The 57,274-nt window shown below is 53.4% G+C and carries 60 protein-coding genes (1 of these 60 cut by a window edge); 9 read left to right on the top strand and 51 right to left on the bottom strand.

Annotation, left to right across the window (positions count from 1 at the left end):
- Both BLO51_RS14265 and purT read right to left on the bottom strand, forming a co-directional pair.
- On the bottom strand, positions 1-728 hold the 5' portion of the coding sequence (locus BLO51_RS14265) for a TIGR00266 family protein (RefSeq protein ID WP_090672841.1). The gene continues 61 nt to the left of window position 1, outside the view; the window shows 728 of its 789 coding nt (coding positions 1-728); the start codon lies at positions 726-728; the stop codon falls past the left edge of the window.
- Between the two features lie 98 nt (positions 729-826).
- Entirely contained in the window at positions 827-2,017 is a 1,191-nt protein-coding gene (gene purT, locus BLO51_RS14260) for a formate-dependent phosphoribosylglycinamide formyltransferase (RefSeq protein ID WP_090672839.1), read from the bottom strand.
- A 258-nt stretch (positions 2,018-2,275) separates the two neighbouring features.
- Here purT and BLO51_RS14250 point away from each other — a divergent pair, with 258 nt between their 5' ends.
- Both BLO51_RS14250 and BLO51_RS14245 read left to right on the top strand, forming a co-directional pair.
- The gene (locus tag BLO51_RS14250) at positions 2,276-2,593 is read left to right on the top strand and encodes a winged helix-turn-helix transcriptional regulator (RefSeq protein WP_090672835.1); all 318 of its coding nucleotides are present in this window, start codon (positions 2,276-2,278) and stop codon (positions 2,591-2,593) included.
- 286 nt (positions 2,594-2,879) lie between these two features.
- Positions 2,880-3,590: a response regulator transcription factor gene (locus tag BLO51_RS14245; protein WP_090672833.1), complete on the top strand. Its 711-nt coding sequence runs from the start codon at positions 2,880-2,882 to the stop codon at positions 3,588-3,590.
- Between the two features lie 104 nt (positions 3,591-3,694).
- Here the strand turns inward: BLO51_RS14245 and BLO51_RS14240 are convergent, their stop codons facing one another.
- The 8 genes from BLO51_RS14240 to BLO51_RS14205 all read right to left on the bottom strand — a co-directional run bounded on the left by BLO51_RS14240 (position 3,695) and on the right by BLO51_RS14205 (position 9,745).
- Positions 3,695-4,432 carry a YhcN/YlaJ family sporulation lipoprotein gene (locus BLO51_RS14240; protein WP_090672831.1) on the bottom strand — a complete coding sequence of 246 codons (738 nt, stop codon included), beginning with the start codon at positions 4,430-4,432 and terminating at the stop codon, positions 3,695-3,697.
- Positions 4,433-4,512: 80 nt separating this feature from the next.
- Entirely contained in the window at positions 4,513-5,028 is a 516-nt protein-coding gene (locus tag BLO51_RS14235; protein WP_090672914.1) for a hypothetical protein, read from the bottom strand.
- A gap of 4 nt (positions 5,029-5,032) precedes the next feature.
- Complete coding sequence (locus BLO51_RS14230) at positions 5,033-5,683, bottom strand: trimeric intracellular cation channel family protein (protein ID WP_090672829.1); 651 nt, start codon at positions 5,681-5,683, stop codon at positions 5,033-5,035.
- A 5-nt stretch (positions 5,684-5,688) separates the two neighbouring features.
- Positions 5,689-6,768, bottom strand: coding sequence for a Gfo/Idh/MocA family protein (locus BLO51_RS14225; protein ID WP_090672827.1), 1,080 nt, complete (start codon positions 6,766-6,768; stop codon positions 5,689-5,691).
- A 135-nt stretch (positions 6,769-6,903) separates the two neighbouring features.
- Positions 6,904-7,563: a response regulator transcription factor gene (locus BLO51_RS14220; protein WP_090672824.1), complete on the bottom strand. Its 660-nt coding sequence runs from the start codon at positions 7,561-7,563 to the stop codon at positions 6,904-6,906.
- On the bottom strand, positions 7,564-8,952 hold the full coding sequence (locus BLO51_RS14215; RefSeq protein WP_090672822.1) for a sensor histidine kinase: 1,389 nt from the start codon (positions 8,950-8,952) through the stop codon (positions 7,564-7,566). It abuts the gene before it with no gap.
- Positions 8,953-8,973: 21 nt separating this feature from the next.
- Positions 8,974-9,357 (bottom strand): kinase-associated lipoprotein KapB, encoded by a 384-nt coding sequence (kapB, locus tag BLO51_RS14210; RefSeq protein ID WP_090672819.1) that lies wholly within the window; start codon positions 9,355-9,357, stop codon positions 8,974-8,976.
- A 46-nt stretch (positions 9,358-9,403) separates the two neighbouring features.
- Complete coding sequence (locus BLO51_RS14205) at positions 9,404-9,745, bottom strand: thioredoxin family protein (RefSeq protein WP_090672817.1); 342 nt, start codon at positions 9,743-9,745, stop codon at positions 9,404-9,406.
- Positions 9,746-9,839: 94 nt separating this feature from the next.
- Here BLO51_RS14205 and BLO51_RS14200 point away from each other — a divergent pair, with 94 nt between their 5' ends.
- Entirely contained in the window at positions 9,840-10,064 is a 225-nt protein-coding gene (locus BLO51_RS14200) for a hypothetical protein (RefSeq protein ID WP_090672815.1), read from the top strand.
- Between the two features lie 103 nt (positions 10,065-10,167).
- Here BLO51_RS14200 and BLO51_RS14195 read toward each other — a convergent pair whose 3' ends face one another.
- From BLO51_RS14195 to BLO51_RS14185, 3 genes are all read right to left on the bottom strand, one after another.
- Complete coding sequence (locus BLO51_RS14195) at positions 10,168-11,781, bottom strand: ABC-F family ATP-binding cassette domain-containing protein (protein WP_090672814.1); 1,614 nt, start codon at positions 11,779-11,781, stop codon at positions 10,168-10,170.
- 156 nt (positions 11,782-11,937) lie between these two features.
- Positions 11,938-13,854 (bottom strand): ABC-F family ATP-binding cassette domain-containing protein, encoded by a 1,917-nt coding sequence (locus BLO51_RS14190; RefSeq protein WP_090672813.1) that lies wholly within the window; start codon positions 13,852-13,854, stop codon positions 11,938-11,940.
- A gap of 32 nt (positions 13,855-13,886) precedes the next feature.
- Positions 13,887-14,948, bottom strand: coding sequence for a M42 family metallopeptidase (locus BLO51_RS14185; RefSeq protein WP_090672811.1), 1,062 nt, complete (start codon positions 14,946-14,948; stop codon positions 13,887-13,889).
- Positions 14,949-15,034: 86 nt separating this feature from the next.
- Between BLO51_RS14185 and BLO51_RS14180 the strand changes: the two genes are divergently transcribed.
- Entirely contained in the window at positions 15,035-15,364 is a 330-nt protein-coding gene (locus tag BLO51_RS14180; RefSeq protein WP_090672809.1) for an ASCH domain-containing protein, read from the top strand.
- Positions 15,365-15,499: 135 nt separating this feature from the next.
- The gene (locus BLO51_RS14175) at positions 15,500-15,931 is read left to right on the top strand and encodes a DUF2269 family protein (protein ID WP_090672807.1); all 432 of its coding nucleotides are present in this window, start codon (positions 15,500-15,502) and stop codon (positions 15,929-15,931) included.
- 24 nt (positions 15,932-15,955) lie between these two features.
- Here BLO51_RS14175 and BLO51_RS14170 read toward each other — a convergent pair whose 3' ends face one another.
- The 24 genes from BLO51_RS14170 to BLO51_RS14055 form a co-directional block, all read right to left on the bottom strand.
- A complete protein-coding gene (locus BLO51_RS14170) occupies positions 15,956-16,246 on the bottom strand; it encodes a Dabb family protein (protein WP_090672805.1) in 291 nt (96 codons plus the stop codon).
- A gap of 48 nt (positions 16,247-16,294) precedes the next feature.
- Positions 16,295-17,854, bottom strand: coding sequence for an ABC-F family ATP-binding cassette domain-containing protein (locus BLO51_RS14165; RefSeq protein WP_090672803.1), 1,560 nt, complete (start codon positions 17,852-17,854; stop codon positions 16,295-16,297).
- 72 nt (positions 17,855-17,926) lie between these two features.
- Positions 17,927-18,823, bottom strand: coding sequence for a PP2C family protein-serine/threonine phosphatase (locus tag BLO51_RS14160; RefSeq protein ID WP_090672801.1), 897 nt, complete (start codon positions 18,821-18,823; stop codon positions 17,927-17,929).
- Positions 18,824-18,826: 3 nt separating this feature from the next.
- The gene (locus tag BLO51_RS14155) at positions 18,827-20,491 is read right to left on the bottom strand and encodes a DUF6382 domain-containing protein (RefSeq protein WP_090672799.1); all 1,665 of its coding nucleotides are present in this window, start codon (positions 20,489-20,491) and stop codon (positions 18,827-18,829) included.
- A 36-nt stretch (positions 20,492-20,527) separates the two neighbouring features.
- Complete coding sequence (locus BLO51_RS14150) at positions 20,528-21,052, bottom strand: A24 family peptidase (protein ID WP_090672797.1); 525 nt, start codon at positions 21,050-21,052, stop codon at positions 20,528-20,530.
- A gap of 2 nt (positions 21,053-21,054) precedes the next feature.
- Positions 21,055-21,714 carry a TadE/TadG family type IV pilus assembly protein gene (locus BLO51_RS14145; protein WP_090672795.1) on the bottom strand — a complete coding sequence of 220 codons (660 nt, stop codon included), beginning with the start codon at positions 21,712-21,714 and terminating at the stop codon, positions 21,055-21,057.
- A gap of 10 nt (positions 21,715-21,724) precedes the next feature.
- Positions 21,725-23,785, bottom strand: a complete 2,061-nt coding sequence (locus BLO51_RS14140; protein WP_090672793.1) for a hypothetical protein — start codon at positions 23,783-23,785, stop codon at positions 21,725-21,727.
- Positions 23,786-23,824: 39 nt separating this feature from the next.
- Positions 23,825-24,853: a hypothetical protein gene (locus tag BLO51_RS14135; protein ID WP_174551252.1), complete on the bottom strand. Its 1,029-nt coding sequence runs from the start codon at positions 24,851-24,853 to the stop codon at positions 23,825-23,827.
- 27 nt (positions 24,854-24,880) lie between these two features.
- Positions 24,881-25,099, bottom strand: coding sequence for a Flp1 family type IVb pilin (locus BLO51_RS14130; RefSeq protein ID WP_090672791.1), 219 nt, complete (start codon positions 25,097-25,099; stop codon positions 24,881-24,883).
- A 45-nt stretch (positions 25,100-25,144) separates the two neighbouring features.
- Positions 25,145-26,008: a type II secretion system F family protein gene (locus BLO51_RS14125; RefSeq protein ID WP_090672910.1), complete on the bottom strand. Its 864-nt coding sequence runs from the start codon at positions 26,006-26,008 to the stop codon at positions 25,145-25,147.
- A 12-nt stretch (positions 26,009-26,020) separates the two neighbouring features.
- Positions 26,021-26,848, bottom strand: coding sequence for a type II secretion system F family protein (locus BLO51_RS14120; RefSeq protein WP_090672789.1), 828 nt, complete (start codon positions 26,846-26,848; stop codon positions 26,021-26,023).
- Positions 26,849-26,884: 36 nt separating this feature from the next.
- Positions 26,885-28,105, bottom strand: a complete 1,221-nt coding sequence (locus tag BLO51_RS14115) for a TadA family conjugal transfer-associated ATPase (protein WP_090672787.1) — start codon at positions 28,103-28,105, stop codon at positions 26,885-26,887.
- Positions 28,102-29,214: an AAA family ATPase gene (locus BLO51_RS14110; protein ID WP_090672785.1), complete on the bottom strand. Its 1,113-nt coding sequence runs from the start codon at positions 29,212-29,214 to the stop codon at positions 28,102-28,104. The genes BLO51_RS14115 and BLO51_RS14110 overlap by 4 nt, the downstream gene beginning before the upstream one ends.
- Positions 29,215-29,496: 282 nt before the next feature.
- The gene (locus BLO51_RS14105; protein WP_090672783.1) at positions 29,497-30,129 is read right to left on the bottom strand and encodes a class I SAM-dependent methyltransferase; all 633 of its coding nucleotides are present in this window, start codon (positions 30,127-30,129) and stop codon (positions 29,497-29,499) included.
- 40 nt (positions 30,130-30,169) lie between these two features.
- Entirely contained in the window at positions 30,170-31,204 is a 1,035-nt protein-coding gene (locus tag BLO51_RS14100) for an SAM-dependent methyltransferase (RefSeq protein WP_090672781.1), read from the bottom strand.
- Positions 31,204-31,977, bottom strand: coding sequence for an ABC transporter ATP-binding protein (locus tag BLO51_RS14095; RefSeq protein WP_090672779.1), 774 nt, complete (start codon positions 31,975-31,977; stop codon positions 31,204-31,206). Before BLO51_RS14095 ends, BLO51_RS14100 begins: the two co-directional genes overlap by 1 nt.
- 13 nt (positions 31,978-31,990) lie before the next feature.
- On the bottom strand, positions 31,991-32,332 hold the full coding sequence (locus BLO51_RS14090) for a cyclic-phosphate processing receiver domain-containing protein (RefSeq protein ID WP_090672777.1): 342 nt from the start codon (positions 32,330-32,332) through the stop codon (positions 31,991-31,993).
- Positions 32,329-33,177 carry a deoxyribonuclease IV gene (locus tag BLO51_RS14085; protein ID WP_090672775.1) on the bottom strand — a complete coding sequence of 283 codons (849 nt, stop codon included), beginning with the start codon at positions 33,175-33,177 and terminating at the stop codon, positions 32,329-32,331. Before BLO51_RS14085 ends, BLO51_RS14090 begins: the two co-directional genes overlap by 4 nt.
- A 13-nt stretch (positions 33,178-33,190) precedes the next feature.
- A complete protein-coding gene (locus tag BLO51_RS14080; RefSeq protein WP_090672773.1) occupies positions 33,191-34,000 on the bottom strand; it encodes an Fpg/Nei family DNA glycosylase in 810 nt (269 codons plus the stop codon).
- 62 nt (positions 34,001-34,062) lie between these two features.
- Entirely contained in the window at positions 34,063-35,706 is a 1,644-nt protein-coding gene (locus BLO51_RS14075; RefSeq protein ID WP_090672771.1) for a ribonuclease H-like domain-containing protein, read from the bottom strand.
- The gene (locus BLO51_RS14070; RefSeq protein ID WP_090672769.1) at positions 35,703-37,988 is read right to left on the bottom strand and encodes a DEAD/DEAH box helicase; all 2,286 of its coding nucleotides are present in this window, start codon (positions 37,986-37,988) and stop codon (positions 35,703-35,705) included. The genes BLO51_RS14075 and BLO51_RS14070 overlap by 4 nt, the downstream gene beginning before the upstream one ends.
- A 374-nt stretch (positions 37,989-38,362) precedes the next feature.
- Entirely contained in the window at positions 38,363-38,578 is a 216-nt protein-coding gene (locus BLO51_RS14065; RefSeq protein ID WP_090672767.1) for a hypothetical protein, read from the bottom strand.
- A 232-nt stretch (positions 38,579-38,810) separates the two neighbouring features.
- Positions 38,811-39,503, bottom strand: a complete 693-nt coding sequence (locus BLO51_RS14060) for an LrgB family protein (protein WP_090672764.1) — start codon at positions 39,501-39,503, stop codon at positions 38,811-38,813.
- Positions 39,490-39,861: a CidA/LrgA family protein gene (locus BLO51_RS14055; protein ID WP_090672762.1), complete on the bottom strand. Its 372-nt coding sequence runs from the start codon at positions 39,859-39,861 to the stop codon at positions 39,490-39,492. Before BLO51_RS14055 ends, BLO51_RS14060 begins: the two co-directional genes overlap by 14 nt.
- A 157-nt stretch (positions 39,862-40,018) precedes the next feature.
- On the opposite strand from BLO51_RS14055, the gene tlp reads away from it, so the two are divergent.
- Complete coding sequence (tlp, locus tag BLO51_RS14050; RefSeq protein ID WP_090672760.1) at positions 40,019-40,240, top strand: small acid-soluble spore protein Tlp; 222 nt, start codon at positions 40,019-40,021, stop codon at positions 40,238-40,240.
- Between the two features lie 105 nt (positions 40,241-40,345).
- Here tlp and rnz read toward each other — a convergent pair whose 3' ends face one another.
- Both rnz and metH read right to left on the bottom strand, forming a co-directional pair.
- The gene (gene rnz / locus BLO51_RS14045) at positions 40,346-41,314 is read right to left on the bottom strand and encodes a ribonuclease Z (RefSeq protein ID WP_090672757.1); all 969 of its coding nucleotides are present in this window, start codon (positions 41,312-41,314) and stop codon (positions 40,346-40,348) included.
- Positions 41,315-41,409: 95 nt separating this feature from the next.
- A complete protein-coding gene (metH, locus tag BLO51_RS14040) occupies positions 41,410-44,844 on the bottom strand; it encodes a methionine synthase (RefSeq protein ID WP_090672754.1) in 3,435 nt (1,144 codons plus the stop codon).
- 282 nt (positions 44,845-45,126) lie between these two features.
- On the opposite strand from metH, the gene BLO51_RS14035 reads away from it, so the two are divergent.
- Positions 45,127-45,669 carry a 1,2-dihydroxy-3-keto-5-methylthiopentene dioxygenase gene (locus tag BLO51_RS14035; protein WP_090672751.1) on the top strand — a complete coding sequence of 181 codons (543 nt, stop codon included), beginning with the start codon at positions 45,127-45,129 and terminating at the stop codon, positions 45,667-45,669.
- 179 nt (positions 45,670-45,848) lie between these two features.
- Here the strand turns inward: BLO51_RS14035 and BLO51_RS14030 are convergent, their stop codons facing one another.
- From BLO51_RS14030 to BLO51_RS14015, 4 genes are all read right to left on the bottom strand, one after another.
- On the bottom strand, positions 45,849-46,646 hold the full coding sequence (locus BLO51_RS14030; RefSeq protein WP_090672749.1) for an HAD family hydrolase: 798 nt from the start codon (positions 46,644-46,646) through the stop codon (positions 45,849-45,851).
- A 41-nt stretch (positions 46,647-46,687) separates the two neighbouring features.
- A complete protein-coding gene (locus tag BLO51_RS14025) occupies positions 46,688-47,203 on the bottom strand; it encodes a hypothetical protein (RefSeq protein ID WP_174551251.1) in 516 nt (171 codons plus the stop codon).
- Between the two features lie 196 nt (positions 47,204-47,399).
- Positions 47,400-47,594, bottom strand: coding sequence for a DUF896 domain-containing protein (locus BLO51_RS14020; protein ID WP_025844334.1), 195 nt, complete (start codon positions 47,592-47,594; stop codon positions 47,400-47,402).
- Positions 47,595-47,752: 158 nt separating this feature from the next.
- Entirely contained in the window at positions 47,753-48,016 is a 264-nt protein-coding gene (locus tag BLO51_RS14015) for a LysM peptidoglycan-binding domain-containing protein (protein WP_245719664.1), read from the bottom strand.
- Between the two features lie 251 nt (positions 48,017-48,267).
- Here BLO51_RS14015 and lexA point away from each other — a divergent pair, with 251 nt between their 5' ends.
- Positions 48,268-48,888, top strand: a complete 621-nt coding sequence (lexA, locus tag BLO51_RS14010) for a transcriptional repressor LexA (protein ID WP_090672743.1) — start codon at positions 48,268-48,270, stop codon at positions 48,886-48,888.
- A 228-nt stretch (positions 48,889-49,116) separates the two neighbouring features.
- Here lexA and glnA read toward each other — a convergent pair whose 3' ends face one another.
- From glnA to BLO51_RS13980, 8 genes are all read right to left on the bottom strand, one after another.
- Positions 49,117-50,454 (bottom strand): type I glutamate--ammonia ligase, encoded by a 1,338-nt coding sequence (glnA, locus tag BLO51_RS14005; protein ID WP_090672740.1) that lies wholly within the window; start codon positions 50,452-50,454, stop codon positions 49,117-49,119.
- A gap of 92 nt (positions 50,455-50,546) precedes the next feature.
- Positions 50,547-50,960, bottom strand: coding sequence for a MerR family transcriptional regulator (locus tag BLO51_RS14000; RefSeq protein ID WP_090672737.1), 414 nt, complete (start codon positions 50,958-50,960; stop codon positions 50,547-50,549).
- Positions 50,961-51,129: 169 nt separating this feature from the next.
- Positions 51,130-52,380, bottom strand: a complete 1,251-nt coding sequence (locus tag BLO51_RS13995; RefSeq protein ID WP_090672734.1) for a methionine gamma-lyase family protein — start codon at positions 52,378-52,380, stop codon at positions 51,130-51,132.
- A gap of 1 nt (position 52,381) precedes the next feature.
- Positions 52,382-53,707: a GTPase HflX gene (gene hflX / locus BLO51_RS13990; protein ID WP_090672731.1), complete on the bottom strand. Its 1,326-nt coding sequence runs from the start codon at positions 53,705-53,707 to the stop codon at positions 52,382-52,384.
- A 10-nt stretch (positions 53,708-53,717) separates the two neighbouring features.
- Positions 53,718-53,852 (bottom strand): hypothetical protein, encoded by a 135-nt coding sequence (locus tag BLO51_RS30815; protein ID WP_281180358.1) that lies wholly within the window; start codon positions 53,850-53,852, stop codon positions 53,718-53,720.
- A complete protein-coding gene (locus BLO51_RS29215; protein WP_167670203.1) occupies positions 53,845-54,006 on the bottom strand; it encodes a hypothetical protein in 162 nt (53 codons plus the stop codon). The genes BLO51_RS30815 and BLO51_RS29215 overlap by 8 nt, the downstream gene beginning before the upstream one ends.
- Positions 54,007-54,033: 27 nt before the next feature.
- The gene (locus BLO51_RS13985) at positions 54,034-54,618 is read right to left on the bottom strand and encodes a GNAT family N-acetyltransferase (protein ID WP_090672728.1); all 585 of its coding nucleotides are present in this window, start codon (positions 54,616-54,618) and stop codon (positions 54,034-54,036) included.
- A 276-nt stretch (positions 54,619-54,894) separates the two neighbouring features.
- A complete protein-coding gene (locus BLO51_RS13980) occupies positions 54,895-55,875 on the bottom strand; it encodes an AAA family ATPase (RefSeq protein ID WP_167670202.1) in 981 nt (326 codons plus the stop codon).
- Positions 55,876-56,135: 260 nt separating this feature from the next.
- On the opposite strand from BLO51_RS13980, the gene BLO51_RS13970 reads away from it, so the two are divergent.
- A partial coding sequence (locus tag BLO51_RS13970) for an IS1634 family transposase (RefSeq protein ID WP_143006890.1) occupies positions 56,136-57,274 on the top strand: 1,139 nt, incomplete at its 3' end.

The raw sequence follows: 57,274 nt of genomic DNA, 5'->3' as shown, positions 1-57,274 counted from the left end.
CCGCCCGTCCGCGCCGCGCTCGTCACCCGATCCGCCAACCGGCTGAACGGCAGCGATTGAATCCACACCCGGCCCGGTCCGCGCAGCGTAGCGAAGAACAGCCCTTCGCCGCCGAAGATCGCCGTCTTGATGCCTTTGACGAACTCGATGTCGTAATCCACATCCTGCGTCATCGCGACCAGACAACCGGTATCCACACGGATCAATTCGCCCGGGCCCAGCACTCGCTCATGAATCGCCCCGCCCGCGTGAACGAAAGCCAGACCGTCGCCTTCAATCTTCTGCATGATGAAACCTTCCCCGCCGAAAAACCCGGTGCCCAGCTTGCGCTGAAACTCGATGCCGACCGAAACGCCCTTCGCTGCGCACAGAAACGCATCCTTTTGGCAGATCAGCTTGCCGTTCAGCTCCATCAGATCCATCGGCAAAATGCGGCCGGGATAAGGGGAAGCAAAGCTGACGCATTCCTTGCCCGTTCCCCGATTCGTGAACGCGGTCATGAACAAGCTCTCGCCCGAAAGCAACCGCTTGCCCGCGCCGAACAGCTTTCCAACGAAGCCTTTGTTCTGGTCGCTGCCGTCGCCGAAAATCGTTTCCATCTGAATGTTCTGGTCCATCATCATCATCGCTCCGGCTTCGGCAAAAACAGTTTCTCCCGGGTCAAGCTCGATCTCGACAAACTGCATTTCCGAACCGATAATCCGGTAATCTAACTCATGTGCATTCATGGACGATCTCTCCTTTTAGGGGGCTTGTACCCGTTTCAAAATGATGGAATGTAGAAATTTCGGAGACCGCGGCATGCGCATACTGGGGGTTCGCGGCCTCAAGCCTTGTCCGGCCCGTACTCGATGCGCAGGTGCGAAGCCGCCTCCTTGGCCTGCCGGCGGGCGGCTTCTACCGTCTCCGCCGAGCTCAAAGCGACAGCCATGCGCCGGCCCGGCTTCGTCTCCGGCTTGCCGAACACGCGAACTTGGGAATTCGAGACCGCCAGCGCCTGTTCGAGACCGCCGATGCGAAAGTACGACGTTTCCCGGTCCGCTTTCAGCGTGTACGAAGCCGCTGGCGTCAGCAGCCGCACATTCGGAATCGGGAACCCGAGGATCGCCCGCACATGCAGGGCAAACTCGGACAAATCCTGCGAGGCCATCGTCACCATTCCCGTATCGTGCGGTCGGGGACTTACCTCGCTGAAGTACACCTTGTCCGGCGCAAGGAACAATTCCACCCCATAAATGCCGGCGCCGCCAAGCGCTTCAGTGATCGCTCTCGCCACCCGCTGGGCCTCTGCGATTTGAGCGTCGCTCATCGCATGCGGCTGCCAGGATTCGATGTAATCGCCATCCTTTTGGATATGACCGATAGGCGCGCAATAGGTCGTCCCGGAGACGGATCGGACGGTAAGCAGGGTAATTTCCGAATCGAACCGGATGAATTCTTCCACGATGACGCGGGTCTTTTTGGCCCGGCCGCCTTCCATCGCGTAGTTCCAGCAAGCTTCAACGTCTTCCGGCGCGCGGCAGACGCTCTGCCCTTTGCCCGAGGAGCTCATAATCGGCTTAATGACGCACGGCGTCCCGATCGTCGCGACAGCCTCCCGCAGCTCCTCCAAGCTATCGGCGAACGCATACCTTGCTGTCGGCAAACCAAGCGTCTCCGCGGCCAGCCTGCGGATGCCTTCCCGGTCCATCGTCAGCCTTGCGGCGGTTGCCGTAGGCACGACACGATAGCCTTCGCTTTCCAGCTCCACCAAGGTGGGCGTCGCAATCGCTTCGATCTCGGGCACAATAAGATCGGGGCGTTCTTTCTCAATGATTCGGCGCAGCTCCTCGCCGTCCAGCATGTTGATGACATAGGATCGGTGCGCCACCTGCATAGCGGGCGCATTCGCATAACGGTCGACCGCGATCGTCTCTACGCCAAGACGCTGAGCTTCAAGAATGACCTCCTTGCCCAGCTCGCCTGCTCCCAGCAGCATCATTTTTTTTGCGTTCGTCGATAACGGTGCACCGTACATGGAAGGTTCCTCCTGAATGATTGGTATGATTTTCATGAAAGTCCTATCGCTGTTATACTTTACTTTATTCGATTTTTCAACTCTATTTCGCGACAAGAAACGACAAATTTCGTTCAGAAACAGGAAAAGCCCCACCACGCCTGAGGCGAACGGAGCTGCCGGAACTTCAGGTTGCTGGAACCATCAAAAAACGAAACAAAAAACTTACTTTTGTCAAGTAACTTATGCTAAAATGAACAGTAAGAAGAGGTGAAAACGATGACAGATCATCCGCATCATTTATGTCCCAAGTTCGAAGCCGCCTTTGAAATTTTAGGCAAGCGCTGGACCGGTCTGATTATCCGAGCATTATTGGGAGGGCCGTGCCGCTTTAAAGATATCTCCGAGATGATTCCCGGGATGAGCGACCGCATGCTTGCCGAACGCTTCAAAGAGCTGGAAGCCTCCGGATTAATCAGCCGGCACGTCTATCCCGAGACGCCGGTCCGGATCGAATACGAATTAACAGATAAGGGAAAAGCACTGGAACCGGTCATGAATGCCGTTCAAAAGTGGGGCGAAACGTGGGTCAAATGACCCCGTTTCTTGTCATTCCCTCTCATGCTACAATGGAAGAGGCGTTAATCGTGATGGACAGGCTCGGCCATCCAGGTGACCGGGTAATAAAACATACGGTGCCCGCACTGCGGGCATTTGATTTTCATATTCGTTTCCATACTGGTTTCTCCGCATCTTAAGGCTTTCTATGAGTTCGATTATGATTATGAAGGACATTCATTTAAAAAGTAGCAGCCGCATATTTGATTTTTATTAAGTTTCTTAACATAATATCTAAGACTTCATTGCGTCGAGGTGCCACGCCATGTCTACAGTATTGCTGGTTGAGGATGATCAAAGTATTGCGGATATGATATCCATTTACTTGAGCGAAGAAAATTACACCGTGTATTGCGCAACCGACGGCAAGCAGGGCAAAGAATTGTTCAGCCGGCATGAGCCGGATGTCATTATTCTTGATTTGATGCTTCCGGATACGAACGGCATCGAGCTGTGCAAGCACTTTCGCACCGTCTCCAACGTACCGATCATGATCGTTTCTGCCAAAAACGAGGTATCCGAACGCGTCAACGCGCTGATGATCGGCGCTGACGATTATTTGTGCAAGCCGTTCAGCATGCGGGAGTTGGCCGCGCGGACGAGTGCGCTTCTGCGCCGCTCCGCCTTAACCCAAACAGTCAGAACTGCAGCTGCGGACCCCGTTCCGGCGGAAACGAAGGACATCGTCCTCGATTTGGAAAAGCGGGGCATCTACTTGCACGGTCAAGCGGTGGAAACGACGTATTCGGAATTTGAAATCATGAAAAACTTCTGGCTTCATCCGGGCAAAGTCTTCTCAAGAGAAGAGCTGCTGAACAAAATTCGTGGTATCGATTCCTTTGTGACCGAACGTTCGGTCGACGTACATATTACCAATCTCCGCAAAAAAATCGAGACGGACCCTAAAGAGCCTAAATATATCAAAACCGTATGGGGCGTCGGATATAAATTCGAAATGCCAATGAAGGCCAATTAACCGGGCTCACCAACGGCACACTTGTATCTACACAAAAATCCGGTCGGGCACGCAACCTTGTCAAGCGTTGCGACCCGCCGGATTTTTGCATACGGCGACATCGTTTATTTGCGGGTGTTGGCATCGTCCGGAAATACGTGCAGAATCAGGGTGTTGAACTCGTTCACATAATTGGACGTGGTACCGCGCTCCTTCTCTTCCTTCGCATAAAAGCGGACGCGCTGCACGAAATTCGGATTGGCTGATACATATACCTGCTGAATGTTGGTAGGCGCCATCGACAACACCAGCTTGCGGATTTCATCGGCCTTTCCGGTCGACAAGCCCCCGTTTTCCGTCCACGAATACCGGTTCGGCCCTTTTTCGCTTCCTCCGAATATCCCGACTCCGCCTTTCGATGTTACCTGATATCCCAGCATGTCCGGAGACGCCTCGGCTTCCGGGCTATGCCCGTCCAAAACAACCGCCACATAGCCGTTCACTTCCGTCAGCAGCACTTGAGCCTCGCGAACGCCGGAGATGCTCTTCACCCGCTCTGCGATCTGCGGCGCAAATGCAATCGTACCCGCCGAGTGCCGGTTCGTCATATCGAGCTGTTTTCGTCCGCTATATTCCTTCCCTTGGCGGGCTTGCTGCTCGTCTACCCAACGCTGCTTGACCCCAAGCGATCCGTCTTCGTTATTGCGGGAATCGCGATCATACAAGGCTTGCCGCCGGTAATCCTCCAGCCCGCCGCCCGGCCGGCTGGCCTGCGGTCGATTCCCGCCGCAGGCGCTTTGCAGCAGCAAGCAGCCGGCGACAGCGAACAGAAGCAGCCCCTTTCGGTTTATCACGGTGTTCATCCTGTCGTGTCCCTCCTGTAAACGTGCCCTCGTAAGGCTCACGCTTAGGATGAATCACCCGCCGGAAAATATGCGCAGCGCTACTTCTTTTCGCTATCGCCTCGATTTAACCGCTCCAGCAGCTCGCGAACTTTCTGTTCCGATACGTCTCCCGCTTGCTTAAAGAGCGCAAGCTGCTCCGCAATGTCGCGGCCGATCGCTTCGTGCTCGGCCTCTGCCGCCGCATAGCCAGGATCGAACCACACATAATCACCTTCGGGGCCATTGCGCAGGAACGGCTTGCTCCAGTGGGCCGGATAATCGTAAGGCGCTTCCCCGAATAATAAGCCGAGCACCTCGTCGCTTTCCAGCGGCATCAAATGGTGAAACGATTCTTCCTGTCCAGCATCCGGTCCCGCCGGGATCGCGGCCAAATTCCGGTGCACGTAGGCGTAATGCAGGTAATGCTCCCCGGTCGCCTTGTCTTTGGCGATCTCATACAGTTCAAGCGCATCTTCCTTCAACACGCGCACGGAGTCGAGCCGCTCCCCGATTTCTTCGCCCGAAATACGCTTCCGGCTGCTCCAGGACGCGTTCGGTTCATTTGCTTCGAACATCATGCTAAGCCCCCTCAGCTTTCTTCGATTCCTCACTAAGCCGCAGCGTACGCCGCGGCAGCCGCCATTTGTACACCACCGACAGCATCCGCAAAATAACAATAAGCGCAAATAGTCCAAGCAGTGCCCACGACCCTTGGAACCAGCCGATCCCGATCAGAAGTCCCGCGAGCATCCCCCAGACCGCATAGATCTCGTCACGCAGCACAAGCGGCTTCCGTCCGGCCAGCACGTCGCGGATGATTCCGCCGCCGATCCCGGTCATCATCGCCGCTACGATGACGGCGCTTAGCGGAGCATTCATCTGAACCGCATACAGCGCCCCTTGAATGGAAAAAGCCGCCAAGCCGAGCGCGTCGAACAAGGATTCCCATGTTTTCCAGCGGCGAATCCAGCTGACAGGAACGATAAAAACAAGAAACGCCGCGATGAGCGCCGTTTTCAAGTAAAGTCCCTGCGTCCAAAGCGTGTTAACCGGAATGCCGATCAGCAAGTTCCGGACGACCCCACCGCCGAACGCCGTCACAAACGCCAGCACAAAAACTCCCAAAATATCGTAATCTTCTTCCATGGCAACGACCGCGCCGGAAATAGCAAACGCGATCGTGCCGATAATACTGAATAATTGCAGATTGACTTGAAGCAGCTCATCCATGAGGGTTAATCCAAGCTCCAATCCAGCGTGACGAGTTGACCTGTACGGGACGACTCATAGATCGCTTCCAGCACTAAACTGTTCGTCAGGCCTGACATTGCAGACGTAAGCGGTTCGCGATGCTCCCGGATACATTCCAGGAAGTGGCGGCTCATACGCTGACGAGGCCCTTCATCGTTCGAATCCATCGTCAAATCCACATCGGCGGTCCGATCGAACAGCTCGGTATGCAGCGTCCCTCTGCCTGCGCGCAGGGAAGCGCCTCCCTCGGAGCCCATCAGATAAATGTAAGGTCCGTTATCGATAAAATCGGTATTGGCGGCCCAGCTTACATCAAGCGACAGCGTGCTGCCGTTATCCAGCTTGATTAGAGCGGTTGCCAGGTCTTCAACGTCATAGAAGCCGTTCCAGTCCGTTTTGCCCCAAGTACCGATGCCGCGCTTCTTCGGTCCGAACTCGGCATACGTCGTCCCGAAGACGGAGACCGGCTTCGGATTGCCCATCAAATGCAGCGACAAATCAAGCATATGCACGCCGATATCGATCAGCGGCCCGCCGCCGGATTTATTCATTTGCGTAAACCAAGAGCCCCAGCCCGGAATCCCTTTGCGGCGCATCCAGCCGGTCTTTACATTATAGATGCTGCCGAGCGCACCTTTGTCGATTTGTTCCTTCACCTGCATGTTAAGCGATTCCCAACGCATCTGATGCGACATCATCAGCACTTTACCCGACTTCTGGCGTGCCTTGACAATTTCTTTGGCGGAAGCCGCATTAACAGCCATCGGCTTTTCAAGCAGAACGTGCTTGCCGGCTTGAAGCGCTTCAATAGCAATGGGGGCATGAGCATCGTTCGAGACGGCCACGATCACCGCATCCACGCTCGGGTCCTGCAGCAATTCCTGATAGGTTGTATAAACGTTCGGAATGTTGTATTCCTCCGCCCGCGCGATAGCCAAAGGGTGGTAGACGTCTGTCACAGCCGTTACAGCGGCGTCCGAGAGCTGTAAAAATTCCTGAATGTGTACGTTGCCGATGTTGCCGGCGCCGATGACGCCGATTTGTATTTTGTCGTTTGCGCTCATGCGTTAGGCTCCTTCGCTGACGGTTTTCTATGTTTTCAAACAGTTCCACTATACCACAAACCTCGGGCAAGGTGTAACGGAAAAAAGCGGCGTCCTTCCGGTTTTTACGCCTGTGGCAGCCGCTGTTCGGGCAGCTTACAAAATGCCCATATCTTTTGCTTTTTGGGCCGCTTCCTTGCTGCTTTTTCCGCCCAATTTCTTCAAAATGTTCCCAACATGCACTTTGATCGTCCGGATGGAAACGACGAATTTGTCGGCGATTTGCGTTTGCGTGTGACCTTTTTCGATCAGGTCGAGCACTTGAATTTCAGTCGGCGTCAGCAAATTTTTGAGTTCTCTCACCCGGACCTCGTGCTCAAGCTGCTTCAAGCGGCGGAATTCTTCCCGCATCTGTGCAGCGACGCTCGGATGGATCGAGCTCCGGTTGGCGTATGCGCTGCGGATCGTCTGCGGAATTTCCGTGAAGTTGGACTTCACCATATAATCGACCGCGCCGGCCTTGAACGCCTCAAAAATGATTTCTTTCTCTTCCATCGAAGAAAGCATTACGACGCGGGCCCCGCTGCATTTGACAATTTCCGCTGCGGCCCATAGTCCCTCCGGACTATCCGACATCATGACGTCCATCAGAACGACATCCGCTTCCGTCTTCTCCAGCAGCTCGACAGCCGCTTCGCCGGACGAGGCCTGACCCACTACTTCGATATCCAGTTCCTTCTGCAAGTAGCTGTGCAGGCCGCGCAGCCAGTCCGGATCGTCCTCGACAATGACGACGCGAATCGCAGGGTGCTCCATTCAAATTAACTCCCTTCCCGCCGGAAGCCGCTTTCGCTTCGGAAACTGCATGAAGACACTCGTTCCTTGGCCCGGCTCGCTGTGAATGTTCATGGTGCCTTTGTGCTTCTGAACTATAGTATAACAGTAAGACAGTCCCAAGCCGAAGTTCATTTTTTTGCCGCTTTTGGTCGTGTAGAACGGATCGAAGACGCGCTTGAGCTGCGCCTTCTCCATTCCGGGGCCCGTGTCCTTCACTTCCACAACGACTTTGCGCTTCGTTTCCGTCAAGCGTACGGTCAGGACGCCTCCGTCCGGCATCGCTTCAATGGCATTGGTCAGCACATTGGTCCACACCTCGGTCAGCTGCGCCCGATCGGCAGCAATCGGCTCCTCGGTCAAATACTGCTCGCGAACCTCGACTTTTTGCAGCTCCGGAGACAGCGTGCGGATGCAGTCCCTCATCAGCTCGCACGGGTCCAACTCCACCAGTTGAAGCTTGATCTCCTGGGTTTGGCCTTGAATCCGGTAGATCATATCGTAAATATGCTGCGAAGCAGACAATATAACTTCCATATCCTGCACCACTTGAGCCGGGTCCGTTTGTCCGGCTGCCGCTTCGGATTTGATTTTGTCGCCGAACAGCCGGATTTTGCCGACATCGTTCTTGATCGCATGGTTCAAAATCGATGTCCCGGACGTAATCGCGCGCAGCGTATAATCGAGCTTCTGGTTTCGTATGGAGATTTGCAGACCCATGAATCCGTAGCGGAAGCTCGATCCGACAATGATGGCCAGGGTGAGCGCAATCACCCCGATGTTATAGCGCCACAATTCGGAGAAACCGAAAAAGGTGGGCAGCAAATAAAGCGTAAACAAAGCGAATACCAGCGTTGGCGCAGCCGCTAGCGTCGTCAGCATCCGGCTGCGGCGGAGGAACGAATTTTTCTCCTTCAGCAGCGCCATGATCAATAAAACGGCCCCTGCCACAATATACGGCGCCGCCCAAGGGGTGACAAAGTAATAAGGGATCGGATCGCCGGGTTTCGGCTCGAGCACGAAGGAAAAAGCAGGAAGAACCGCCAGCGCCCACGGAATCCATCGTTTCCACGGCCACACCGAATAATCCGGATAGTAAACGATTGCGAACATCAAAAATGTATAAGGTAGGCCGAAGTAGCACATTAGCGAACTGGCGAGCTCGGCTTTGGCAACCAGCACCGCAACAGGCATCGTCAACAGGCCGCGGTCAAACAAATAAGGCACGATATCGTCCGCAATCACCGCCGACAATCCCCCGCAGCCTCCTGTAAAAGCGATGCTGCTAATCCATTGTGTCGTCGCCCTCTTCGGATCGGTGACGATCAGGAGCAGCCCGATCGTCCATAGGCCGATAAACACAAACAGCATGACAACCCGATCCCTTCCGTCTTAAGCGTACTCTCCTTCGAGCCGGTCCAATTCTTCGAGACACCGCTCGGCCCAGCGAACCGTCCGCTGCAGCTGCGCGCGCTCCTGCGCCAAGGCTTGCCGCAGCGATTCGCGGTAATCCGGCACCGTCCCTTGGTATGGCCGGACCGTATTCGGCGGCATTAGCGCAATCTCCTGATAAGCCAGCGCGCGCCGCTGATGGAAAAACGCTACATCCGGGTCCATCGGATTGTGCAAATCTCCTTGCGTCGGGTGTTTTACAACCGCGGCAATCTTGACGGCGACTTTACCAGTAGGGGACAGCTCAACTACCTCGCCGATATAATCGCCTGTTTTGTAGGAAGCCCGGACCATCGTTCCGGGTGTTAACATAGATTCCAGCATCGTATAGATACAACTCCCTTCCTTGTTTTAAGTTTGAAAGGCCTCATCAGCCATTCGTAGTAACGTTCATCCAGCGGTGCAGCTCCTGCACGTCGTCGAACCGGTATTTTTTGTCCATCGTTCCCCGCTGCCATCGCACCAGACACGGCACGCTTTCGATTTGCCAATTCCGCGCCAGAACCGGAGAGAAATTAATATTGCAGCGGCCAATGGTAGTCCGCGGATTCAACGCCGCGACGACTTCCAGCATCCTCTCGCCTACCTTGCACGTACCGCACAGCGGAGTGTAGAAGAATACGTATCGGGGCTCCGAATGAGCCAAGCGGTCTTCGGACGGAGCAAGCGTCCATGTAAGCAGGTCTTTATCCGACCATTCCTCGAACGTCATGGTTTGAATCCTTCCCTACATATTTGCTTATTGCTTCCAGAGGGACCTATCCGGTAGAATAGTACTATCCAGGGTATAGGGCAGGTGTTAAACAATGTCGGACACAACGAACCAAAATTCGAATGAGCAACCGCAATCCGCCAGCGAGGCTAAAAAAGTCAGCTTGGCGGATGCGATTAAAAACAAGCTCGCGCAAAAAAAGCAAGCCCAGCACGACGCTAAGGCCAACGGCCAACTGCGTGCCGGAAACGCATCTGTAATGAAAAGCCAAAACAACAAAAAGCCGAACAACCAACGCCGGCGTACCGGCGGAAGCTGACCGGCCGCGATTGGAAAAGAAGGATGAGCACAGCCTTTTCAGGCCTGTGGCTCATCCTTTTTTAAATTATCAGAACAGCTGTCTGGCAAGCTTGGGATGATAATCAAGCATACAGCAGATCACGCTGCTTCTTAATCTCGTCGTTCTCCAAGTATTCGTCGTAGGTGATGACCTTGTCGATCAAGCCGTTCGGCGTAATTTCGATGATCCGGTTTGCCACGGTTTGCACGAATTGATGGTCATGGGATACGAATAACATCGTGCCGTCGAAATCCATCAGCCCGTTGTTCAGCGCCGTGATCGACTCCAAATCCAAGTGGTTGGTCGGCTCATCCAGAACGAGCACGTTGGCGCCGCTCATCATCATCTTGGACAGCATGCAGCGCACTTTTTCGCCCCCGGACAGCACGCTTGCTTTCTTAAGCGCCTCTTCGCCGGAGAACAGCATGCGGCCAAGGAAGCCGCGGATATAGGACTCGTCTTGATCTTTAGAGTATTGGCGCAGCCAGTCAACCAGGTTGATGTCCGTATCGAAAAAAGTCGAGTTGTCTTTCGGGAAGTATGCTTGCGTCGTCGTCACGCCCCAGCTGTACTCGCCGGCGTCGGCTTCAAGCTCGCCCGTCAGCACTTGGAACAACGTCGATTTAGCGATTCCGTTCGGGCCGACGAGGGCGATTTTGTCGCCTTTGTTCACAGTAAAGCTAATATTGTTCAAAATCAACTGGCCGTCGATCGATTTGCTGACCCGGTCCACTTGAAGCAATTGCTTGCCCGCTTCCCGCTCCGGAGTAAATTTGATGAACGGGTACTTCCGGGTCGACGGCTTGAGATCTTCGAGCGTCAGCTTCTCCAGCAGTTTCTTACGCGAAGTCGCCTGCTTCGACTTGGAGGCGTTCGCGCTAAAGCGCTGAATGAACGTTTCGAGCTCTTTGCGCTTTTCCTCGACCTTCTTGTTGGCCTCGCGCTGCAGCTTCAAAGCCAGCTGGCTGGATTCATACCAGAAGTCGTAGTTGCCGACGTACAGCTGGATTTTGCTGAAATCGATATCCGCAATGTGCGTACACACCTGGTTCAGGAAGTGACGGTCATGGGATACGACAATAACGGTGCCTTCATATTTGGCAAGGAAATTTTCAAGCCAGTTGATCGATTCGATATTCAAATGGTTCGTAGGCTCGTCAAGCAGCAATATGTTCGGGGTGCCGAACAATGCCTGCGCCAGCAAGACGCGGACTTTTTGGTTGCCGTCAAGCTCTTTCATTTTGACATCGTGCAGGTCCTTGGAAATGCCAAGACCGATCAGCAGCTCCGCCGCGTCCGATTCCGCCTGCCAGCCGTCCAGCTCCTGGAATTCCCCTTCCAGCTCTGCCGCACGCATACCGTCCTCTTCGGAGAAATCCGGCTTTGCATACAAAGCGTCTTTTTCATCCATAATTTGGAACAATCGCGCATGTCCCATCATGACCGTCTTGAGCACGTCCACTTCGTCATATTCGAAATGGTTCTGCTTAAGAACCGCCATACGCTCGCCCGGGGTGATGCTGACTTCGCCTTTGTTCGCTTCCATTTCACCGGACAAAATTTTCAGGAATGTCGATTTGCCCGCTCCGTTCGCGCCGATCAAACCGTAGCAGTTGCCGGGGGTAAACTTAATGTTTACATCCTCGAACAATGCCCGTTTGCCGTATCTTAAGGTGACGCCCGTTACCGTAATCATCTGTTTAAAACCTACTTTCGCAATAGAATAAAGCGATCAGCCCATGTAAAGCCGCTTCCGAACGTATATTATAGCATAAATTGGCGCGTCTTCCCACTGGATGTTATTTTTCGTGCCGCCCAATTCGGCGAGCTGCATCGATGAAACGCTGCTTGGTTACTTGTTCTGTGCGATACTCTCTACCAGCTCGGAGAGCTCGGTCCAGCGCTCCATCGCTTCCTCCAGCCGCTGTGTCAGCTCCTGCTCTTCCTGAAATAGTTCTTGCGCTTTCGTATAATCGCTGCCTGCGTTCTCAATGTCGCGCTTGACCTGTATTAAACGCTCCTCGATCCCGGCGATTTTATCCTCAATCTCGTCCCATTCCTTTTGCTCCTTATAGGAGAGCTTGCGGGGACGATTCGATTCGCGCTGCTGCGTCTGCGTCGTTTCGCCAGCTGCTTTGGTTTCGCGCCGCTCTTCCGCTGCCGCCTGCTTTTCACTTCGGGACGCTTCCAAATATTCCGTATAATTGCCGAAAAACCTTCGGATGCGGCCCTCCCCTTCGAACACGAACAAATGATCCGCCGTCCGGTCCAGAAAATAACGGTCATGGGACACGGTGATGACCACGCCTGGAAAATCTTCCAGATACTCTTCTAAAATAGTCAGCGTTTGGATATCCAGATCGTTCGTCGGCTCGTCCAGCAAAAGCACGTTCGGCTCGCCCATCAGCGTGCGCAGCAGGTACAGCCGACGCCGTTCGCCTCCGGACAGCTTGCCGATCGGCGTCCATTGCTGGGCGGGCGTAAACAGGAAACGTTCGAACATTTGCGCCGCCGTAACCGATTCACCGCTTGAGGTTCGCACTACCTCGGACACTTCCTTAATATAGTCGATCGCCCGCTGCTTCTCATCCATCTCAACGCTTTCCTGCGTGTAGTAAGCCAGCTTCACGGTCGGACCGGTTTCGATGGAGCCCGCATCCGGCTCTAGTCGGCCGGCCAGCATGTTCAAAAACGTCGATTTACCGGTCCCGTTCGGTCCGATAATGCCGATGCGATCTTCAGGCAAAACGATATAGCTGAAATTGTCGACGATTTTACACTGCTCGAACGATTTGCTGACATCTTCCAGCTCCATGATCTTTTTGCCGAGCCGGCTCGCACCGAGCGAAATGTCCAACTGCGCTGAGGGTCCATCCACCTTGCGGTCGCGGAGCTCGATGACACGCTCCACACGCGCTTTCTGTTTCGTCGTCCGTGCTTTGGCGCCCCGCCGAAGCCACGCCAGCTCTCTGCGTAGCAGGTTTTGCCGCTTGTCTTCCTCCGCGGCTTCGCGCTCCAGCCGCTCGGCCTTTTTCTCCAGAAATGCCGCATAATTGCCCTCATAGCTGTACAGCTTGCCGCGGTCCAGCTCGAAGATCCGGTTCGTTACCCGGTCGAGAAAATACCGGTCATGCGTCACGAGCAGCAGCGCGCCTCGCCACTTCGTCAGAAATTCTTCCAGCCACTGCACCGTTTCATGGTCGATATGGTTGGTCGGCTCGTCCAAAATGAGTAAATCCGCCGGTTGAATCAGCGCCCGGGCCATGGCGACGCGCTTGCGCTGCCCGCCGGAAAGCGTGCCGACCTTTTGGCCGAAATCGCGGATGCCGAGCCGGGTCAGCACGGTCTTTGCCGTCGTGGAGGCGTCCCATGCACCCGTCGCATCCATGCGCTGCTGCACGGCGAACAGCTTCGCCTGCCGCTTCTCATCCTCGGGGGCAAGCTGCAGCTCGGCAAGCGCCCATTCGTATTCCCGCAATGCCTGCATCATCGGCGTATCCCCGTAAAACACCTGCTCAAGCACGGTCGAGTCGGAATCAAACGACGGATTTTGCGGCAAATACTCGACATGGAAGTGGTTCGCGTGAATGAGCTTTCCTCTTTCCGTCGATTCGAATCCGGCCATAATTTTCAGCAGAGTCGATTTGCCCGATCCGTTCACGCCGACAAGTCCAATCCGTTCTTTATCGTTGATCTGAAAGTGAATGCCATCAAATAAAACTTTCTCGCCGTAGCTTTTATATATATCTTCTACTGTCATGAGGTTCAAGCGGATTCAAGCCTCCTCGCCGTTGCTTGCGTTTATTCATTGCCGTAAGGTTCGGCAGGCTCCGTTACGTAAGCGGCAAGCAGCGAAGCCGTATGCCGTACGGCATCCTTATGCGTCCGCTCCATCGCGTGGGAAGCATGAACGCCCGGGCCGATCAATGCGGCGCGAATGTTGCTTCCTCCGCGAAGTGCAGCGGAAGCATCCGAACTATACTGCGGGTAAATATCGACTGCGTAGCTCAGTCCGTCGCGCTTCGCCAGCTCGATCAGCTTCGACGTCATCGCGTAATCGTAAGGCCCGGACGAATCTTTGGCGCAGATCGAGACGTCGAACTCCGTACAATTCAAGTCTTCTCCCATCGCGCCCATATCGACCGCGAGCACCTCGCTGATGTCTCCCGGAATCCAAGCCGAGCCATGGCCGACCTCTTCATATACGCTGATCATAATCTTCAGCGTGCAGGATGGTACGATAGCCTCGCGCTTAAGCAATTCAAGCAGCCCGAACAGAGCGGCAACGCCCGCTTTATCATCCAGGTGACGGGATTTGATAAAGCCATTCGTTTTGAACTCGGTGCGCGGGTCAAAGGAAATGATATCCCCTGTAGCAATACCGAGCGCTTTGACATCGTCCGCCGACTTGACCGGTTCGTCCAGACGCACCTCCATGACCGCTTCTTCCCGCTTCAAATCTCGCGCATCCGGAAAGACATGCACCGAAGGCTTGGTCGTCAGGATCGTACCATCGTAGGTTCGTCCGTCACGGGTATGCACGCGGCAGTATTCGTTTTCGACGGAACCCATCATGTAGCCGCCGATCAGCGTAAAACGCAGCGTGCCGTTGCTCTTAATTGAACGCACCATCGCACCCAGCGTATCGACATGACCGAACAAGCCGATCACCCGGTTCTTTTGCCGGCCTTCGACGGTTATAATCCCGCAGCCCTTGGGCGTGAAGCTGATCGGGTACCCCAGCTTTTCCGCTTCGGCGGCCAGCTTGCCCATAATCTCGCTGCAAAAACCGCTCGGGCTCGGCGTCGAAAGCAGCATGTCCAGCACCTGCATCATATACGTTTCGTTTATATCCCATTTCATACAATCTGCCTCCGTTCGTTTGCTTCTCAAAACAATTTAAGGTAAGCTACGGAATGGATCTAATAACCAAGGAGGTACATATCAGAATGACTCAACCATTGCCGCCGAAAACCTGTAGTATCGACCGTTTGGTCACCGTTCAAGAAGATGTCGAAAAAGTGCTCCGCGGAGAAAAAACGGCTACCCGCCGCAACGGACGTTACGCCGATCCGGGCGAAATCATGGAGTTGAACGGCAGTCGCTTTGAAGTGACGAACGTTTATCAGCAATCGCTCGGAGAGCTGTCTGACGAGCACGCAAAGATGGAAGGTTACGAGACGGTCGAGGCCTACAAAAATTATATTTTATCTCTGCATGCGGGCATGCCGTGGCTTCCGCACATGAAAGTGTGGGTCCACGAATTCCGCGCCGTATAATACGGCAAAAACAGTGTAGCCTCGGTACTTGCCACGGCCTCCCCGGCCAAGCCGGGTCCGCTTGCTGCAGGTGCCTTTGCTACACTGTTTCTTTTCTTTAAAGATTTTCAGCTACCGTTTGGAGGTGTGTTGACCTTGTATTCCTGGCTCGTATTCATTCATGCCGTCAGTGCCATGGTATCGATCGGACCATTCTTCGTGCTGATACCGATGCTTCGCAGGTTAAAAACCGCCGATGGCGATCTGCTGCACTCCTACCTTGATTCCTTCCGCTTCGTCGTTCGTTTGTCTAAGCATACCGGACACGTGCTCGTCGCTTCCGGGCTGCTTTTGATGTGGCTTGGCGGTTGGCCTTGGACAACCCCGTGGATTTTCGGCACGTTCGTTGTCCTGTTCGCGTCGCTGTTGTTCATGGCCCGCGCGTTCTCTCCGACGATCCGCAAGCTGCGCGAACCGGAACACGACCGTCAGGCGCTTCTCCGCAAGCTTAGCCGGTCGCTTTATTTATATTTATTCGTATTGTTCGTCATGCTGTGGCTCATGATCATGAAGCCGATGTTATGGTGACACCTTGTGGAAGCTCGTCCGGAATCAGCTTTGGAAATCGACGCAAATGCTGGTTCCGTCAAGCACCTGCTTCATATGCGCCTTCACTTCTTCATGCACCGGATGCGTGTCGTACGTTTTCAAGTCTTCGAGGGAATCGAATTTCGTAATCAGCGCAATATCGTAGGAACGTTCCAAGTGAAGCACATCCATGCCGACTTCCAGATGGCGAAGCACCGGGATTTTACCTTCCATGTTCGCCAGAACGTCATACGTGCGCTTGATCGCTTCCGGGCTGCGGTCCTTTAATTTGAACAATACAATATGAGTAAACATCGCTTCCAATCCCCTTTTCAAAATCGAATTTATCAGCTGCTTCTGTCCCTACCTACCTGCTTTGGTGGCGGACCATTCCTCGACATCCCACACCTTGGTTACCCAATCCTCGTAAAAATCGGGCTCGTGGCATACAAGTACGATCGTGCCCTTGTACTCCTTCAGCGCTCGCTTCAGCTCGTCTTTGGCCGCCACATCCAAATGGTTCGTCGGCTCGTCAAACGCAATCCAGTTGCTCTCATGCATCAGCAGCTTGCACAGCCGAACCTTTGCCTGCTCGCCACCGCTCAAGCTGCGCAGCGGCCGGGTGATGTGCTCGTTTTTAAGCCCGCACCGGGCAAGCGCAGCCCGAACCTCATGCTGGTTCATATGCGAAAATTCATTCCACACATCGTCGATCGGCGTCAAATTCGGCGCTTTCACTTCCTGCTCGAAATAAGAAGGGTGCAGAAAATCACCCAAAAACGTCGATCCGCTGAACGGCTGGATTTTGCCCAAAATCGTCTTCAACAGCGTTGATTTCCCGACTCCGTTACAACCCACGACGGCTATTTTGTCGCCGCGCTCAATCGTGACGTTCATTTTGGGCAGCAGTGCATGGGAATAGCCGATTTCCAGGTCTTTGCCCTCGAATACAATACGTCCGCTTGCCCGCGATTCCTTGAACACGAAGGTCGGTTTTACAGCATCTTCGGGACGGTCGATCCGCTCGATGCGGTCAAGCTGCTTTTGACGGCTTTTTGCCCGGCCCGACGTCGAATAACGGGCTTTGTTGCGCTGAATGAAATCTTCCTGCTTCTTGATAAACTCCTGCTGCTTCTCGTACGCGTCGATATGCTGCTGTTTATTGATATCTGCCATTTGCAGAAATTTTTCGTAGTTGGCGGTGTAACGCGTCAGCTTGGCAAATTCCAAATGATAAATGACGTTTACAACCTTGTTCATAAACTCGGTATCATGGGATATCAGCATGAAGGCGTACGGATAGTTTTGCAAGTAATCCGTCAGCCAGTCGATGTGCTCAACGTCCAAATAGTTGGTCGGCTCGTCGAGCAGAAGCACCGTCGGCTGTTCCAGCAGCAGCTTGGCCAGCAGTACCTTCGTCCGTTGTCCGCCGCTAAGCTGAGCCACGTCGCGGTCCAATCCGATTGCATCGAGTCCCAGACCGTTCGCCATCTCCTCGACCTTTACGTCAAGCAGATAAAAGCCGCTATTTTCCAACCTATCTTGAATCTCGCCCATTTGCTCTAGCAGCAGCTCCAATTTGTCCGGGTCGGCATCGGCCATCTGTTCGGTGATCCCATTGAGCTCCTGCTCCAGTTCAAATAAAGGCAGAAAAGCGTCCTTGAGCACTTCACGTACCGTTTTCCCCGGTGTGAGTTTCGTATGTTGGTCCAAATAGCCATAATTTACTTTGGGGGTCCATTCGACCTTCCCCGAGTCCTTCAATAATTTGCCGGTCAAAATATTCATCAGCGTCGATTTGCCGACGCCGTTGGCACCTACCAATCCAACATGCTCTCCCGGAAGCAGGCGAAACGAAACATTTTTAAACAATACCCTGCCACCAAAGCTGTGGCTTAGTTCTTCCACCGTCAACAAGCTCATGTAATTTCGGAATCTCCTGTCTATGAAAATAATTCGCGCTCGACAATTCATTATAACATCAGTAGGCGCAAGTTATCCAGATGATAGACTTGACAGGAGCTTGCGGCCGTAGCGATAAAGTCGGCGGAGCCATAGTCCGCAGTGTAATCGCAGCCGCTCTTTCGCATTCTTTCTCCCTGTTACGGGCTTCAGCAAAACAACGCTGATATTATCATCGGATTTTCGCTGCAGCGCCTTTGTTAACAGCAAGTCGCACATTTCCTGCAGGTCGCTGCCCTTGCCGTTCGCCGCACGCAGCAGCGCGGCAATGGATCTAGGCAGAAAGCGGTCGTGAAAACCGTCGCTGCTCAGCAAAAATAAAGTGCCCGGTGCGTAACAGCCCGAACGGATGTAGACGACAGGCCGTTCCCCCATGCCGAGCGAATGAAGCAGCACATTGCGCTTGGGATGACTTCGCGCGCGCCGTACGGACATTCGCCCGCGGCGGACTTGGGCGGATACCCATGTATGATCGCGGGTCAACCTTTTGCATCGGTCTGCCGGCGTTAACCGGTAAATGCGGCAATCCCCGACATGTGCTATGAAGTAGACGGCATCCGTCAGTAATAAGAGCGTCAATGTCGTGCCGAGACGGCCGCCGCTGCCCTGCCCCGTTTCGACTAACTCCCGGTGAACAGCAAAAAACCATGCTTCCGCCTCGCGTTCCAATCTTGCCAGACTGTCTCCTGCGGAAAGCAAAGCGGGAACCTTGGCGTCAAGCCACTCCTTCAACCGACGAATGGCCAATTCGCTGGCTTGTGCGCCGTCCTCTGAGCCGCCCATCCCGTCAGCGAGCGCGGCAGCGGCATACGGAACGCCTTTCACTGTCTGTCCCACTCGCAGCAGCGAGCGGTCTTCATTAATTGTACGGAACCATCCCGTATGCGTGGCGGATCCATATTGAAAATGGACGGCAATCGTCGGTTTCACGCGTCAGAACCCCATTTTAAACGTAAATTCGGTCGATACGATCTTAACTATATCACCTTCCTTCAACCGATGCACCCGGTAAGGCACCAAAGATTCGGCATTGACGCTTGTTCCGTTACGCGATCCTAAATCTTTGACGGCATAGCCTTCGTCATCCTTAACAAATTCGGCATGCAAGCGGGACACGCCGGCCTCCTCGTGCACCCAATCCGCACCCGCTCCAGCTCGTCCAATGACGAAGCTGTTTTTATGAAGCTGTATTTGCTCCCTGACGCCGTTGCGATAAACTTCCAAGCATGCGCACAAGCGGTCCGAAGGGCGAGGCGATTTGCCTAGAAAGATCGTTGCATCCTGCGGCGCAAGCAGCGTTGTTCGCATCGCGAGATCCGAGGATTGGAGCTGCGTTACGTACGGCTGTGACTCCCCATTCGGCAATTGGTTGTACCCGGTTGCCTGAGAAGAAACAGGGTCCGGCTCCCTCGGACGTCCCGCATCCGGCGCTACCGGGTCTCCCGGAGTGGCAAAGCTAATCGGCGATGGCGACGCCAAACCGACACGGCTCATAAAACTTGCCTGGTCCTCGCGGTCCGACGATGGCAATTTTTCGTTATTGGACTCGAAGGATAAACCCGATGCCCCCTGTTTCGGTGCCTCGGATGAAGTCTTTGCAATTCTGAGAAACAGCAGCAATGCTCCCGCCGTGAAGATCAGCGTCAAACCGATGCACATCCAGAGCATGGTGTCGCTCGGATCGTCAAGATAAATTTTCCAAATGAAGCACCATGCGAGCACGGTAAGTAAAATAACAAACAATCGCTTCCTACGGGATTCAGGCCTTGCTGTCAGTACTGCTTCGGCCTTGAACATTCCGGGCTCCGTCGAATGCTGCAACTGGGACGATACCGGTACTTGTCCGCCAATCGGCTCATACCCCGAATGCTCGTTGCGCACCGCTCTCGGGGGATCGCTAAACGGCTGGTCCGGACGATGGAATAACGCAGACTCCGGATGAACGGAAGCTCTGAAAGTATGCTGTGGCGAAGCCGTCATCCCCGCCAGTTCTTGTCCTGCGGGTGACACATGCTGCAAAAGACCGATTTGCTTCAAGAGCAGTTGTTTAAGCTCGGGCAGATTGAAAGCTTCCTCCTGCAAATATCGCATCAGCTCCTGAAATCCGCTTCCGTGGAGCTCGGTTACCCGGTGAATCAAACGCGACGCCAAATGATGGAGATCTGAAGAAACCGATCCCTTCCCATCCAAATGTTCTTTAGGAATATAAGTTAAATACAAATCCTGAAAACCGGCTCCGCAATAAATGTATTCCTCCTTTAGAACGTATCTGTCGGGCTGGAGCATGTATACCTTGCTGTCGTCAAGCACTTCGACAATATGCAGAAGCAGCGCATAATATTGGGCGAGCGAAAGCTTCTCCATTCGCAGCCAGTGGCTGAGCATTCGTTTACCGGTAATGGCATAATACAAGCATACATCTCCGTTCCTTGCCTCTACCTGAACTTCGAGCAGCCGCGGAATCCGGTTAGCCGACAGCATATTGACTTGAAAGCTCGAGAGGTCTTGCTGCTTCATCCCGGTCGGTGAAGAGAGTACCATAAAATGACCGTTCCGGTTGTCGAAATCGACTTTCAGGCCGTATAGCTGCTGGTCCAATGTCATTCTCCTTTCCTTCATTTTCCGTCTATCAACTTAAATGCCTAGAGCTTCCCATTGAACGATCGTAATAATAACGCCTGGCAGCACTGCCCACATGAATGGAAAACGGAGCCGGCCGTCAGATGCGGGATCAGACTTCAATACCGACAGCTTGCGGAACGCGGCGAGCTGGATAAGCAAAAATGCTGCATGGGTCAGCCGTTGAACGCCGTCGCTGCGCCAAAACAGCACAAGCAGCGCGATCAGACCGGCGCATATGAGAGAAGCTGCCATTGCGTAGAGAGAAAACACCGCCCCGGTAAAGGCTCCCAGCGCAGCAAACAGCTTAACGTCTCCTGCCCCTACCGCGCGCAGCACATACAACGCGAGCATCGGAGCAAAGCCGCAGGCCAATCCAGCAGCGGAAAATGCCAGCCCGTTCCAACCGGTCGTAGCCAAATGAAAGATCAATCCGGAGAATGCCCCCGTCACGGTAAGCCAATTCGGAATTTTTTGTTTCGTGATGTCCGTAACGAACGCAACGGCCAGCATCACCGCAGCAAACCAAATACCGAGCATGCTTATCCCCCTATCCATGCGCGCTCTTGCGCTTTTTTTCGAAGTATGACGGTTTTCTTAAAAAAAGGGACTGCGAACGTATACTCATACTGCGCTTCGATAACAACATAAGCCTTCTCACGGTCGTCAAAGTTTGGAAATTGTAGAGAGGTTACTTTGAGCTTACGTTGATCAAGGCTGCCCATATCGGCAAACGATGCAATAATTGGCGTCGCCGCCTCCGCGACCTTCATTTCGACCGTTTGCTTCGCCTCGTCCTTCGCTGAGCTGCCAAGCGCCTCCAGCTGTTCTCTTCGTTCTTTTTCCCAAGCGACCAAACGTACCATAGGTTCAGGAATCCATTTAGAGTAATCCTCTACGAATTGTTCGGAATCGACGACCGTTTGTCTGGCCGTCTCCAGTTGGGTGACTACGTTACCCAGCCAAGCGCTGGCTTGGCTGTTCTGCCACCGCGCTTGCCCTTGTCGGTACAGCAGCTCGACCGGATACATGTTTGCAGCAATGACTTTAGCCGATTCCGAGACGGCAGACTGCAGCGCCATCTCAGCCAAAGATACGCGAATAAACGCAATCAGCAGCAGAAGAAATGCCAGAAAAAAGGGCAGCACGAGCGCCGCCTCAAGAGTGATGCTTCCTCTCTGCTCTTTCGTCCATCGCAACATACTGGCCTCCCTAATATGTAAAGTCTGCCGTTTTGGTCATTCGGCAGCGGTTACCGCTTACCTCGCAACCGGAGAACTCGCTATTCCCTACCAGCTTCATGATAGCCGGTAAAAACCAGAGCCGATATGAGGTTGAAACACCACCGGAAACATATGTAGTCATTTGATAAAGCTTCTGTTTTGTGTTCAATTCGATCAGCGCCTGCATTCGGGACAACAGAACCGATTCACGGCTATGAAGAAGCAGGAATAATCTCAAGTAATCTTTATATCCTAGCGTGATTACTCCGCTCAATTTCCGGGACAGCGGCACCTGCTCGCCTTGAACGAGCTTCGTCATGTCCGCTTGTGCCCGAATTGCGCCTTCCGTCACCGCAGCCAGCAAGACGAGCAGCGGCGAACCGGCGGCGAGCGCTTCGTTGCGCGGTTCAAGCAGCGCTTCGGTCGTTCCGATCGCCAGCCGTACGGCGAACATTTCCGCGTACGCCGACGAATAATTGCCACTGCACGTATTCGAACCGTAAATTAAATATTCAACTTCTTGATTGGTTAATTCATGACCGGCAGGATTGGAAAGCTCTTTGGAGGTTTTCGGCCGTCCGAAAGTATCCTTTTCCAAACCAAGTGTCCGGTAGCTAAATTTGCTGACGGCAAATTCATCGATATAAAATTCGTCCCGTACCTCCATCAACAGACCTTCCAGTGCAGAAACCAGCTTCAAAGAGCTGGACCCGGCCTGATCCGGAGTTTTCAATTTAACAGTCGATACAGGAGAAATTGCCCCGGCAGCTTGGTTCATCTCCAAATACGTCTGATAGAAACCTTTGCTGCCAGCCGTCCCCGGATCGCCCTGAAGCTTGCGGTAGCTCTCCTCATACGAATCGACATTCGATCCAAGAGAGCAGCTGCCGATCGTTCGCCGAAACTCGTCCAAAATCGGCTGCGCTTTGGCCCTTTGCTCCCGCTTAGCCGCTGCCGTCGCTTTGTTTTTGCTCTGACGCTCGGTTTGCGACTTATTCTGTTTGTCGTACCATTCATCCACTTTCGTTTTGAAGCCGTTCAACGCCGTTGAGGTCGCAGAATATTTTTGATTCGTAAACAAGAGGTTATCTTCAAGCTGAACCCGTACGCTGGAAAACTGGGCTAACGCCGTTCCTACTCCCGCTTCCCACTGTTCCAGTTCTTGGTGGTCAACTAAATGCACAAAGTTGAATACATCCTCGGCCCTTAGCTGCTGACCCGAATCGTTTGGCTGCCGAACCTTGCTGATTTCGGCATTCAAGTCATCATTTGCTTTTTTAGCCAGCTCCATCGCTTCCAAGAACGCATCCTTATATTGGGAGAGCGCCGCATCATCAAGCGCTGCTTCGCCCTTCAACAATCCGAGTAGAGCGGCGTATTCGGTTTCCAGCGTAGGGCTGCCGATTTTCTCACTTAAGGTATTCAAATCGCGAAGCTGCGTATCGTAATGCGGGTATAGCACCTCAGATTTTTGACGGATCGCTTGAAAGGCGTCCCAAACTTCGTCCAGTCTACGCTCGCGTTCCTCCAGCAGTTCTTCCACTTTAACCGCATTTTCGGCGAATTTCGAAGCCTGATTCAATTGAGCATCAAGGCCTGTTTTTTTGAATTTGTCGGTCAGTTCAAGCGCGTAAATCATCGGAGCCCGGTATTTCATCTCCTCCAATATTTGCTGCTTGAAGATCGTATGATTGGATAGGACGAAAATCGGTGTCACCTTAGCCGAATCCTCTTCCAAACGCTGATCAATAAAACGGAATTGGCCAGGCTCCGCAGCGCCGGACAAATTGCCGGCTACCGTTTGCTTGAAAATCTCGTCTCCCTTGCTGCCGGTCAGGTCCGTACCGAACAATCCATAAGCTGCCAGCTTCGGAGAAAAAGCCGAAAGTGTCGAGCGAACCCCGGATTTTACGGCATTCTCGGCTTCCTTATCCGCGGTCCTCCACCTTGCGACATCGATCAGCAGCCCGCACAGCAGAAACAAAGGAACAAGAATGATGATCAAATAGATGGATACGGCGCCGCTCTGCTCCTTCCATAGCTTTAGCAACCTCCTCAAAAATTCACCTCCGGATTCCCCTGCTTTCCTTTACTCATGAAACACGACCACAATTCCTTTTTGTTCCAGCTCACGTTTTAGCCCTTGAGACAGCCTCATTTCATCGTTCTTCGACACCTTGAAAAAATGCCATACCACGCCTCTAATTTCTGTGCCCTGCTTCAACAGCTCTGCGTCTTTTGCCATCTGCTCTCGCAAATTTTGTTCATAAAAGGTGTAAAAAGCCTGATGCGCTACATTGGAAGAATCCAGAGCGTCAACAACCCTGACGGTCTCCGGGGTCACATTAATTTTTTTGCTTACCCCGCCAACCAAGCCGCGTAAATGCTCCGCAGCTTCACTTTCGGAGGTGATTTTTACCGGTTCTTTGACCGAGGTCTTCGGGTCGACCATCGTTTTTAGCGCATCCTTCGGCTTGATTCGCCCTTGGATTTCACCGATAAAGGTTCGGGTCAGATCCGTCAGCCGGATCGTTTCGATCGGGTCAACGATGTAGGATTTGGACGAAGTCTCCACATCGGCTTCTTTGCCCCGCCAATACCGTGCCATAGAAGGAACATGAAACTTTTTTTCCAAGGCGACGCGAACATAGCGCAAAAACCCGTGATTCGAATACTCGATCTCTCCGCGCAGCTGCTCCGGCAGGCTGCCGGCGGCTCGGGAAAGTTTCCCGGCCGGACCGGCTGGACCGGCTGCATGCCCGGATGCCGGAAGCTGAACGGATACGGGAGCCATAGGGAGCATAAAGCTGAACAAATTCATCACATGGTCGTTCGTCAGCCGCCAGTACAGGCCATCCGTTTGCCCCAACCCAACCGATCCGGTGACCGGATCTTTCCTGCTGTTGTCCCAAATATAAGCCGTCCGTTCCGCCGTCAATGCCGCTGTATAATGAACGGAAGCTTGTTGATAAGCAAACAGCGATAAGAAAATAAGCAGCAAGGTCGCGATTAAAATGATCGGCAGTGTCAGGGACGCCTCAATCGTAAATTGACCGGAATGACCGATGACGAATCGGCGGAGCGTTATAACGAACGATCGGATATAGATAATTCTCATGAACCCTGTCATGTCATCATACCAAGGTTAGGGGGTGCCTAACTTGCTGTCATCGATTTTTACATTTTTGGAATCCTTAATTTCTTTACTGGCATCGTTAAATAAGCTTTCCATCCACTTCGTGATCCACTTCCGGAAAGCAATCGCAATAATGAGCAGCACCGCAATGATTAATAAAATCTCAAGCGTACCGAGTCCGTCTTCTTCTTTCCAAAACCGATGCCACGCCGTTTTCAAAGCTTCCATTCCTTTTTCCTCCTCTATTGTCGCAAGACGATGTCAGTTACTCGATTAATTCACCATCATTAAAGCAGGCGCCGCCACCATAACCATGACGACAAAAAATATCATGACCATCGGAAACACCAGTTTGGATGCCGCTTCTTCACCGAGCGTTTTGGCAAGCGCCTTGCGCTTCTCCCACAGGTTGGCGGATAGTTCCTTTAAAGCCATTACCAGTTCGTCGCCTCCCCGCTTGTAATTTAACAGCAGCGTTGTCGTAAACAGAGAAACCTCCTGCATTGCGCACCGCTTGCTGAAGTCCTCCATTGCTTTGGGAAAGGAGACGTTCACTTTAAGGGCATGAACGGTTTCTTTCAATTCGGCCATTAACGGACTGGTGACGGCCTCTTTTCCATTCGCAATCCGTACCAGGGCCTGCGGGACCGTTTCGCCTGCGCCAATCAGCAGCATCAGTTGGTTCAATACTTCCGGAAGCTCAATCAAGATGGACTGTTTCTTCCGTTTAAGCTCCCCGGCTGCTTGTTTATACATTAGAAACGGAACAAAGATCGTCAATGGCAGGCAGTAAACCAGCATCTCAGCTTCACCGGCTGCCAAACCGGCCATGGTGCTCAAAATAACCAGACCGTAAACGATAATAAGCGTCTTGGCTGCAAACCATTTCGTTTCCGAGATCGCTGATTTCGCTCCGTATAGTCCTATCATGACGCGATGCACCTTGCCGAGCGACTCGGATAATCGGTCGGCAAGCTTCGTCCGGTCCATAAACCATAAGCTAGCAGGAGCGAGCCAATAGAACGCATCCGAGCGCGTAAGACTTCGATTGTCGCGGACCCATGGAGCATACTTTGGAAATCCTGCCCAAGATGCACCTGCAACGGCGATCAGCTCCAACAGCAACAGCGCCAGCATCCACAAATCGCTTCACACCTTTATATTCATAATTTTTTGCGCCAAGGCAAAGCAGCCGAACAATACCCCAAGCGCACCGGTCATGATAAGCAGGCCGCCGCCTTGATACAGCGGTTCCATGTAATCCGGCGTCGTCCAAGCAAGTGCTGCAATGAGAATGACGGGCGCAACCGTGAGCACTTTGGATTCAAATTTCTTTTGGGCCAACGTGACTTGGATGTCCTGCTCGATATCCAATTTTTCCTGAATAATGACGGCCGTTCGCCGAACCACCTGAACCAGACTGCCGCCAGTTCGCTTGCATATCACAAATACGTCCGCGAACTGGCCGATCTCGTCGATGTGGGCCCGACGGCTGAAGTCGAGCAGGCATGCTTCCACCGTTTCACCGTTTTGCAGCCGCCGGATGATCAGTTCGAGCTCGCGCACAATCATCGCTCCGGCATCAGGATACAGCAGCCGCAAGTCATCGAGCGCCTCGGCAAAAGACGATTCGATCGAGCGGCCTGCCCCCATGGAAGAGGCTAGGGAAGCAAGCATTTGTTTGAACTGCTGTTTAAGCTGTGCCTTCCTTTTAGCTATGATGGCCTTGCGCCGCATGACGGGATAATAAAACCCGGTTAAGGCAAACAGCCCGGCAATCAACGGATTTTTGTAAAACACTATACCAATCCCCGCCATAACGGCTGCGCCGCAAAAGACAGCAGAGACCTTTTGTCCCCACGTTAGCTGGTATTCGTTATAATCCGGAAGCTTTGCTTTGGATGCCGCGGGCGCCGGTTTCGTGCCGAAAGACAACCCTGCAAAGGCGCGCAAACGGCCGAAAACCAATTTGTACATGACGGATATCCTCCTCCTTTCCTGCTATCGTCCCTGTTAGATCAAGCCAGCCATCTCCAGCTTCCATGTTCCTGCCAGTTCATTCCCGGTAGGCTCAAGCTGCCCAATGACTTTGCCTTCCGGCGTTTCACCTGTCTCCACGAACCGGTAAAGCGGATTGAGCTTCACCTCCCCTTCATCAACCCCGACAATTTCGGTAATTTCCGTCACCCGTCTGGAACGGTCGCGAAGACGGGTCAAGTGGATCATGACATCAATCGCCGATGCGATTTGCTTGCGCACAACTTCGACCGGCAGGCTGGCCCCGCTCAATACCATCGTCTCCAAACGACTGAGCATATCCTGAACCGAATTCGCATGGCCGGTCGATAACGCCCCGTCGTGCCCAGTATTAAGTGCTGCAAGCATATCCAAGGCTTCAGCCCCCCGGACTTCGCCGACAATGATGCGATTCGGCCGCATCCTCAGTGATGAACGAATCAAGTCGCGAATCGTAATCTCGCCTTTTCCTTCCGAATTAGCATTGCGGGTTTCGAGGCTAACGAGGTTCGGTACGCCGCGAATTTGCAGTTCGGCCGAATCTTCGATCGTGATGACGCGTTCGTCCGGCGGAATAAATTGTCCCAGCGCATTGAGAAACGTCGTTTTCCCCGAACCTGTTCCCCCTCCGATAAACAAATTGTATTTTGCCTTAACGAAGCAAATAAGCCGTTGCGCCGCTTCGCGCGAAAGCGCCTGACGTGCAATCAGATCTTCCAGCGTCATCGGCTTTTCCGGAAATTTCCGGATCGTCATCGCCGGACCTTTCAACGCAATCGGCGGGAGGACGACATTGACGCGGGAGCCGTCCGCAAGTCGGGCGTCAACGATCGGAGTCGACTCGTTCACAATCCGGTTGACCCGGCCGACGATCGCTTGAATCGTATCTTCCAGCTTCTCCCTGCTTTCGAAGCGAATATCCGTCTCCAGCACGCGGCCGTCTTTTTCAACAAAGACCTGGTCGTGAGAATTGATCATAATTTCAGTAATCGTCCGATCGTCGACGAGCGGTTGGAGCACGTCCAAACCGCGGAACGAGTGAAACACCTCTTGCACCAAAGTCTGCTTTTGCCCCGCGGTCAAAAATGATTCCCTGGAGTAAGCAAACACGACTTGCTCAATCTGCTCCATGAGCTGCTCGTCCGACAAGGCATTTCCATAATCAAAGCTGTCCTGTACGCGCTGTTTGATTAGCTGCTTTACGGCGACATCCTTCATCGGTACCGCGATCCCTCCCCGCCGGCTCGAACCAAACCGGCAGCGGCCAAGGCAAAGGCCGGCGACATCATGTCCTCCACTCGTCCAACGCCTTTCCATTCGGGAACGTAGGGCAGTTCGCTGCTATTTGCAAATCCGTACGCTTCGAACCGGTTCACCGCCTGTCCGGCATTTTTGTTATGTACGAACCGCACCCTATGCAGCCAGTCTGTCGTTCGTTCCCCGGCAGTCCAGCTTCGGAGCAGCTCGGCGTTTTTACTCAAATGTACGCAGTCGTCCAGCAGCAGCCATAGAACGAGGTCGGCCTCTTGAATCGCTTCCCTTGTCGCCGCATGCGGCGCCGAGTCCAAATCGATTACGATACGGTCGTACATCCTCGTGGCTTCGATCCCTTGCAACATGTGCTTCAAATCGGACGCCTCCATCTCCGCCAGCTCTTTCAGGTGCATCGACGGAGGAACGTAATCGAACTTGCAGTCAGGATGCTTCCTTTTGAGCCCTTCCAGCTTGGAAGAAATAAGCGCTGGAGCGGTCTTGGCATAATATAAAAGCTGGGAAAACGATTCCGTTTCCTCCGCTCCTTCCTGAACATACCAAGCCCGGGAGGGGAGCAGCTCCAGACCCAAACAGAAGACGCGTTCCCCCTGCTGGGCAAGCTGGTACGCCAAATGAACGGCCGTTACCGTTTTGCCCGTTCCACCGACGGCCGAATAAACGGCGACCGTCTTCGCTCCCCGGTTCCCCCGCAGCGGCTCGCCTGCAAAAAATTCGTTGTAATGCGCGGTAATACCCGATAACAGCCTGTCCAGCGGCTGGTATTTAAACATAATCGGATATTCGAGCAGTCCGCCCTCTCTTGCCGAGTCGCTGATCACGACCGTACACCCCGGTTTAAGCCCGAAAACGGCATCAGGCAGCGGCATAAGCGATTCATGGACCATAATGATCAGCGGTTCCTTGGTTTGCTCTACAAACCGGACTCCTTCATCCATCGACGTAAACACGCGTATACTAAACCGCTCCGCATATTCGGACGAGCGAACGTAAGCGGACAGCATTTCGCCAAAATAAGCATCCTCGTCCAACAGCACCAGCATAATTTTGGCCACCGACGACTCCCTCTCCTTCGTATCTGTGCGATAAGCTTATTCCATTTCTTCCTTGCGCTTCATAGATCACATACTCTCCAGTTCCCCCTTAGAAACACAAAAAAAAGCACACACTGACAGGAAATCCTTTCCTTGGTCAGCGGTGCTTCCGCTTTTGTAAATATGCAATTAACCGTATTATAGCATAAAAAATGGGTAGCGCAAGAGTTCGGAGCAAAAATTACGTTTCCACTTTGTCCGTTTCCCGATCTACACTTCCGTATCACCCAGTTGCATCGCCTATTAACGAAGCTCGGGCTTGGCTGCCGCCAGTACCCAGACAACCTTCGGTTTATCATAGCGGTTCATGGTCTGCTCCTGTACAAACGTGACTTGCCATTTCTGAAACAGCCGTTCCAGGTGCGGACGGTCGAAAAAACGCTTGCGCTTCCCGTCGAGCTCGTAGTAATTCGGCTCGATCAGCCTTCCTTGTCCGGCGCCGTATTCGAAGTCCCTTGTCGAATTGACCCGGCACCAAAGCTGCCCGCCCGGCTGAAGTACCCGGGAAATGTCCGCAACGATTCTCCCGGTATCGCTCCAAGAGAAGTTATGGAGGCTTAAATCGGCTACTACAGCCCGCGCCGAACCGTCCGGAAACGGCAGTGGCTGCAGCAGATCAAGCTGCTTCGTCTTAGCCTGCGATACCAGCTCTTGCACCAGCATAAGCGCTTCGGCTGAACGGTCGCAAGCGATGACGGAGTAGCCTTTTTCCGTTAAATACAGCGTATCGTTCCCCGCGCCGCAGCCAAGATCCAGAATGGACCCCGTCTCGGACGGATCAAGGCCTCCAATGAACGGCTCCAGCCACATATCGTACTTGACCTGCTCCGGTCTCAGCTTGGAAAACAAATCGTTCCAAAAAATCGTATCCGACATTCGCAAGGCTCCTTTCGGCTCTCATTGCCAGAACAACCGGTCACACTTGTTTCATCAAAAACAGCGTCAGCTCCTCGCGGTTGTGAAAAAGCTGCTTTGCTTGCTGCAGCTCCAGCTCCGGAGCCAGATCGCTCACCACTTCGCGAATCGTTTGAAACGCCTTCTTGTGCATCAGCTTCACCGTGATAACAGCCGTTCCGCCCGGCTGCAGCGCACCCAACAGCCCCCGGACGAGCCTGGCCATTTGCCGGTGACTCCAGCTCATGTCGCAAACGAGCAGGTCGAATGTGTTCGCCGCAAACGAAACCTCATCCGCCTTTTTCGGAAAATACGTAAGCTGCGGATGACGCAGCAACGCCGCATCCAGCTTGGCCGGGTCGATCGCGGTTACCCGAAGTCCACGTTCCAGCAGCAGCGACGTCCACCCGCCCGGCGCCGCGCCGATATCGAGCGCCGCCCGGTATTGAGACAAATCCAAGCCGAAGGCCTGCTCCGCCTCCAACAGCTTGAACTTGGCTCGCGATACTTGCCCTTCCTCCTTGCGGAAGCGGATGGCGCCGCCGGACCAATCGGACAAATTGTCCTGCGGCCGGGACAAGCCAAAATATAGCTTAACTTCTGTGAAATACAGCGAAAGGATGAAGTCCGCATCGCGCGATACCGGATTCGCCTCGACCGTTGCCAGCATCTCTTCAACGGAAGAGCGCACCGTCGGCAGGGAAAGGCTCGCTAAAGCTTCCCCTTCCGCTTTTCTGGCTTGTACCGCTACGTTCATCTGCTTCAGCGACGCTCCCCTAGCGACCAGCATCTCATGAATATGGCGAATTGCATGATCGAAACTGCCGTCCCACAATTGCTCCACGTCGACCGGCTGTATGTGCCGCAGAAACACAGGCTCCTGCGCCAGGATGCGCCCAATCGCATCGCTTCGCTCAAATTCGGATGTAAATACGAACACTTCGCCCGGAGCCAGCCATTCGAACTTAACCGACTGACCCAGCAGACGCCGAAGCTCTTCTTGCGCCTGCTGGGCAAATCCCCGGTTGGACGTGCCGATAAATGTCGAGTCGCTCATCACAGCACCTTAATCCAAGGCCGGTCTCCGGACCATTCGATCCGGATCGGCACTTGATACGCTTTTTCCAAATTTTCCTCGGTCAATACGTCCCGCTTCGCGCCGGAAGCAATAATACGTCCCTGCTCGATCAGCACAACGTGCGTGAAAAGCGGTACGATCTCTTCGATATGATGCGTGACATAAATGACTGTCATTTGCTGGCCGCCGAGCACGTTGATATTTTCAAGCAGCCGCTCACGTTCGTACAAGTCGAGACCCGAACAAGGCTCGTCCATAATGAGAATGGACGGATTTGTCATCAAAGCGCGGGCCAGCATCACTTTTTTCCGCTCGCCTTGCGACAGCGTACCAAGCGGCTGATTAGCCAAATGGACGAGCTTCACCTTGTCCAGCATGCTGATCGCCTTCTCGCGGGCAGACTGCGGGATTTCTTCATAAAAACGCAAGTAACCGAATTCGCCGGTGGCAATCACTTCCCACACCGGGTCCCCGGCATTCAATTTCTCATACAGCGATTGGCTGATATAACCGATCTGCTTGCGCACTTCGCGGACGTCGCACTGCCCGTATGTATTGCCGAGCACTTGCACTTTTCCCCGGGTCGGGAACTCGTAGCCGTTCATCAGCTCCAGAACCGTCGTTTTGCCCGAGCCGTTCCGGCCGAGCACGACCCAATGCTCCCCTTGACGAATATCGATATTGACGCCGGACAAAATATGCCGGTCTTCGCGAATAAAATAAATATCTTGCAAGGATAAGACCATTGTCATGTTGAATCACAACCTATTCTTTTACAGTTTCGAAAATTTCCATAAGCAGCTCGGGAGGCATCGGGCCGTTCGTCAGCTGGACGTGCTCCGGCTTGTTCGCATACAGTAGTTGAAACATTTGCTGACGACCCGCATCGCTCGACGTGTGCAAATAAATGCGCTGTGGAAATAAACCGGCGCTTGCCATCGCCCGGACCAATTCCAGTCCGTTGGGCTGTCCCCAGCCCAAGTCGTAGTCGAGCGAAAGCACGTCCACTTCGCATTCCCGCAGCAGAAGCAAGCATTCGTCAACGGTACGGGCAGGCACGAAGCCTTTTGGACAAGCGCGATAATCGTCCAAATAAACGTGAATCACCCTTCGCTCAGCTCCTTAACATATCGAATTTCGGAAGCGTGCGTGCTCCCCCGCAGGACAGGCGTTTCCAGCACCGCCGGAAGGTCGGTCATCGACTTGAGCACAGTCGAGCGCAGCAGCGAAGCGAACCTGGCTTCCCCGATTTCGCCTCGGCCGATCATGGCATGCCGATCTTTATGCGCGCCTCGCGGATACACGGAATCGTTCAGATGGATCGCCCGAAGATGCTGCAAATAACCGGTCGCTACCGCATGCCGCTCCAGCTCCGGCCACCCGTCCTTGGAGGAGGGCCACAAGCCCGAGGCAAAAGCATGACACGTGTCGAGGCAAAAGCCGACAAGCCCCGGGAAAGCGCAAAGATGCCGCACCTGCACCAGTTCCTCAAGCGACGTCCCCATAGAGGTTCCTTCGCCCGCCTGATTCTCGATCAGCAGCAGCGAACGGCCCGTATAGCCGGCAAGCGCTTCATTCATACATTGTATAATATTTTTATAGCCTTGTAACGGGTCTTCCCCTTTATATTTGCCAAAATGGACCACGACGCCGACCGAGCCGCACGCGTCCGCAATCTCAAGATCGTTGCGAAGCGAGGCGATCGTCGCCTGCCGCAGCTCGCCTGGGCCTACGGCAAGATTCGTCGGATAAGGAGTGTGAGCGATGCTGAACAGGCCGTGCTCGCGGCAAAACCGGGCGCACTGCTCGGCGTCCTGGCGGTTGAACGACTTAACGGTCAGGCTTCGTGGATTTTTGGGGAAATATTGAAACGACTGGGCTCCTAGCTTTACCGCCGTCTTCGCCGCTTCCGCATAACCGCCCCGAATACTGATATGGCAGCCGAAACGCATGGTTATCGCCCCTTCACCTCTGACAGACAAGACAGCAAAACGATTTCTTGGACGAGACATCGCGTCTGGCAATCGGGCTGCCGCAGCGCAAGCACGGTTCTCCTTCGCGGTCGTAAACCCGGCAGCGGCTGTCGAAGCCGCCCGTAAGCGAATCGCCGTCGAATAGCGGCATTTCCATGTACCCGCCGCCCTGCGTCGCTTCCGTCAGCACTTCACGCATGGAGTGGAATAAGCGGTGAAGCTCTTCATCGGAGAGCGCACTGGGACGCCGGGACGGCAGGAGACCTGCATGATAGCAGATTTCATCGCTGTAGCAGTTGCCGATGCCCGCAAAGACGCTCTGATCGACGAGACTGCTTTTGAGCGTACCCGCTTTTGCGCGCAGACGCTCGGCGAAACGGTCGGGCGTCAGCCCCGGATCAAATGGCTCGGGACCGAGCTTATTCATTAGCTCATCGACTTCCGACGGAGCATGGAGATGCAAATAACCGAGCCGCAGCCCGATAAAAAACAAGTGACGATCTCCGAAGCCGAGCCGCACTTGAACGGACCGATCGGGCTTTTCCTCTGCCCTGCCGTAGAACATCATGCCTCCGAGCATAAGATGAAGCACCAGAACGTTGCCTGTCGTTAAACGAAACAGTAAATGCTTCGCTCTCCGATCGATGCGGGAAACGGCGTGACCGATCAACTCCTGCGCCCATCGCTCGGGCGTCACGTTAATCGATTTTTCTCTTGTGACTTCCGTATCCGTCATAGTCCGGCCTATGATTCGCTCGCTTAGCAGCTTTCGGTAATTTTCCATTTCGGGCAGCTCAGGCATCGTCATTGCTCCTTTCGGATCATGATCTTACCATGTATTTCCACCCCGAAATGAAATTATACTTACAGCGGCATAGAAAGCTGTTCCACCGCAGACAGGCTGGACTTTCTTTTTCTTGTTGATTGAGGAACACGGGATACCGCAGACGCTGCCCCCTGAACCGGAGCTTGACCAGCTGCCCCGGCGGATAGCTTTGCCTGTGTCTGGGCGCTTGACTGCGTCGGCAGTAGCGAATCGGATGCATCTTGCTCAACAGCGCTTGCAGCACGCCTCGCACTAGCGGAAGAGGACGCTTTCCGCCGCAGCCGTTCGATTCGCTTGCGCAGACTGACGGCTTCGGCATCCTCTTCGCGCTCCTCTTTTTCCCTTGAACGGTTGCCGCTAAGTGCGTTCGATTTGCGCTCCCCGCTCCGCTTCAAGGCATCTCGCCGCCAGAGATGGTCCAGCGCTTCCTGCGCATAGTCGAGAGCGCGCTCCCACTGTTTTTCCTTATGCTCATAGTACATGGACAGCTCGATATACGGCTCCAGCGAAGCCGTTGCCCGACCGCCCTTCAGGGCGATATACCGGCTCCAGAGTGAGCAGGCTTGCGTATAGCGTCCCCGTCGCTTGCAAAATTGCGCAAGCGGCAGCAGGCACGGTTCTTCGGAAGCAAGCTCGTCCGCAGCAAGCAGCTCTTCGGTCAGCGCATTCATCACGGTGTCAGCCATGCCGCTTCGACCGATTTTATCGAGCCACAGGCCAAGCCGAAAGCACTCCTCTAAACCGAACAACCTCGCGTGAGACCAATCATAGGAACCGTTCAGCAAGCAGGCAAAATGAACGGCCAAGCCAGCTAGCGACAGCACGTCCAGCTCGTTATGCACGAACACGCCTTCCAAAACGGAAGGATCGCGCTGCGCCAAATATTGAAAATAGAGCGTCGGCGCAAGCGAGCCCGGAACATCTTCTTCGCGGCGGACGCCAAGCCGCTCCTCCTCTACTTTGCCTAGTCGGCAGGAGGGCAGCGTATGCTTCCACAAGCTGCGGGAAGGATGCAAAAAATCGATGTGCCCCGAAAGCTCGGCGACAAGCTCCATCCGGTTCATGATATAGCGGTTTTTGAGAATTGGCCAATCGAACGATTTGCCGTTATACGAGATTAACACCGGATGTGCAGCAAGCTTTTGCTCCAAATAGGCCAGCATCGCCGACTCTTCGCCGGGGTGCCGGATCAGCATCTGCTCGATATGATATTGATCGCCTTGGTAAAATCCGACTCCGACCATAAACGGCACATTGCCTGCTCCATGCCCTAGCCCTGTCGTCTCGGTATCCAGAAAGAGCAGCCGTTCGTGGAATGGAGCGGCCGAACGGTTCGCCGCAGCCTTGCCTGCCGTCGGCTCCAGCAGCGCAAACAACTCCTCCGCGCAGGATGATAAACGACCAAGCTCATGCTCCCCGTGACGAAACCCCGCTTCGTACGTGCGGCGGCGGATCACGAAATCGCCCCACTCCGTATGCTCCATAGCCGCGCCGACGACCATCCATTCGTCAATCTCCGCCGCGGACTCCGGTCTACTTCCGCCGTGAGTCGCCTGACCCTCTTCGGCCGGCCCTGGCGGCTCGTCTCCCGCAGGCATTCGGGCCTTGACTTCTTCCTCGCGTTCCTGCGTACCCGCTATCGACTTTTTGTGCCGCAGCAGCCTTTCCTTAAGCGAGCTCATCGCGAGGCCTCCAACTGCTTCAGCAGCCCGAGCGACAGCTGCTTCCCCGTCAGCCCGACTTCTTCAATCGGTCCGACACAGGCCGGACAGCCGCTTAAACAGCCGCACGACGAAATCAGGCGCTGCGCTTCGGCGAGCAGTTCCCCATGCACTTCGTACAGCCGCTCGCTAAGCCCAACGCCGCCCGGGTAACGGTCGTAGAAAAATATCGTAGGCTGCTTGTTATGCACCGCCTTCACCTGCGGAACGACACGGATGTCATGCGGATCGCACATCAAATAAAGCGGCGCGATATGCACAAGCACGTTCGCCAGCCCCAGCAGCGCAAACTGCATATCGTTCACCGTCATACCCGCGGCAATCTCGTCGTCGAACGTGAACCAGTAAGAGCTCGTGTGCAGCTCCTCCTCCGGCAGATGAATCGGCCCCGATCCGATATTCTCATGGGTCCGCAGCTTGATTTTTTTGAAAATAGTCGCCTTCGCGTTCACGGTCACTTCGCCGAACTGCCGCTTGAGCCCCCTGTCAATTGCCTCCCGGTGCACATGCAGCACCTTCAACTGGACGGCCAGGCTGGCGTCCGTGAAATAATCGACGTCGACCTCGCGTATGTAAGCCTTCTTCTCCTCGTAATCGAGCTTCTCCACCTGATACTGTACGCCCTCGTGGATATAGATTGCTTCCTCGTGAATCATCGTCGGCGCGCTGAACCGGTCTACCTCGCCGATGACCCGGGCGCCGTTCGTCATATCGATGATAATGAAATTTTCCTGTGCGGCTGAACGCAAGCTGATGTCGTGCGCCGGAAACGACTGCTCCATCCAGTGCCACCTGCTTTTGACCCGGTGCAATATGCGTTCCTCCGTCAAAAACTCCAAAATATCATGCAGCGATTCGCCGCCAAATTGTTCGTTCTCTTCGAATGGCAGCTCGTAGGCGGCGCATTTGACATGATCAACCAAGATGATAAGGTTGTCCGGCTCGATCAGCGCCCGCTCCGGCGGACGCTCGAAAAAAAATCTGGGGTTCTCGATCATATATTGATCCAGCGGATTGCTGCTTGCGACGAGGAACGTGACGGAGCTTTCCTGCCGCCTCCCGGCGCGGCCCGACTGCTGCCACGTGCTTGCGATGGTGCCGGGATAGCCGTTCAGCACGCAGGCCTGCAACTGCCCGATATCGATCCCGAGCTCCAGCGCGTTTGTGCTGACGACGCCGCGGATCTCTCCGCTGCGCAGCCCCCGCTCGATTTCACGGCGCAGCTTGGGCAGATACCCTCCGCGGTAACCGCGGATCGATTTCGTGCCCAATTCGTGGGCGACCAGTTCCTGCAAATACGTAAGCAAAATTTCGACCCGTACGCGGCTCCGTGCGAAAACGATTGTTTGTATGCCTTGGCGCAGCAGCATCGCAGCGATTTTCCTCGTCTCCAGCACGCTGCTCTTGCGGATGCCAAGCTGCTGATTGACCACAGGAGGATTATAGAAGACAAAATGCTTCTCTCCCGCGGGCGCGCCGTTGTCGTTGACAAGGGATACGCTCTCCCTGATCAGCCGCTCTGTATGCTCCTTCGGATTGTCGATCGTCGCCGAAGCGCAAATAAACTGCGGATTCGAGCCGTAAAAGCGGCAAATCCGCTTAAGCCGCCGAATTACGTTGGCCACATGGCTGCCGAATACTCCGCGATAGGAGTGAACCTCGTCAATAACAATGAACATTATATTCTCGAATAACTTTACCCATTTCGTGTGATGCGGCAAAATCGCGGAGTGCAGCATATCCGGGTTCGTCACAACGATGTGCCCGGCATTGCGAATGGCTTGGCGTACGGTCGGCGGCGTATCCCCGTCGTAGGTATGGGTTTTGATATCCGCGCCCATGATATTCGCCAACTCTTGAAGCTCGGCCACCTGGTCTTGAGCGAGCGCTTTAGTCGGAAACAAATAGAGCGCACGCGCGCTCTCGTCTTTCAATATGCCCTCCAGCACCGGCAGGTTGTAGCACAGCGTCTTGCCCGAGGCGGTCGGGGTTACGGTCACGACGTGGCGTCCCTCACTTACTTCGCGGAACGATTGGGCTTGATGCGTATATAATTGTCCGATGCCCCGGGCGAGCAATGCTTCCCGCAACTCAGAGTGCAAGCCTTCCGGGAATGACTCGTACCGCCCTTCCCGCGGCGGAATCGTATGCCAGTAAGTCACCTGGGACATCAGCTCGGACGACGAGCGGATCAAATCGATCATTTCTTCGATGGAAGAGACCTTGCCAGTCAAACGGTTCATAAGTGCAGCTCCTTTTGACGGTAACGTTCCTTTCATTATATCGAATGCATGTTCGTGTGACAATCTCTTTTCTTAGCGAAGCCGGTCGAACGGGATCGGAATGACGCGCTTAAGCGGTGCTGAAACTTGAAGAACGCATGTCGTATTCTGCGCTTTCCCGGGAAAGTTTTTCGTTGTAGAGTCGTCTGTAAAAGGGGGCACTTCGATTTTGGAAGGAAAAGTAATACTCACCATGAAGGTTGGCTTGATGCGATGCAGATTTTATTGGGGAATAATCTCTCGTGAAACCGGTAAGCGGCAGTCGAGCAGAATAGCCTTGGCCTGCCGCTCATCGGATCGGCTGGGTTCCGATTGCTTTAAACGCATGGATCAACTTAGAGCATATCGGAGGAATCGTCGTAGTCGAATCTTATGCCGTCATGCATAGACACCTTATGAAACGAAGCTGAGTTCATGGCCGCGTTTGCGCTCGCCTGTAGCTTGCCCAGCACTTCCTGGAACGGCAGCGCCTTGGCCCCGCTTGATTGCGACCGAATGGCAAGCTGCAGCGCCTGCTCGATTACGGCGATATCCTGGCTTGTAAAATCCATTCCGTCAACCTCCCCATGCTTGGTTGTTTACTGAAACTATTCTAACCCGATCGTTTTTTATTCATACCTCGGGACAAAACCATATTTGCCAATTATGGAACGATAGTACAGCATTTTGTGGGTTAGCTTCGCCCGGCTTGTCCGGCCGTCCGGTACAAAAAATGAACCGTTTAGCAGAACGGCTCCATCATGGAAACAGACTCTATTTTGTTCAGTAATGCGATTTGAAGCGTCACCGCAACCACCAATACAGCGGAATAAAAAGCAACGATGTCAAAATCGCCGCAGCGCCCATCGCAAAGCCGCTGACGCTGCCCGCCAGCTCCGAATCGCGGATGATCCGCGCCGTGCCGATACCGTGCGACGAAGTGCCGATGGCGGTGCCGATCGAAATGTCGTCGCGCACGCCTGCCAGCCGCAGCAGCCACGGTCCGAACATGCTTCCGATCAGGCCTGTCAGAACGGTCAGCACGGCGGTCAGCTCGGGAATCCCTCCCGCTTGCCGGGAAATCTCAAGCGCAATCGGCGAAGTGACCGATTTGGGCATCATCGTCACAAGCAGCTCTCGGCTGCCTCCGAGCCCCCAGACGAGTCCGGCAGCCAGCAGCAGCGCGCTGATTGAACCCGCAGTAATGCCCGCAGCAATCGGCAGCAGGGCATTGCGGATGCGCTGCGCATTTTTGTACAGCGGGACGCCGAGCGCTACCGTCGCGGGACCGAGCAGGAACACAATATAATCCCCACCTTTTCGGTACGCTTCGTAAGGCACATTCGTGGCGAGCAGGAAGGCGATCACAAGCGCCGAGCACGTCAGCAGCGGATGAAGCGCTTTCCAGCGCTGCTGCAGCGCGAGTGCAAACACATAAGCCAGCACCGTCAGAGCGATGCCGAACAGCGGCTGCTCCGTCCATTCAAGGAATGTCATGACGACGATCCCCCTCCTTCTGTGAGCGTCCGCCGCCAAGGAGCTTAGCCGTCCAGCCTGTCACGAGCAGCACTCCGAACGTGCTGGCAAACAAGCTGACCAGGATGGCCGCTGCCTGTTCCCCGATCCAAGAAAAAAACACCATCGTCCCGACGACAATCGGCGCAAAGAGCAGCAGCATATGCTTGATCAAGAAACTGCCGGTCTCCTCTACCCATTCCACCTTGACCCACTTTAGAAACAGACTGGCCGTAAACAAAATCAAACCGATGACGTTAGCCGGAAGCGGAAGCTGCAAGCCGAGCTGCAGAATCGTTCCCAGCAAATAAAAACCGAGCAAGATAGCAAAGCCGCGCATCAGGAGCCGCCTCCCCTCTCCCCAAAAATATCAGCCCGTTTCTGCTAGTATGCCAAAGTTGATGCTTTCATGCATATTCCGGCACGGACAGTGGCACCGTAAAGATGGCGCGCTATTCAAGCGCCTTACTTTTACAATAAAGGAGTTTGGTGGAATTATGGCTAAACCGGACAACCGTGCCGACAACGTGGAGCATTTGCAAAAAAGCATCGACCATACGATTGAAAACATGAATGAAGCCGAAGACTATTTGGGCGAGCACGCTGATGAAATCAGCCCGCAGGAACGGGAGCAAATCGAGTCCAAAAACGAACGCCGCCACGAAAGCTTGAACGCCTTCCGTTCGGAAATTAAGGACGAAGCCGAAAATCAACAATAATTTCAGCCCAGCAACGGGGCATGATACAAAAACCTCCAGTTCCTTGCAGACATCTCGTAAGGAACGGAGGTTTTTGTCATCGCGGCGATGCGATACGGACAGTACTTACAACGGAGCCGCTTCGCCGGAAGCCGGCGAAGGTTTTCGCGCCGGTATGTCCAAACGAAAATGATCGTGCGCAAGATAAGTTTCATCATGAACCGTTCGCGCTTCTTCCCGCAGCTGCTCAACCTCCGCATCCTGATACCGGGAGCTGATATGAGTTAAAACCAACATGTTGGCCCCTGCTTCCTGAGCAGCACGAGCCGCATCCATCGCTGTGGAATGATCATATTGCATCGCAAGCTCCTTGCGGTCCTCCGCAAAGGTCGCTTCGTGCACCAGCACATCCGCCTGGCGCGCAAGCGTGACGGCATGTTCGCAAGGCTGGGTATCCCCAAGGATCGTCACGATCCGGCCGGGAACCGGAGGACCGATAAACCGACTGGCTTCAAGCACTGTGCCATCCTCCAACGTAACGTCTTCGCCTTTCTTGATTTTGCCGTACAGCGGTCCCGAAGCGATGCCGAGCTCCTTCAGCTTCGCCGCGTCAAGCTTCCCCTTCTGCGGCTTTTCTTCAATCCGGTAGCCGTAGCTGTCGACCCGGTGAACCAGCGGAGCAGCCTTCACGATGAACTGCTCATCCTCATACAGCACAAACTCCGCCTTCTCTTCGAACTCCACAATGTTCGTCTGGTAGCCGAGATGGGAATCGCTGATCCGAAGCGCCGTTTCTACAAACTCCCGGATGCCTACCGGCCCATAAATCGTAAACGGCGCATCCCCTCCTTGATAAGAACGGCTCGACATGAGCCCCGGAAGGCCGTAAATGTGATCGCCGTGCAGATGGGTAATAAACAGCTTTTCCAGCTTGCCGATTTTGACCGGCGCCCGTAGTATTTGATGCTGCGTTCCTTCCCCGCAGTCGAACATCCAATAGACATTCCGTTCCGCAAGCAGATTCAGCATGACGGAGGTGACATTCCGCTCTTTGGAAGGCATACCGGCGCCTGTCCCAAGAAAATACAGTTCCAAGCTCCATCAACCCCATTTCTATCATTCCGATTGGTAATAAACAAAAGAGTGGAGCGACCAAGGCCCCACCCTGTTATAGCATACCCAAAAAACGGTTATGCGTTGAAATAACGAGCCTGCGGATGCGCAAATACGATAGCCGAAACGGATGCCTCCGGCTCCATCATGCTGCCTTCCGTCAAGTGCACGCCGATATCCTCCGGCTTTAGTAAAGCAAACAGCTGCTGCTGATCGTCGAGGTTCGGACACGCCGGATAGCCGAACGAGAACCGCTGCCCGCGGTACTTGGCTCCGAAGCGCTCCTGCATCGTCATTTCGGCGGGGTCCGGGAAGCCCCAGACGTCGCGCATCATTTGGTGGATACGTTCGGCAAACCCTTCGGCAGCCTCGAGAGCCGCCGCTTGAAGTGCATGGGACCGCAGGTAATCGCCTTTCTCCCGCCACTCGGCCGCCAAATTGCTGACGCCATGACCGGCCGTCACGACGAGGAAACCGACGTAATCCATGATTCCGCTGTCCACCGGCTTGAGATAGTCGGCCAGGCACAAGTACGGCTCCTTCTCCTGCCGCGGGAACGTAAACTTCTGAAGCAACTTCGTATGATCCTCGGGGTCGTAGACGAGCACATCGTTGCCGTCCGACTGCGCCGGGAAGAAACGGTACATGCCGTGCGCTTGAAGGATACCGTTTTTCTGTGCCTCCGCCAACAGCTCGTCAACGGTTTCTTTAAGCTGCAGCGCCTTCGGATCTTTGTCGGCCAGCAATTGCTCGATTTTCCCCTTCAAGCCAAGATGATGTCCGAGCAGCATCTGCATGTTGATATACGGGATCAGATGGCTTATCGGGTAATCGCGCAGCACGCGTCGCTCCAAGCTCGGCGGCACCTGTACCGGAACATTCCGGTCCACCGACGATGTTCTGACGCGGGTCAAGACCGGCATTTGCTCTTCTTTGCGGCCGGATTCCTTCACGTCGGATTCCATGCTTTCCCGAAGCTCCCGCACAAGCTGCTTCCGCTGCTCGGGGTCGCTCAGCTTGTTCGCAATATCCAGCCCGTCCATCGCGTCTTTGGCATATAATACCAAACCGTCATACTCCGGCGCAATGCGCGTCTTGGTGAACTTCCGGGTCAGCGCCGCACCGCCCACCATAATCGGTACATCGATACCGGCCGTCTTCAAGTCCTGCGCCGTGACGATCATTTGCTGTGCCGATTTGACGAGCAGCCCGGACAGACCGATCGCATCCGGCCGCTCCTTGCGGTAAGCTTCGATCAACTGCTCCGGCGGCACTTTAATGCCCAAGTTGATGATCTGGTAGCCGTTGTTGGATAAAATGATTTCGACCAAGTTTTTGCCGATATCATGCACGTCGCCCTTGACCGTGGCCAAAATGATTTTTCCTTTCACGGCGCTTTCCGATTTTTCCATGAACGGTTCCAAATAAGCAACGGACGCCTTCATGACTTCGGCGCTCTGAAGCACCTCCGCCACGATCAGCTCGTTATTGTTGAACAGCCGGCCGACTTCCCCCATCCCTTTCATCAGCGGACCGTTAATAATATCGAGCGGCTTGTATTTTTGCAGCGCTTCGCCCAAATCCCCGATCAGTCCGTCCTTCGTGCCTTCGACGACGTAAGAGGCCAGTCGCTCTTCCAGCGTTAAGTTTGAAATTTTTTCCTTCTTCTCGACTTTCTTTGTACGGAAGTGCGCTACGAATTCAGCCAGCGTTTCGTCGTTCGTATCATAGATCAGGCTTTCGGCAAGACGGCGCTCTTCTTCCGGTATGGACGCATAGCGCTCCAGCTTTTCCGTATTGACGATCGCATAGTCGAGCCCGGCTTTTGTACAATGGTACAAAAAGACGGCGTTCAACACCTCGCGGCCCGCTTCCGGCAAGCCAAACGATACGTTGCTGAGACCAAGAATCGTCTCGGTGTCAGGCATAGCTTCTTTAATTAACCGGATACCTTCGATCGTCTCCTTGGCCGAACCGATATACTGCTGATCTCCCGTTCCGACCGGGAAAACAAGCGGGTCAAAAATAATATCGTTCGGGTGCATCCCGTACTTGTTCACCAGCAAGTCATAGGAACGCTGGGCTACTTCAAGCTTGTCTTTGGCCGTAATGGCCTGCCCCCGCTCGTCAATCGTGCCGACGACAGCGGCCGCGCCGTATTGAAGAATCAGCGGTACGACCGTCTCGAACTTCTCTTCCCCGTCCTCCAGGTTGATCGAGTTAATGATTGCTTTTCCCTGCGAATATTTGAGCCCGAGCTCAATTACCCGATAATCCGTGGAATCAAGCATAAGCGGAACTTTCACTTTTTTAACGACAAGCTCCAGAAACTGCTGTATATCGCTCATTTCGTCGCGGTCCGGGTCCTGCAGACAGACGTCGATGACATGCGCGCCGCCTTTCACCTGCGCCCGTGCAATCTCGGATGCTTCCTCATATTTGCCTTCGGCAATAAGCCGCTTGAACTTCCGCGATCCGAGAACGTTCGTCCGCTCCCCAACCATGTAAGGGCGGTTCGCATCTTCAATGTAGACCGTCTCAATGCCGGATACCGCGGGCGGATGCTCTCCCCGGTGACCTCGCGGTTGGTACTGGCCGAGCGTTTCGGCCATGGCGCGGATATGATCCGGCGTCGTACCGCAGCAGCCGCCGGCAATGTTCAGCCAGCCCTGCTCGGCAAAGCCTGCCAGCTTCTTCGCGAGCGATTCCGGCGATTCATGGTACTGTCCGTTCTCGTCCGGCAGACCGGCGTTCGGATAGCAGCTTACCGCGGTTCCTGCAATATCGGCCAACGTCCGGATATGGTCACGCATAAACTCCGGTCCGGTAGCGCAGTTCAGACCGACCGAAATCGGTTCGAGATGCTCAAGCGATATATAGAAAGATTCAATATTTTGACCCGCCAGCGTCGTGCCCATCGGCTCGATCGTACCGGAAATCATGAGCGGCAGCTTACGTCCTTCCGTCTCGAACGCTTTGCGGATGCCTATGCTGCCGGCTTTGACGTTCAACGTATCCTGCGACGTTTCGAGCAGCAGCGCGTCCACGCCCGCCTCCATCAACGCCAACGCTTGTTCGTAGTAGCTGTCCACGAGTTCGTCGAACGTGACTCCGCCGGTTACGGAAAGCGTCTTCGTCGTCGGCCCCATCGCACCGATAACGTATCTTGGCCATTCCGGCGTACTGTATTTTTCAGCCGCTTCGACGGCCAGCTTGGCCGCTGCCAGGTTAAGCTCCCGCGTGCGGTCCTGCAGATCGTATTCCGCCAGTACGACGCTTGTTGCGCCAAACGTATTTGTCTCAACCATATCGGCACCCGCCGCAAAATACGCTTCATGGATTTTACGGATGACGTCAGGCCGGGTCGCTACCAAAATTTCGTTGCAGCCGTCTAAGTCGTCGCCGCCGAAATCTTCCGCGGTTAAATTCTCCTGTTGGATCATCGTTCCCATGGCGCCGTCTAAAATCATAATTTTTTTCTGTAGTTGCTCCTGCAATAATGGCTTGCTCATCCGTGATCCCCTTTCACCCTGCCGCCCCGCTCCATTCTGTATTGGGGTCGGATACTCTTGCAGCCGATCTATGATTCTCGCACCGTACTGCGCATAATACTCACAAATTATGTAACCTTAAGTGTATCAGAAACGATACATGTTGAAAAGCAATGGTGACAAAATCCAGCAATTATCAAATGAACCCTATCGGATTTATATACATTATACATCGACAGATGCGTCCCCTTCCACTATAATAAGAAGCAGAAATCACGAATTCAAGAAGGAAGAGGGAGAACTATGGCAGAAATTCGCATTCGCAACACCAACGAGCGCATCTCGGGCGAAGCCAACGTCAAAGCATTTTTGGATAAGCAAGAGGTGCTTTATGAGCATTGGAACGCCGCTAAACTGCCCGCAGAACTTCAAGGGAAGTTTTCGTTGACGGACGAGGAAAAATCGCAGATCTTGGCTACCTACCATGAAGAAATTCGCGATCTGGCTAGCCGCCGCGGCTACCAGACTTGGGACATTGTCGCGCTTTCCGACGCCACCCCGAATTTGGACGAACTGCTCAAAAAATTCGAACAGGTGCATACGCATACGGAAGACGAAGTTCGCGCCATCACGGCCGGCAAAGGAATCTTCATCATTAAAGGGACCGACGATGTCGGCTATTTCGACGTTGAACTGGAAGCCGGCGACGTGATCTCTGTTCCGGAACACAAGCCGCATTTCTTCACCTTAATGGAAAACCGTCAAATCGTAGCCGTCCGTCTATTCATCGAAACCGAGGGCTGGATCGCACATCCGTTCGAAGACTTGACTTTCCAAAAAGCGTAAGTGGAACTTTTAAAATAAACGACACTCAAGCAGCAAGCCCCTTGTGAAAGGCGGCTTGTTTTATTATTTATAACAAAATGAAAACCCGCCAAATGGAATGACGGGCTTGTTTAGATTAGAACAAAAATGAGTGCCGGTTACACATTGGCTCACAGATAAGGTTATGGTGCCGTTAGATCCTAATCTTCCAAAGAATCAATGATCTTTTGAATATCCTGCAGGCTCGTAATTTCGTGCGCCGGAGCAATCTCGTCCGTTAACGGGAGCCCATGACGGTTAATCCACATGTTCCGCATCCCGATCGAGTTGGAGCCCAAAATGTCCGTCGTCAGCTTGTCCCCGATCATGACGCCTTCCTCGGCCGAAATGCCAAGCAGTTGCATGGCATGCTCGAAAATCGATACCGCCGGCTTTCCTTCGCCAAACTCGCCGGAAATGACGATATGATCGAAATAAAGAGCAAGCTGCGGGACGCCCGCCAATTTCTCTTTTTGCAGATCAGGCGAACCGTTCGTAAGCAGAAGCAGCTTATACTTCTCTTTCAGTTGATCCAATACTTCGAAAGTCTCTTCATAAACGATCGGACGGTTTCTTCGCTCAACCGAAAACATCTCCGCCAGCTTTAGTCCCAGCGCGGCATCTTCTATCCCCAGAGCCTTTAAGCCGCGTGTCCACGAATCCCGCTGATAAGCCGGGGCCAACGCTTGAAGCTTGCGGAACTCTTCCTGTTCTCCTTCGACAAACCGGGCCCATAGCCCTTCAAACGGGTTAATGCCGATTTTTTTAGTAAATGGGAACGTCTCGAACGATTCGTACAATGCCCGCGCTTCGCGTCTCACCGCTTCCTCAAGCTGGACGGGATCGAGATCATAATGCTTGGCAGCCTCGCTGCATGTCGCCTGAAACGCTTCTTTTACGCTGCGCTCGTCCCAGAGCAGCGTATCGTCCAAATCAAAAAGCACCGCTTTGATTGCCATAAGCCGGATTCCTCTTTCTCCCCTGTGATGTCGGTTCTGTCTTAAGATTCTTGCTTAAATGCCACTTGATTTTTTTGAGCAAATTCCTGAAGCTTTTCCTTCGCCGCATCCACAGGGAATTGATGATAAAATTTCGTGTATCCCCAGCGGGCACCTTTCGGCTTTAATGTAATAAAGATCGAATCCTTCGACACGGAAATTTCGTTAATCATATCCGCACTCATCGTCCGGTCTCCGCCGAAACGACGTGAGGTAAGCGAATCCTGGCCTATTTTCAACAGCGGCCTGCGGACCCAATAAATCAACAGCGCAAGGACAATATAGCTCGCGCCCGTGAGCCAGTACATCTGATCCTGCCCCGCTTGACCGCGGAATATGACGAAGCAGAAAATCCCGGTGGCGACCAGTATCATCGGAAGAAACCAGCTGCGTCCTTTGAAGGTGACCGAGTTGTCGGAGGCGCTGGACTGCGAAATCGATTCCTTGCCGCCCTTTTTGCGCTGAATGTTGGTTACTTTCGTATTCTTGCGAACCATGCGTTGCCATTTCCGTGACATAGTTGAGCCCCTTTATCCATTCTTTCTATACTTACCGTAAATCGCCGATCCCGAGCGATTTCGTCAACCGATACGTCCAAATACGCCAAAAAGTTGGTGCATCCAAGTATACCGCGTTTTTCCAGCGGCAACAAGATCATCCAACGTGTGATGCGTGTCTCAATGGGGTGTACCAGTGAAGCAAGTCCCCTCCTCCTTACTTCTTCTCGTCCTCATCCACGAATTTAATGTTGTCCAGTTGAGAACGCAAGGAGGATTTAAAAGAATCGATATACTTTTTCCTAAGTGCGTTGCGCTCGTCCATCTCTTCTTCCGTCAATCCTTCGGCTTTCGCCTTGCGGGCCAATTCGTTGATCCGCTTAACGGTTACGTCGTGCTCCGATTCAATCATGCCTGTCCTCCCGGTAATGTTAGGTCTTCGTCCGTTTATCCGCGAACGATAAGAGCTTCATATCAAATTATACTTTGACATTACCGGATTTGAAAGTCAAGAGAAGACCCGAAGCCTTGCGGAAGAAATAATTCAGGAAAAGTTAAAACAGTTATGTATTATGGAAGCAGCAGCTTCTGCCCTTCGTAAATCGTTACGTTCTTCAAGTTGTTCAGCTTCTTTAGCTGAAAGACGTACTCTCTCAGATCTTGTCCTTTGGCCGCGTGCGAAGAAGCAATGCTCCACAAGGTATCTCCTTGATGTACGACTACGTAAACTTGAACAGGAGCGGCACCTTTGGCGTGCGCGTCACCGTTCCCTACCCAAGCGGACACGGTACCTCCGACAAAGAGCAGCAGTATTACCGATATAATGAAAACCACAACTCGTACATATGTTCGGTTTTTTTTCACTTTACAAGCGTGATCTATGGAGACGGCAGTTGGACCGTGGTTGTATTGAGCTAGCATTTGACTGTTCTGATACATGAGTATCATCCCCCAAACATTTGTTCTGTTCTGAATTTAACACGAACAAATGTTTGTGTCAATCCATTTTTCGAACTTATGTTTGTACGAACTCCGGTTCTGTGTTATACTCCTAAGTAATGATTACCAAAAATGGAGTGATTCATATGGGCAAGATATCCACTCGCCAGCAAGCTATTCTGGAGTTCATCAAGAACGAGGTCAAAGATAAAGGGTATCCTCCGTCCGTTCGGGAAATCGGCGAAGCGGTCGGTCTTGCTTCCAGTTCAACGGTACACGGTCATTTGGAGCGGCTGGAAAAGAAAGGGCTGATCCGGCGCGATCCTACGAAGCCCAGAGCCATTGAGATTTTGGACGGCACGACCGGCGACGGCGCATTCGCAGTATCGGTTTCTCGCGTCCCGTTGATTGGACGAGTTACGGCCGGCGTACCGATTACCGCGACGGAGAACATTGAAGACTACTTCCCGCTTCCGAGCAACGTCGTCGGGGAACATAACGTCTTCATGTTGAGCGTCATCGGCGAAAGTATGATCGACGCAGGCATTCGCAACGGGGACTACGTCATCGTTCGCCAACAGCAAACGGCGAGCAACGGCGAGATCGTGGTCGCCATGACCGAGGACGACGAAGCGACGGTCAAAACGTTCTTTAAAGAAAAGGATCACATCCGTCTACAACCGGAAAACCCTACGATGGAGCCGCTCCGTCTGAAGAACGTATCTATCCTGGGCAAAGTCATCGGCGTGTTCCGCAATATTCATTAATTTCGCTCCCATGTAGCCAAAATCAAGACTCCCAATGAGGGAGTCTTTTTTTGCTGCCGTCCGCCGAACGTCCAGGCCTTCGGATAAAAACGCGCGCCTCCATCCCTACTATGATAAGCAGCGAATAAGTGGCCGGAGGTAGGCCAGAGTTGTTCAGAAGTTTGAAAAACAGCCTCTCATCATGGCTTCACCATCATGAGAGGCTGCTTCTAATGCTTACCAAGCTTATTAATAAAGGGTCAAATACTGATCGCGTTCCCAAGCATGAACTTGAGTCCGGAAGATGTCCCACTCGATTTCTTTGAGCTCGACAAAGTGCGCGAGAGCATGGTCTCCGAGCGCGTCGCAGATGACATTGTCGCGAAGCAGCTCATCGAGTGCTTGCTTCAGGTCGGCTGGCAGGCTTGGAATGCCCTGCTCTTCCCGCTCCTCTTCGGACATCACATAGATGTTCCGGTCCGTCGGAGCCGGCAGCTGCATTTTGTTCTTGATGCCATCGAGCCCTGCTTTAAGCATAACAGCGAGCGCGAGATACGGGTTGGCCGCCGGGTCCGGGTTGCGCACTTCCACACGCGTGCTGAGTCCGCGCGAAGCTGGAATGCGGATCATCGGGCTGCGGTTGCTGGCCGACCAAGCTACGTAGCAAGGCGCCTCATAGCCTGGCACCAGACGTTTGTAGGAGTTGACCGTCGGGTTCGTAATGGCTGCAAAAGCGCGGGCATGACGCAAAATACCCGCCATGTATTGTCTGGCCAACGTGCTTAGACCCAGCTTGTCGCTTTCGTCGTAGAACGCGTTCTCTTTGCCGCGGAACAGCGATTGGTGGCAGTGCATTCCGGAGCCGTTCACGCCAAACAGCGGTTTCGGCATAAAGGTAGCATGCAGGCCATGCTGTCTGGCAATCGTTTTGACAACGAGCTTGAACGTTTGAATCTGGTCGGCCGCTTTGATGGCGTCCGCATATTTAAAGTCGATTTCGTGCTGTCCCGGAGCCACCTCGTGGTGAGACGCTTCGATTTCAAAGCCCATCTCCTCCAGCGTCAGAACGATTTCGCGACGGCAGTTTTCTCCCAAGTCCGTCGGAGCGAGATCGAAATAACCGCCTTGGTCATTCAGTTCCATCGTCGGGTTGCCTTTTTCATCGGTTTTGAACAGGAAAAACTCCGGCTCCGGACCGACATTCATCGAGCTGAAACCCATTTCTTCGGCTTCCTTCAGCATCGATTTCAGAATGCCGCGCGGATCACCAGGGAACGGCCGGCCGTCCGGCAGGTACACATCGCAAATCATACGGGCAACGCGGTCTTCCGTCACCCATGGAAAGACGACCCAAGTATTCAGATCCGGGTATAAGTACATATCGGATTCTTCGATACGAACATAGCCTTCGATGGAAGAACCGTCGAACATCATTTTGTTGTCGAGCGCTTTCTCCAACTGACTCACGGGAATTTCCACATTTTTAATCGTACCGAGCAGGTCGGTAAATTGCAGGCGGATGAATCTTACGTTTTCTTCCTTTGCGATGCGTAGAATGTCTTCCTTGGTGTATTGTTTATCCGTCACTGTACAATCTCCTCCTTAAACTATGAGCCAAATTAACGGAGCGTTGTCCGGACAGGCGCGAAAGCGCTACCGGAACAGGCCCCAACACAGCCTTACTTGCGGAAAAAGCGGGATAATTCGCCCTGAATCAGCGAAACCTGATTCGGACGCTTGCCGCCGACCAACAGCTCCTGCTTAAGCATTTTGTGCAGTTGCGTATCGGTCATTTCCCGACGTTTGACCTCGGTTTGCTCGTTCAAGACAGTCGCTTCCTCGGAGTTTTTGTCGACCGGCAGCAGCACCTGCTTGATCCCGGCGATGTTGACTCCCTTTTCAATCAAATCTTTAATCTCGAGCAGTCTCTCGACATCGTTGAACGAATACAACCGCTGGTTGCCTCCTGTTCGGGCCGGAATTACAAGCTCGTGCTGTTCGTAGTACCGGATTTGCCGCGCGGTTAAATCGGTCAGCTTCATTACGATGCCGATGGGAAAAAGCGCCATATTCCTGCGGATATCATCACTCATGACCATCACTCCTAAGTACTTAGAACCTTACCGTTATTGTAACCTCGTTCAAAAAACGTGTCAAGTTATGTAAGGTTTTCGCCTTATGTCAACCCATATTACCGTATATTTTCTCACAAAAAATACGCGGATGACCCACATCCGCGCATCCAATTAAGGACAAGTGATGTTATGAAAGCAGTCCGCGGTCCATCATATTTTGGATCGCAGTCAGCACGCCCATTTTGCAATGCGAATACGTTAACCCGCCTTGCATATAGGCGATGTACGGCTCCCGGATCGGCGCATCTGCGGAAAGCTCCAGACTTCCTCCCTGGATGAACGTGCCTGCAGCCATAATGACCGGATGCTCGTACCCCGGCATGTCCCAAGGCTCCGGAACGACATGGGCATCGACCGCAGCCGCCTGTTGAATCCCCTGAACGAAAGCGATCAAATGCTCAGGCCCCGTGAATTGAACCGCCTGAATCAGATCTGTTCGCGGATCGTTCCAACGCGGATGCGTCGTGAACCCAAGCTGCTCGAACACCGATGCGGCAAAAACCGATCCCTTGACGGCCTGCCCGACCAGATGAGGCGCCAGAAACAGCCCTTGGAAAATAGCTCTGGTCGTCCCCAGCATGGCGCCCACCTCGCCGCCGATACCGGGCGCCGTTAAACGGTAAGAAGCCAGCTCCACGTAACGGCTCTTGCCCGCGATGTAGCCACCCGTAGCCGCGAGCCCGCCGCCGGGATTTTTGATCAGCGACCCGGCCATCAAATCGACACCAACCTCTGTCGGCTCGGTCAGCTCCGTAAATTCCCCATAGCAATTGTCGACGAAAACGATGACGTCCGGCTTGATTTCTTTGACGAACCGCACCATCTCTCCGATTTGCGCTACGGTGAACGACGGACGCCAAGCGTACCCGCGGGAACGTTGAATGCCGATCACCTTCGTCCGGGGGGTAATGCGCTCCGCAACCGCGGCAAAATCCGGGGACCCATCCTCCAGCAAGTCGACCTCCTGGTAAGCAATGCCCCAATCCTGAAGCGAGCCTTGCCCGTCTCCCGGCTTGCCGATCACTTTATGCAGCGTATCGTAAGGCCGCCCGGTCATCATCAGCAGCTCGTCTCCCGGACGAAGCACCCCGAAGAGCGCGGTGCCGATCGTATGCGTTCCCGAAACGAAATGCGGCCGGACAAGCGCCGCCTCGGCGCCGAACACGTCGGCGTACACCAGATCGAGCACTTCCCGTCCCCGGTCGTTATAGCCGTAGCCTGTCGATCCGGCGAAATGATAATCGCTCACTTTATGCTTCTGAAAAGCGCGGATGACCTTCCATTGGTTCCGGTCGATCACGCGGTCGATCTCTTTCAACTTCCCCTCGATCTGCAGCTCGGCCTGCTCCATGAGACCGAGCACCTTCTCTTTAAACATCCTACAATGTCTCTCCCTTGGGTTGCTCTTGCGTTGGGCGCGCCTCATCGTAAGCTGCGAGCAGATACCCGATTTTGTCGTATTCTTTGTTGTTTACCCGGACCTTGAACCGCATGTCTTCCCCATCCACTTCATTTTCCAGCACCTCGCCCACACGATAAACGAGTGAGATCAGGTCGCCTTTGTCCGCCGGGATGCGGTAGGTTCGGCTTGCGCCCATGAACCGGGATTCGATCAGTTCGACGATGAGACTTAAGTCTTCTTCCCGGTAAGCCGAGATGCGGACAAACGGCCCGTCGGTCGTCAGCAGCTCTTTCTGCTCGGGGGAACAGAGGTCGATTTTGTTAAACACCGTCACGCGTTCTTTGCCGTGCGCCTCCAGTTCTTCCAACACTTGATCGACGACCTTCATTTGCGTCGCCATCATCTCGGACGAGCTGTCGACGACATGCATAATCAGATCCGCCTCGCAAGCCTCCTCCAGCGTCGCCCGGAAGGCCGCGACCAGATCGTGAGGCAGATTTTGAATAAATCCGACCGTATCAGTAACGACGATCTCCATGCCGCCCGGCAGCTCAAGCGAGCGCGAAGTCAGATCGAGGGTCGCAAACAGCTGGTTCTCGACATATACGTCGGCATGGGTCAATTGCCGCAGCAACGTGGATTTGCCGGCGTTCGTATAGCCGACCAGCGCCACTTGAAACACGCCAGCCTTTTTGCGGCGCTCCCGGTGCAGGCTGCGGTGTTTGACGACCTCTTGCAGCTGCCGCTTCAGCTCCGAGATTCGCTCGCGGATATGACGGCGGTCCGTCTCCAGCTTCGTTTCCCCCGGCCCCCGCGTCCCGATGCCGCCTCCGAGGCGGGACAAGTTTTTGCCTTGTCCGTACAGCCTCGGCAGCAGATAGCTGAGCTGGGCAAGCTCGACTTGAATGATCCCTTCCCGCGTCTTCGCCCGCTGCGCGAAAATGTCCAGGATGAGCTGCGTCCGGTCGATAATTTTGACATCTAGAAACTGCTCAAGATTGCGCACCTGCGCGCCGGAAAGCTCCTGGTCGAAGATGGCGGTATTGCCGCCCGTCTGCTCCAGCATCGCTTTCAGCTCTTCGGCTTTACCTTTGCCGATGAACCATTTGGAATCGGTGTACTCCTTATTTTGCGTCAACGTGCCGAGCACCTCGACCTGTGCGGTCTCGGCCAAGCTGATTAGCTCCGCGAGCGAATGGTCCGGGTCATACATCTCCTTCTTTTTGAGCTGCGACGTGACCAGACTGACCAGCACCGCACGATCTTGAATTTCTCCCGTTACTTCGTGATTCGTTTTTTTCATATAAGTTTATTTATCTCCTTTGGGGTTGTGCGTTCCAGCCTCCACCAAATTTTAAACCAATTTCAATTTCATCTTCAAGGAATAAAACTTTTTCTATAAATACTTGAACAATGTTCTTCTCATGATGATTCTCCGGGTTATGCATGATACTTACCAGCAGGCGCATCAAGCACCCATTCCAAAATTTCAATCTTTGCTTTAATTTCGTTGATTTCATTTTCATTGTGCGCTTTATCCAATCGTTGTACCATTTGTTCCAATTGAATCATCATACGTTTAATTTGATCTTCCGATCTCATGAACCAAACCTCCAAGGCTGTAATAAATTAAACTCCGTCGTTGAATCGATCCGGCATATGCAGCTTCCGAAATTCATGCTCCAATATGCTCATGTTTATCGCATCGTAATATTGATGGTCCCAAAATAAGCAATCCCTTTGAACGCCCTCTCTTTTGAAACCCAGCTTCTCGTAGACATGAATCGCTCTGTCGTTAAACGTGTAGACACTCAGTTCAACCCTATGCAAATTCAATGTCCCGAAAGCATGATGAAGCATGAGCAGCATCGCTTCCGTACCATAGCCTTTCCCTTGATTCGCTTGGCCCGCTATGGCAATCCGGATATTCGCACTCCGGTTTACCGGATCAATGTCATTCAACACCACTTCTCCCACAAGGCGATCTGTCGATTGGGAAACAATCATAAGGTCCACACGGCTTGAATCAAGTTTTGAAATTTTTTCAATCCAACTGGCTGCCGTTTGTTTCGAAAACACTTTTTGACTACCCGTAAACCTACTCGTTGTCGGATCGGACAAGTAAACATAATAATCATCCAGATCATCCATTTCGACAGGCCGCAGGTAAATTTGTTTGCCTTCCAAAATTTTGACTGTTCCTTGTCTTTCCAAGCCCGCGTCTTCCTCCTTGGCCTATATTCTCATTTATTAGACCGGTCCTCGAAATCAAACGTGAATTCAAAATCATACTGCGCTTTACTAAACAGCAGCCCTTCCGGCTTTAAACACAGCGAACGAATCAATCCCGATTTTACCATATAAACAACGGTAACGCACAATTCACCAGACGAACCGCTTCCGCCTTTGACTCATCGGAGTTCTTGTCCCTTTGTAGCGCAAAAAAAAGAGGCATGAGGCCTCACCCTTGCTTTGAAAGCGCAGCATTCGCTACGACGGTTTCAGGTTAAAATAGATCTCTTCCTCTGTTTTGCCATTGATATGAAAATCCTCATGCGTCAGATTCAACAGATCCTGCTTCGTCAGCTTTCGTGCCCTTCGAACCAGCCTTACAGCCTGAAACCTGATCGCTTTTTCGATCAGATTCCTAATGTGACGGGCATTGCTGAAGTTCAGATTTAGTAACTTTTCCTGCATCAAATGGTTCTTGATCTTATGGATGGCTTCAGGAAGAATAACGTACTCCCGTTCCGCCGCCATTTGCTTCGCGATCTCGATCAATTGATCGATCGTGTAGTCGGGAAAATTAACCTGAATCGGAAAACGGGAAGGCAGGCCGGGATTCGTCTTTAAAAAATCCTCGATCTCTTTAGGGTAACCGGCCAAAATAAGAATAAAATCGTTCTTGTGATCCTCCATGGATTTTACTAAACAATCGATGCTTTCTTTGCCAAAGTCTTTATCTCCGCCCCGAGCCAGACTGTATGCCTCATCAATGAACAAGATACCGCCGAGCGCTTTCTTGACCATTTCTCTCGTCTTCAGGGCAGTGTGGCCGATGTATTCGCCGACCAAGTCCGCTCTTTCCACTTCGATCAGATGTCCTTTGGAGAGCAGCCCCATGGATCTGAACAGCTTCCCGATAATTCTCGCTACACTTGTCTTTCCCGTACCGGGGTTGCCCTTGAAGATCATGTGATAAACGTTGGAGCTAACCTGGAGCCCCTCTTGCGCGCGAAATTGTTTTATTTGAAGAATCGCATAAATTTGAAAAACAAGCTCTTTGATCTCGTCTAAGCCGATCATCTTATCCAGTTCTTTGTAGATATCCGAGAATGCTTCCATGGCTTGCATGACGTCTTTTGAATCAACTTTTTCCTGAACGGAAAGCGGCTCAGGAGAAGTTGACTTGAAAACAACATTGATTTGCCGGTCTCTCGTAGTAATGAGCCTGTTTGTTTCTGGAGTCATTTCATCACCTTCCCCTACCCTAATTAATAGTCGGCCGGAGGAAAATTTATAACTCTCTGAAGCAAACTAATGTGAGTCCGGTCCGCAGCCCGAGCTGCCGCGCTTGCCTCAAGTAATTCCGAACTCCGGGGCGAACATCGGCGCCTTGTTGTAACCCACATTTCGCAGGTGAAACTGCGCGAAAATCAAATTTATTGAAGGGAAATCACTAACTTCCAGAGAATGTAAGGGTATAGTTTTTTTTCTCTGGAGGCGATCACGTGAATACTCCACTTAAAACGTATTCGTATACTTCCGGCCCCGCCGTGTTGGTGGACCGACTTTGTCGTGAAATCGAGTTTGAGCAGACTTTGAATGAGCTGCTTCCATGGGATGCGAGCCGCTGCAAGCTGTCGCCCGGTGCGCGAATCAAAGCCCTTGTCATTAATGTACTTAGCGGCAAAGATCCCCTCTGCCATGTTAAGCGATTTTACCGTGACCAAGACGTTGAGCTGTTGTTCGGTGACGGTGTAACCGCCGATGATTTGAATGATGACGCGCTCGCTCGCGCACTCGACAAGCTGCATGAGGCCACGCCGTGGAAGGTTTACTCCACGCTCGCCATTCGTACCATGCGCAAGCTTGGCCTGCCGATCAGTACACTGCATAACGACACGACATCAGTAAGTTTGCACAGTGCTTACGAAGGGGAGGCCGATCTTAAGATCGTACGAGGACATAGCAAAGACTATCGGCCTAACCTCAAGCAGATTATGCTCGGGCTAGCTGTTTCGCCGGAGCGCATCCCCATACTGGCAAATGTGGAGAACGGGAACACCTCGGACAAAACGTGGAACTTCACGTTCATCCGGAAGCTGCGGCAAACGCTCGGCCAAGAAGACTGGCAGCAGCTTCTCTATGTGGCCGACTCTGCGCTGATCACGAAGCGGAACCTAAAATACATGAAACGGCTCCATTTACGTTTCGTTTCCCGTTTGCCCGACTTGTTCTCTGTCTGTGAGGAGGTCAAGCGAGCGGCTTGGGAATCCGGTGCATGGCAAGAGATCGGCAGGTTGAGCCAGGGGCCGTCCGCAGCGGAATACCGCATTCAATCGATGGAGCGCCGGATTGACGGCCGTTCATTTCGGCTGATCGTCGTCTATTCGAGCAACTTGGATGCACGTAAACAGCGGGCACTGGACAGTACGCTAAAGAAAGAAGAAGAACGGTTGACACGCCTCATTCGGAAGCTGGGAGAAACCGAATTCCACTGCGAATCGGATGCTTGGCAAGCGATTCAGAGATTCAATAGCGAACAGCGAAGCGCATGGTTTCAGTGGAAGTTGGGTGTCCAAACGGTGACGCGGCCAGCCAAGCGAACCGGCCGAGGACGTCCGAAAAAGGAAGAGCCTTTGTCTAT

The sequence above is a fragment of the Paenibacillus tianmuensis genome, from assembly GCF_900100345.1.
GTDB lineage: Bacteria > Bacillota > Bacilli > Paenibacillales > NBRC-103111 > Paenibacillus_G > Paenibacillus_G tianmuensis.
The sequence above is the reverse complement of the archived record's forward strand: the minus strand, read 5'-3'. Positions and strand labels throughout refer to the sequence as shown.

Coding starts and splice junctions, on each gene's coding strand:
- purT (WP_090672839.1), bottom strand. CDS start 2,017: ATGTACGGTGCACCGTTATCGACGAACGCAAAAAAAATGATGCTGCTG.
- BLO51_RS14250 (WP_090672835.1), top strand. CDS start 2,276: ATGACAGATCATCCGCATCATTTATGTCCCAAGTTCGAAGCCGCCTTT.
- BLO51_RS14245 (WP_090672833.1), top strand. CDS start 2,880: ATGTCTACAGTATTGCTGGTTGAGGATGATCAAAGTATTGCGGATATG.
- BLO51_RS14240 (WP_090672831.1), bottom strand. CDS start 4,432: ATGAACACCGTGATAAACCGAAAGGGGCTGCTTCTGTTCGCTGTCGCC.
- BLO51_RS14235 (WP_090672914.1), bottom strand. CDS start 5,028: ATGTTCGAAGCAAATGAACCGAACGCGTCCTGGAGCAGCCGGAAGCGT.
- BLO51_RS14230 (WP_090672829.1), bottom strand. CDS start 5,683: ATGGATGAGCTGCTTCAAGTCAATCTGCAATTATTCAGTATTATCGGC.
- BLO51_RS14225 (WP_090672827.1), bottom strand. CDS start 6,768: ATGAGCGCAAACGACAAAATACAAATCGGCGTCATCGGCGCCGGCAAC.
- BLO51_RS14220 (WP_090672824.1), bottom strand. CDS start 7,563: ATGGAGCACCCTGCGATTCGCGTCGTCATTGTCGAGGACGATCCGGAC.
- BLO51_RS14215 (WP_090672822.1), bottom strand. CDS start 8,952: ATGCTGTTTGTGTTTATCGGCCTATGGACGATCGGGCTGCTCCTGATC.
- kapB (WP_090672819.1), bottom strand. CDS start 9,357: ATGCTGGAATCTATGTTAACACCCGGAACGATGGTCCGGGCTTCCTAC.
- BLO51_RS14205 (WP_090672817.1), bottom strand. CDS start 9,745: ATGACGTTCGAGGAATGGTCGGATAAAGACCTGCTTACATGGACGCTT.
- BLO51_RS14200 (WP_090672815.1), top strand. CDS start 9,840: ATGTCGGACACAACGAACCAAAATTCGAATGAGCAACCGCAATCCGCC.
- BLO51_RS14195 (WP_090672814.1), bottom strand. CDS start 11,781: ATGATTACGGTAACGGGCGTCACCTTAAGATACGGCAAACGGGCATTG.
- BLO51_RS14185 (WP_090672811.1), bottom strand. CDS start 14,948: ATGAAATGGGATATAAACGAAACGTATATGATGCAGGTGCTGGACATG.
- BLO51_RS14180 (WP_090672809.1), top strand. CDS start 15,035: ATGACTCAACCATTGCCGCCGAAAACCTGTAGTATCGACCGTTTGGTC.
- BLO51_RS14170 (WP_090672805.1), bottom strand. CDS start 16,246: ATGTTTACTCATATTGTATTGTTCAAATTAAAGGACCGCAGCCCGGAA.
- BLO51_RS14165 (WP_090672803.1), bottom strand. CDS start 17,854: ATGAGCTTGTTGACGGTGGAAGAACTAAGCCACAGCTTTGGTGGCAGG.
- BLO51_RS14150 (WP_090672797.1), bottom strand. CDS start 21,052: ATGCTCGGTATTTGGTTTGCTGCGGTGATGCTGGCCGTTGCGTTCGTT.
- BLO51_RS14145 (WP_090672795.1), bottom strand. CDS start 21,714: ATGTTGCGATGGACGAAAGAGCAGAGAGGAAGCATCACTCTTGAGGCG.
- BLO51_RS14135 (WP_174551252.1), bottom strand. CDS start 24,853: ATGAGAATTATCTATATCCGATCGTTCGTTATAACGCTCCGCCGATTC.
- BLO51_RS14130 (WP_090672791.1), bottom strand. CDS start 25,099: ATGGAAGCTTTGAAAACGGCGTGGCATCGGTTTTGGAAAGAAGAAGAC.
- BLO51_RS14125 (WP_090672910.1), bottom strand. CDS start 26,008: ATGCTGGCGCTGTTGCTGTTGGAGCTGATCGCCGTTGCAGGTGCATCT.
- BLO51_RS14120 (WP_090672789.1), bottom strand. CDS start 26,848: ATGTACAAATTGGTTTTCGGCCGTTTGCGCGCCTTTGCAGGGTTGTCT.
- BLO51_RS14115 (WP_090672787.1), bottom strand. CDS start 28,105: ATGAAGGATGTCGCCGTAAAGCAGCTAATCAAACAGCGCGTACAGGAC.
- BLO51_RS14105 (WP_090672783.1), bottom strand. CDS start 30,129: ATGTCGGATACGATTTTTTGGAACGATTTGTTTTCCAAGCTGAGACCG.
- BLO51_RS14100 (WP_090672781.1), bottom strand. CDS start 31,204: ATGAGCGACTCGACATTTATCGGCACGTCCAACCGGGGATTTGCCCAG.
- BLO51_RS14095 (WP_090672779.1), bottom strand. CDS start 31,977: ATGACAATGGTCTTATCCTTGCAAGATATTTATTTTATTCGCGAAGAC.
- BLO51_RS14085 (WP_090672775.1), bottom strand. CDS start 33,177: ATGCGTTTCGGCTGCCATATCAGTATTCGGGGCGGTTATGCGGAAGCG.
- BLO51_RS14080 (WP_090672773.1), bottom strand. CDS start 34,000: ATGCCTGAGCTGCCCGAAATGGAAAATTACCGAAAGCTGCTAAGCGAG.
- BLO51_RS14075 (WP_090672771.1), bottom strand. CDS start 35,706: ATGAGCTCGCTTAAGGAAAGGCTGCTGCGGCACAAAAAGTCGATAGCG.
- BLO51_RS14070 (WP_090672769.1), bottom strand. CDS start 37,988: ATGAACCGTTTGACTGGCAAGGTCTCTTCCATCGAAGAAATGATCGAT.
- BLO51_RS14065 (WP_090672767.1), bottom strand. CDS start 38,578: ATGGATTTTACAAGCCAGGATATCGCCGTAATCGAGCAGGCGCTGCAG.
- BLO51_RS14060 (WP_090672764.1), bottom strand. CDS start 39,503: ATGACATTCCTTGAATGGACGGAGCAGCCGCTGTTCGGCATCGCTCTG.
- BLO51_RS14055 (WP_090672762.1), bottom strand. CDS start 39,861: ATGCGCGGCTTTGCTATCTTGCTCGGTTTTTATTTGCTGGGAACGATT.
- tlp (WP_090672760.1), top strand. CDS start 40,019: ATGGCTAAACCGGACAACCGTGCCGACAACGTGGAGCATTTGCAAAAA.
- metH (WP_090672754.1), bottom strand. CDS start 44,844: ATGAGCAAGCCATTATTGCAGGAGCAACTACAGAAAAAAATTATGATT.
- BLO51_RS14035 (WP_090672751.1), top strand. CDS start 45,127: ATGGCAGAAATTCGCATTCGCAACACCAACGAGCGCATCTCGGGCGAA.
- BLO51_RS14030 (WP_090672749.1), bottom strand. CDS start 46,646: ATGGCAATCAAAGCGGTGCTTTTTGATTTGGACGATACGCTGCTCTGG.
- BLO51_RS14025 (WP_174551251.1), bottom strand. CDS start 47,203: ATGTCACGGAAATGGCAACGCATGGTTCGCAAGAATACGAAAGTAACC.
- BLO51_RS14020 (WP_025844334.1), bottom strand. CDS start 47,594: ATGATTGAATCGGAGCACGACGTAACCGTTAAGCGGATCAACGAATTG.
- lexA (WP_090672743.1), top strand. CDS start 48,268: ATGGGCAAGATATCCACTCGCCAGCAAGCTATTCTGGAGTTCATCAAG.
- BLO51_RS14000 (WP_090672737.1), bottom strand. CDS start 50,960: ATGAGTGATGATATCCGCAGGAATATGGCGCTTTTTCCCATCGGCATC.
- BLO51_RS13995 (WP_090672734.1), bottom strand. CDS start 52,380: ATGTTTAAAGAGAAGGTGCTCGGTCTCATGGAGCAGGCCGAGCTGCAG.
- hflX (WP_090672731.1), bottom strand. CDS start 53,707: ATGAAAAAAACGAATCACGAAGTAACGGGAGAAATTCAAGATCGTGCG.
- BLO51_RS30815 (WP_281180358.1), bottom strand. CDS start 53,852: ATGCATAACCCGGAGAATCATCATGAGAAGAACATTGTTCAAGTATTT.
- BLO51_RS29215 (WP_167670203.1), bottom strand. CDS start 54,006: ATGAGATCGGAAGATCAAATTAAACGTATGATGATTCAATTGGAACAA.
- BLO51_RS13980 (WP_167670202.1), bottom strand. CDS start 55,875: ATGACTCCAGAAACAAACAGGCTCATTACTACGAGAGACCGGCAAATC.